Consider the following 55,793-nt stretch of genomic DNA (forward strand, 5'->3'; position numbering starts at 1 on the left):
GTCGAAGCTGGCGGCAAGCGGATCCGGCCGATGCTGACGCTCGCCGCAGCGCGCCTTTGCGGCTATTCCGGCGACAACCATGTGAAGCTCGCCGCAACCGTGGAATTCATCCACACCGCGACCTTGCTGCATGACGATGTCGTCGACGAAAGTGGTCAGCGGCGCGGGCGCCCGACAGCAAATCTATTGTGGGATAACAAATCCAGCGTTTTGGTGGGCGACTACCTTTTTGCTCGCGCGTTCCAGTTGATGGTTGAAACGGGCAGCCTGCGGGTGCTTGATATTTTATCGAATGCCGCCGCGACGATTGCCGAAGGCGAGGTTCTACAGCTAACCGCAGCGAGTAATATCGAGACCACCGAAGGCATCTATCTTCAGGTCATCCGAGGTAAGACCGCCGCCTTGTTCGAGTCCGCCTGCGAAGTGGGTGGTGTGATCGCCGATCAACCCGACGATATCGTGCGCGCCCTCGCCACCTACGGCGATGGGCTCGGCGTCGCCTTTCAAATGGCCGACGATTTGCTGGATTGGGGTGGCGCCACCGGTGATGCCAAAGCGATCGGCAAGAATATCGGCGATGATTTCCGCGAACGTAAACTCACCCTGCCCGTGATCCGCGCCATCGCCGCCGCAGACGCGGAGCAACGTGCCTTCTGGGTGCGGACCATCGGCAAAGGCGACCAACGCGATGGCGATCTCGACCACGCTCTGGGCTTGCTGAGAGATCATGGTACGCTTGCCGCGACGCGCGATGCAGCCAACAGCTATGTCGCCCAGGCGAAAGCGGCCCTTGCACCGCTGCCTGACCACGAGATCAAGCACCTGATGCTGGACCTGGCAGATTACGTGGTTGCGCGGTTAAACTGACTGCGCATCAAAGCATCGAAACCGTTCGTTTAGGGCAGGATTTCAGTCGCTTCTGCCCACCACCTTGACGGCATCGCCGCCACTGCCGCGCGAGCGCTGGGTTCGTCGCCAAAAAGCCCAAAACACGTGGCGCCCGATCCACTCATATGCGCGAAAAGACACCCGCGCGTGCCACGCAAGCGCTCAAGAACGTCACCGATCACCGGTTGCAGCTTCTGCGCCGGAAGTTCCAAATCATTCCGGGTCTGCGACAGCCAGCCGATGAAATCCATGCCCCAATCCGGTTCAGGGAGTGGCGAACCATCGACCCTATCAAGCGCGGCAAAGACGGCGCCGGTAGGGACTTCGACGCCGGGATTTACGAGCGCAATCCATAGGGATGGTATGGGCGGCACATCCGCCAAGACATCGCCAATCCCCGACATACGGCATGGGCGTCCTCGCAGGCAGACCGGTACATCGGCGCCAATGGCCTCGGCCCCTACCCCATTTGTCCCCAAGGCACGCAAAACCGCCGCCGCATCGGACGAACCACCGCCAATACCACCCGCGTGGGGCAAGTGTTTCTCCAAAACAATTTTCGCTTGGCGCCCGGCCCATTCCGCCGCCTGCCACGCCAAGTTGCGTTCATCTTCGGGCACGCCCGACGCGCGCGGACCAGTAACGCGGAGGGCCATCTGGGGCGCTGGCGCCACGCTCAACCAATCACCCATTCCAGCAAAAACGACAATTGAATCAAGTAGATGATAGCCATCATCTCGGCAACCTGTCACGTGTAGCGCTAGGTTGACCTTAGCCGGAGCAAAGTGTCGTTCGGTCACTCTTCCTCAAGCGCTCCGACGCCACCCTCGGCCTCAAGCACCTGATAGAGGCCAATATCCAGCTTGCTGCGGATCCGCTCTGCGTCTTCCGGTTCAGGGCCAAAGCTCAAGGCGCGATGCCACTGGAACTCCGCCTCGCGGTAGCGGCCCACCATCCAATACACATCGCCCAAATGGTCGTTCAGGATCGGATCGTTGGGCTCTAGCTCCACTGCCCGCTCCATTGGCGCGACGGCCTCGTTAAAGCGCCCCAGACGGTAATACACCCAGCCCAAACTATCGATAATGAAGCCGCTTTCGGGCTGCGCGGCGGCAGCGCGTTGGATCATATCCAATGCCTCATCAAAGTTTCGTCGTTGTTCAACCAGGGAATATCCCAAGTAATTCAATACATTAGGCTGCTCCGGGTTCAACTCCAGTGCAGTCCGGAAATCCGCCTCTGCCGGGGGCCAATTGTCGGTTTGATGGTAGCTGATCGCGCGCGCATAATAGATGAACCAATAGCGCGGCAGGGTGGCATCGACCAAATCCAGAACCGCGCTGTAGGCGTCGATCGCCTCTTCAAATTGTTCATTGCGGCGAAGCACATCGGCATAGGCGGCTTGCAGCGATGCCAGATCACCTCGTTCCGCCACCAATTCGGCCAGCACCTCGATTGCCCCGTCGACATTGCCCATGCGCTCTAAAGCTTCGGCACGGGCCATCTGTGCTTCGATGAAATTCGGATTGTCTTCCGGCAATGTTGCCAGCGTCTCGGCGGCCAATTCGTATTGCTCTGTTTCCGCCAGGAATTCCGCTACCAGCAGGACCGCGTCACTATGGCCGGGATCGACGCCACGGGCCGCCTGCGCCATCAGCAAGGGCAAGGTCGTATCACGGTCTCCGGCAAGCAATTGCGCGACGGTAAAGAAGACCTCTGCCACGCCTTCTTGCGGGGTGGTGACGAAATCATACGGCTCTTCTCCGCCCGCGCCAATTTCTGCTTGCAGCGCAAGCAAACCGGGATCCGGCACTGCCTGGGTATAGCCATCCAGCAGGTCCAGTGCTTCACCCCTGCGGTCCAGCTGCACCAGCACTTCCGCGCGTGCCCGAACCACGCGTTCGGTGTTGGTGATGTCGATACCCGTCGCACCCGACAGGATCTCATCGGCGCCTTCAAAATCACCCACCGCCGCGCGGGCCAGCGCCAAATGCAACGCTGCCAGTTCGTCCAGACCCGGCTCTTGCCCCATCTCGTTGAACAAGCGCTCGGCGCCGGTCATGTCGCCCTGACCAAAAGTCAACCAAGCGCGCGCCGCCGCATCGACCAAGGGCCCGGGCCCGTCCCCCGCGTCGATTTGTGCCAACGCGGCGTCAAGGTCACCTGCAGCGATCCGGGTTACGAATTCGACCAAAGTAACCAGTTCACGCCCGGGCGCCGTGTCCGGCAGATCATTTGCAATCTCTTGCGCCAGATCCCATTCGCCCAATGCGGCATGGGCAAAAATCGCGCTGCTGATCAAAACCGGATTTCCGGGATCATATTCCAACGCGCGATCAAAATACGCGGCCGCCTCCCGATGATCTCCGGAAAGCGCCGCGGACCGTGCTGCGAGGTAAGATCCTGACAGGCCATCAGCCAAGGCGTCCCCCGGGCCGGCCAGACCGGCAATCAACGCGAATGCAAAAATGGAACGGGTGCGGGCCATGCGGCTCTCCTTTGGGCGTCGTTCGGCCAGACACTAGGGCTCAGCCCCCCGAAGGGCAATCGCGGCCCCGTCACAGTTTCGCGGGGCCGGATGACTTACATATTGGGGTAGTTGGGCCCATCCCCACCTTGTGGCACTGTCCAGACGATATTCTGCGCGGGGTCTTTGATATCGCAGGTCTTGCAATGCACGCAGTTCTGGAAGTTGATCACAAAACGTGGTTCAGCGCCCTCTTCCTGCACGAACTCATAGACACCAGCCGGGCAATAACGCTGCGACGGCCCGGCATAGGTCGGCAGGTTCTTGGCGACGGGAACCGAGGCATCTTTCAGCGTCAGATGTGCGGGCTGGCTTTCTTCGTGGTTGGTGAAAGAAAACGCCACATTCGTCAGGCGATCAAAGCTGAGCTTGCCATCAGGTTTTGGATAGTCGATCGGCTTGTGCTTCGACGCGGCCTCGGTCGCGTCGGCATCGGATTTGCCATGGCCGAGCGTCCCAAACAGGGAAAAGCCCAGCGTATTGGTCCACATATCCAACCCACCCAGCGTCAAAGATGCCATCAAGCCACGCTTCGACCACATCGGCTTCACGTTGCGCACCTTTTTCAGGTCTTGGCCGATGGCACCTGTGCGCACCTCAGTCTCATAGGCGGCAAGCTCATCACTGGCTCGGCCATCCTGGATCGCGGCATAGGCGGCCTCGGCGGCAGCTTTGCCCGACAGCATTGCATTATGGTTGCCCTTGATCCGGGGAACATTGACCATGCCCACCGAACAACCCAGCAAAGCAACGCCAGGCGCCACCATCTTCGGCATCGACTGATACCCGCCTTCGGTGATCGCACGCGCGCCGTAGGCGACGCGTTTACCACCCTTCAATAGCCCAGCCACCATCGGGTGATGCTTGAAGCGTTGGAATTCCATGTAGGGGAATAGGTGCGGATTTTTGTAGTTCAGATGAACGACAAAGCCGACATAGACCTGGTTGTTATCGAGGTGATAGATGAACGATCCACCGCCGGCATTGCCGCCCAACGGCCACCCCATCGTGTGCGTAACAGACCCTTCTTTGTGCTTCTCCGGGTCGATCTCCCAGATCTCTTTCATGCCGAGCCCGTATTTTTGCGGTTCGCTATCGGCATCCAGATTGTATTTTGCGATCACTTCCTTCGACAGCGACCCGCGCACACCCTCGCTGAGGAACACGTATTTGCCCAACAATTCCATACCGGGCTCGGTATTTTCGCCGATTGAACCGTCTGCTTCCAGCCCGAAGACACCGGCGACCACGCCCTTCACCTCACCGTCATCGCCATAGACAAGTTCGGAGCAGGCCATGCCGGGGAAGATTTCGACACCAAGCTCCTCGGCCTGCTCGGCCATCCATCGGCACACATTTCCCATGGAAACGATGTAATTGCCGTGGTTGTTCATCAGCGGCGGCATCGGGAAATTGGGGATCCGGATCTGACCCGCCTCGCCCAGCATGTAGAAATTGTCGTCTTTGACCGGGACATGCAGGGGAGCACCCTTTTCCTTCCAATCGGGGATCAGCGCATCCAAACCCACCGGATCCAGAACCGCGCCCGATAGGATATGGGCGCCGACCTCGGACCCTTTTTCCAGCACGACGACGTTTAGATCGGCATCCAACTGCTTCAGCCGGATCGCTGCGGACAGGCCAGCCGGGCCCGCACCAACGATCACCACGTCATATTCCATGCTTTCGCGTTCGATCTCGGACATCTCTGTCGTTCCTCAAGCTGTCATCGGGCCACCCTGTTGGCCCGGAAATGGCGTTCGGATTGGCCTAGCGCGGCGTTGCCCTTCGGGTCAATTATGACGCAGTGGCAGAGGCCTCTGGTCTGACGATTTGACGCGTCTGGCCATACAGACAAGGGCCACTATGTCGCTGCTAAAGGAGAGAATGCCATGTTGCGCGTCGTCTATGCCGTCATATTCCTCGCTGGGATCTACTATCCTTGGCGACATTTTTACGCCTGGTTCGAGGAGCACGGATGGGAACTCGCGCCCATGATCGATGCCTGGTATGTGAACGAGGCGACAACGGCCCTGACATGGGATCTGACCATCGCCGCTATTGCCTTGATGGTTTGGGTCGCCGTGGAGGTAATCACTCGACGCGATTTTTGGTGGCTGCTGGTCATTCCCGCCACCTTCGCCATCGGGGTCAGTGCCGGGCTGCCCCTGGCGCTATTTCTGGCGGCTTCCAGACAGGCCCGCGACATACACCTGAGGTGAATCCAGCCAGCCCCCCTTTGCCAGACACATACAAGGTGCTACCTGCGCCGGGTCGAAAGGAAGCGTCATGGATCATTTTCTGTACCAAAACGGTGCCTTGCATGCCGAAAAGGTCCCGATTGCCGAGATCGCCGCGGCGGTCCGCACGCCGTTCTATGTCTATTCGACCGCCACCTTAACTCGGCACTACCAATTGTTTGCCGAAGCCTTGTCAGGTTTGGACCATTTGATTTGCTACGCGATGAAAAGCAATTCGAATCAAGCTGTTATCCAGCATATGGCCAGCCTTGGGGCTGGCATGGATGTGGTATCAGGTGGCGAATATCTACGCGCCAAGGCCGCAGGCGTCCCCGGCCAGCGTATCGTGTTTTCGGGCGTCGGCAAAACCGCCGACGAAATGCGCTTGGCGCTGGAGGGCGGCATCCGGCAGTTCAACGTCGAATCCGAGCCCGAGATGCAAGTGCTCAGCCAAGTGGCCGACAATATGGGTGTCACGGCCCCGATCACCGTCCGCGTAAACCCAGATGTCGATGCCAAAACACATGAGAAAATCGCGACAGGCCGCAAGGAAGACAAGTTCGGCATTCCGATCGCCCGTGCCCGCGAGGTCTACGCCCATGCCGCCGCGCTGCCGGGTCTGAAAATCATCGGCATTGATGTGCATATCGGCAGCCAGCTCACCGACCTAGCCCCCTTTGAAACGGCTTATAACAAAGTCGCGGAGCTGACCCATCAATTGCGTGCCGATGGGCACGAGATCACCCGCCTCGACCTCGGTGGTGGGCTCGGCATCCCCTATGAGCACTCAAATTCCGCGCCGCCCCTGCCGCTGGAATATGGCGAGGTGGTCAAGCGCACCGTTGGTGATCTGGGTTGTGAGATTGAGATTGAGCCGGGTCGCCTGATCTCGGGCAATGCGGGGCTATTGGTTGCGTCGACAATCTACGTAAAAGAAGGCGAAGGGCGCTGTTTTCTGATCCTGGACGCCGCGATGAATGATCTGATCCGCCCGGCGATGTATGGCGCCCACCACGATATCGTTCCGGTGATCGAAGCCGCGCCGGGCGCCGAGCAACAGCCCTTCGACATTGTCGGGCCGGTTTGCGAATCCGGTGACACCTTTGCCAAACAGCGACACCTGACCCCGGTCGAGCCCGGTGATCTGATCGCCTTCCGCTCTGCCGGGGCCTATGGAGCGGTCATGTCGAGCGAATATAACTCGCGCCCCTTGATCCCGGAAGTGCTGGTTCAAGGCGATCAATTCGCTGTCATCCGCGCGCGCCCGACGTTTGACGACATCATAAACCGCGATACTATCCCCGAGTGGCTATGACGCTGCGACCGGTGCATGCGGACCGGGGAAAGGCATTATGACCGATCAAACCTCCAAAGACGGCACATTGCGGCGCTTGATCTGGCCTCTGCGTCTCACGCGTTTAGGCATGCTGGCAGAGCGCGGCGCGCGCGCATTTTGGCCGCTTTGGACATTGGTTTTCATTGTTTTTTCCGCACTCGCGTTCGGTCTAGGCGGATTGGTACCGCCCAACACCGCTTGGATCGCTTTGGGCGTCCTGACAATAGTAGCGTTCGGCCTGACGCTCTGGGGTGTGCGGCGCTTTAAAATCCCGACCCGTGAAGAGGCACTGGACCGCTTGGATCGCACCATGCCGGGTCGTCCGATCACCGCTTTGCTCGATACACCGGCTGTCGGTGCGCAAGATCCTGCTGGTCAAAGCGTCTGGGCCGCACATGTGGCGCGCATGGCCGACCGCGCCGCGCGCGCCCGCGCGCCTGAGCCTGATCTGCGCCTGTCATCTCGCGATCCCTACGCGCTGCGCTATGTCGGCGCCACTGCGCTGGCGATGGCATTGCTGTTCGGCGCGTTTGGCCGCGTCGGCGATGTGGGCGAGGTCTCCATCGGCCCCGGTAGTGCGACAGCCTCCGCCGGGCCAAGCTGGGAGGGATGGGTCGAGCCGCCGCTCTATACCGGGCTACCATCGCTCTACCTCAACGACATCCTGGCCGAGGAATTCGAGGCCCCGCTTGGTTCAGAGATCACCCTGCGTGCCTATGGCGCGCCGGGCGATATCACGCTGCGCACTGATATCGGCCCGCTCCCGGAGTCTGATCCCGACGCTTATGCGCAGATCGTCACCATGGAACGCGCTGGCTTCTTGGCCATTGACGGGCCGGGCGGACGTGAATGGCAAGTCTCTGTGCGCCCGGATCAACCGCCAAACGTGGAACTGGATGGCGCCGTGGAAGGCGAGCCGCCTGGATCAATGCGGTTTGGCTTCACGGCAACCGATGATTACGGCGTCCGTTCCGGCACGGCGACCTTTCGCCTGAATGCCGATGTCGCCGACCGCCGATATGGCCTGCAGATCGATCCTGAACCACGCGAGCCCGTTGTCTTGGATCTGCCCATGCCATTTCGCGGCGACCGGGCCGAGTTTTCCGAGGTGCTGTTGGAAGACTTAAGCCAGCATCCCTTCGCCAATCTGCCGGTGACGCTCACCCTGACAGTCACGGATGATGCTGGGCAGATTGCGACCGTTTCGTATGATGTGGATCGCCTGCCCGGACGCCGGTTTTTCGACCCGCTTGCCAATGGCTTGATCGAAATGCGCCGCGATATCCTTTGGAATCGCGAAAATGCCGAACGCTCCGCACAACTTTTACGCGCAATGACCCATCGGCCCGAACGCGGCCTGCCCGGTGAAGTGACGCGCCAGTTGCGCTCGGTCATCCAGCGCTTGGAAAGCGCGGTCGATCTGGTCTCGCTCGACACCCAGGAGCAGGTATCGGAGATCCTGTGGAATGCGGCCCTAGAACTCGAAGAAGGCGATCTGGGCAGCGCTTTGGAGCGCTTGCAACGCGCGCAGGAACGGCTGGCCGAAGCCATGCGCCAGGGCGCCAGCGACGAGGAAATCGCGCAGCTGATGCAAGAGATGCGCGAGGCGATGAACGAATATATGCAGGAGCTGGCCGACAATACCGAATTTGGCGATGGCACCGATCAGCCCGATAGTGGCGAGCAGATGGAATTGTCGATGTCCGATCTGGACGAGATGCTGCGCCAGATCGAAGAACTGATGCAGGAAGGCCGGATCGCCGAAGCGATGGAGATGCTGCAAGCCCTGCAAGAGATGCTGGAGAACATGGAGATCACCCAAGGTGGCGAAGGCGGCGACGGTCCACGTACGCCGGGCCAAGAGGCCATGGAGGGGCTGCAGGATACACTGCGAGATCAGCAGGAGCTGTCCGACGACAGTTTCCAGGAATTGCAGGATCAGTTTAACCCCAATCGCCCCGGTCAACAGGGCGAACAACAGGGTCAGGCGCCCCAAGGCAACCAGCCTGGTCAAGATGGACAGAACCCCGGCCAAGGCCAGGGCGGCGACAATGAAGAGGGCGCTGGTGATCGATCTTTGGCCGAACGGCAACAGGATTTGCTGCGCCAATTGCAAGAGCAAGCCAATCAACTGCCCGGCACCGGGACCGAACCTGGCGACGAGGCATTGCGCCAATTGGACGGTGCGGGTGAAGCGATGGATGAGGCCGCTGAGGCGCTGGAGCGAGGTGACATCGCCGAAGCGCTCGATTTGCAATCCGAAGCCATGGAAGCGATCCGCGAGGGCATGACGCAACTGGGAGATGCCCTTGCCCAAGAACAGGGCGCGGAACCCGGTCAGGGCCAAGCAGAAGGCGAATTTGCGGAGAACCGCCCGCTTCAAGATCCGTTGGGTCGCCAGGCGGGCAATAACGGCGCTTTTGGCTCAGATGAAGGTATTGAAGGAACGGAAGATGCCCGTCGACGCGCACGGGAATTGTTGGATCTGCTGCGCGATCGTGCGGCTGATCAGGGGCGCCCGGATCAAGAACTAGACTATTTGAGGCGCTTGCTGGATCAGTTCTAGGATCGTCTAGCTTTCGCCCGTCACGATTTGGCGGGCAAACGCATCCAGCCAGATACGCGCGGAGTCCACCTGTTCGACATATTGCAGCAAGTAGGGCGTGGCCTGCGGTACGGCCTCTGCGATAGCGGGCGCTTGCGTGTAGACGCCCCAAGCTGCAAGGGCCAACAAAAGCACCAGGAAAAACCCGCGCCGCACGTGTCGGCGCCGCTTGCTGGCCGCGTCGAGCGCATCGATATCCGTCGCATCCTCACCGCCAAGCGCACGATCTCCAGTGGCGCGAAGGGTCGAATTGATCTCTTCGATATCGGGCAAAAGCTCACTACGGGACCGACCCGCTTCTGCCTCTGCCTCGGCCGCCGCCGTGGCTGCCGCAACGGTCGCTGCCACGCTTGGTGGTGGTGTTGGCGCATCAGAGGTCTCGGCATCGGCGGGCACATCCGGGATCGAAGCGCCGCCGCGTGGCGGTCTGGCATTGTCCAACGACATTTCGCTCTGCGTCTCGACCGGCTCGGGCTCAGGCGCGCCGCGGCGCAACAAGGCCTCACGCTCTGCCTCCTCTCGCAAGATATCCGCGACAGAGGGGTCCATCTCGCGCCGCTGAGGCTCCGCTATCGCGGGCTCTGGGTTGACTGGTGTTTCAGGTGCAGGATCGGGTGTTGTGGCAGGTCCGGTCTGAGCCGTGGTTTCAGACGTGTCATCATCGCGCGACGCCGTATCCATCGGCGGTGGCGAAGGCATCGCGGCTTCGGGCGACCGGATACCAGGCTGAAACCAGGTCGTCGCACAATTGGAGCATTGCACGTCGCGCCCCGTAGCCGGGATCATGCTTTGATCCACCTCATATCGGGCGCTGCATTTTGGGCATGTAAGGCGCATCGGATTCTAACCTTCCTGCCGCCATTAACGACACGCTGCGTTAACATGGCGTTGAGCCCACCGGTCGCCAGGCGTCTCTCTCTTTTTCCACATGGTTAACAATCCACAGCACCGTTTCCAATCCTGTTTCTTTCCAAACCTTTGCACGATGCAACAACACCTCACCTTCTGTCTTTGGTTCACCTGCGATTGCATGTGCCCCTGCGACGGTGCAAGACGGAACCGCAGAGGGCCAAGGGGGTGTGGCGACATGATCGAGATGCAGGATGCCGCCTATGGATACGGGGCCGACCCGCTTCTATCGGGGCTTTCGCTGCACTTGGCCCCGGGCTCGTTCCATTTTCTGACGGGTCCGTCTGGAGCGGGCAAAACCACTTTTCTCAAGCTATGTTATGCCGAGTTGCTGCCCACGGGCGGAACGGTCAGCCTGTTCGGGCAAACGGCAACGGGACTGACCCGCGACGGCATCGCAGACCTGCGGCAACGGATCGGTGTGGTGCATCAAGATTGCCAGTTCCTCAATCACTTACCGGTTTCGGATAATATCGCACTGCCCCTGCAGGTGACCGCGAAAGGCGGGCCGACGCAGGACAGCAATCTGACCGAGTTGGTCAGTTGGGTGGGCCTGTCGGCACGCGCCCACGCCCTTCCGCCAGAGCTTTCCGGCGGTGAACGCCAACGCGCCGCATTGGCCCGGGCGATCATCATGGACCCGGACCTGATCCTGGCGGATGAGCCGACCGGAAATGTCGATTGGGATATGTCGCAACGCCTGCTCAACCTGCTGATCGAACTCAACAGGTTAGGTAAAACCATTGTCATTGCGACCCATGATCTGGCGCTGATCCGTGCCGCCAAACAGAAGGTGCAAGCGCGCGTGTTGCGTATTCAAGGCGGACAAGTCCAGGCCGCAGGGGCAGATCTATGACCCGGGCGCAGGATCTTTGGCTGCTGATCCGGGGCGATAGCCAAGCCGACCGCGTTGTTCCGCGATCCGGCCAATCCGCACGCCTGACTTTTGCAACCGCCGCCGCGATGGCCTTCCTTGCGGTCTTTGCCATGGCCATCGCGATGGCGGCAGGCCGGTTGGCGGACCGCTGGTCGGACGCGATGGCGGGCAGCGCCACGATCCGGATCTCGGCGCCTGAGGCTGAGTTGGATGCCCAGACAGCCGCCGTTTTGACCGTACTGGAACAAACCCCTGGGATCATAAGTGCCAATGCTTTGTCCGAAAGCGATCAACACGCGCTGTTGGAGCCGTGGTTCGGCCCTGATCTGCCGCTGGATGATCTGCCAATCCCCCGCCTGATCGAATTGACGGAGGATGGCAGCGGCTTTGATGGTGATGGATTGCGCCAGCGTCTCGCCGCGGAAGCGCCCGGCGCCATATTGGATGACCACGACCGCTGGCGCCGCCCGTTGGTTGAGGCCGCCAGTCGGCTGCGGCTATTCGGGGTGCTCGCGCTGGTTCTGATCCTGGGCGCAACGGCTGCCATGGTGACGCTCGCCGCACAATCCGCGTTGTCCGCCAATGAGCAGGTGATCCGAACGCTGCGGTTGGTCGGTGCGCGCGACGCCTATATCGCGCGGGCGTTTGTCCGGCGCTTCACACTGCGCGCCTTGACGGGCGCCGCATTCGGCATGGTCTTGGGCGCAATTTGCGTCGCACTCTTGCCCTCGGCCCGCGACACGGCATCGGTACTGACCGGGCTCAGCTTTTCGGGGCTCGGATGGCTCTGGCCACTGACAATCCCCCCTTTGGCCGCCGCTACCGCATTCATCGCTACACGTATCGCGGCATTCCGCACGCTCAGGGGCTTGCAATGATCCAATACATTCGGTCGATCCTGTTCATTTTGCAGATGTATGTGGCGATGCCCATTGTGGCGATCGTCTACTTCCCTTGGGCATTGGTCAGCCCCGCAGGGGCCTATGCAGCCTGCCACGCCTATTGCGCTTGGGTGTTTTGGACGATGAAATGGATGGTGGGGCTGCGCATCGATGTTCGCGGCACGCCCCCGAACGGGGAAGTTGTGATTGCCGCCAAGCATCAGAGCTTCTTGGATATCATGGCAATCTACCACGCCGTCCCGCACGGCAAATTCATCATGAAACGTGAGATCCTATGGACCCCATTGATCGGTCAATATGCGTGGCGGATGGGATGCGTTCCCGTCAACCGCGGCAAACGCGGCGCGGCGATCACCAAAATGCTCGACGATGTGCGCAGCGGCAAACAGCAGGGGGGACAGTTGATCATCTATCCTCAGGGCACACGCATCGCCCCTGGTGTCGACGCGCCCTACAAGGTCGGCACCGGGGCGTTGTATGAACAACTGGGTCAGCCCTGCATTCCCGTTTCGACCAATGTTGGGGTGTTCTGGCCAAAGCACGGTCTTCTACGCAAACCCGGCACGGCGGTTGTAGAGTTTCTACCCGCAATCGCGCCTGGCCTCGGCAAGCAAGAGTTTATGGCTAAGCTTGAGACAGAGATTGAGACCGCAAGCAATGCACTGCTGACAGAAGTCGGATTTGAACGGAGATCGGCATGAAGACCATCGATGATATCGCAGCGCTTGAGGCGATCTATGGCTCGCCAGTGCCGATTTCGTTGGCAAAGGTCACTCAGGGCCTGACGCCCCTGTATCGCAAGTGGATCGGTGCTTCTTCGTTTTGTGTGCTTAGCACGGTTGGTCCCGAAGGAACTGATGCCAGCCCGCGCGGTGACGACGGCCCGGTGGTTCGGATCGTCGACGATCGCACGCTTTGGCTGCCCGATTGGCGTGGCAATAACCGGATCGACAACCTTCGCAACATCGTGCGTGATCCGCGGCTGTCCCTGATGTTCATGGTGCCCGGATCCAACAATGTGGTGCGGGTGAATGGGACCGGTATCCTAACCGATGATCCAGAGGTCACCGGAACATTCGAGCAACGCGGCAGGAACCCGAAAGTGGTCATCGTCATACGCACCGAAGAAATCTACTTCCAATGCGCCAAGGCGATTATGCGTGCCGGGCTCTGGGCGCAGGATGCCTCAGAGGGGCTGCCGAGCGCCGGGGATTTCGTCAAAGAAGTGAACAACAGCTTTGACGCCGAGAGCTACGATAGCGGGTATGCGGAATACGCCAAGGGGCGCATGTGGTGAGGGTACTCGCCTATGCCTTGTTTGTGCTGGGTTTGGGCCTAGGGACAGTTGCGGGCTTTGTGTTCTACGCCGCCTTTTCCGATTGGCAGGCGAGCGGCTGCCCCGGACCTGAGCGCTGCGCCGACGCCGTCGGCGTCATGGTGCTAACCGGATGTGCGGGTGTGGCATCGCTCGTCATGATCTTCGCAGGTGTGGTCTTCGCCCGAAAATCATCCTGACACTGCCATCGTACTTTTGATATTCGGGCCGCAGCTGGCTGCGCTGGCTAAGCGGCGAGGCCTTTTGTGCCCATATCCAGAAACTTTTTGCGTCGTCCGCTCAGAAGGGCCGCCCGATCGGTATCCGTGAAACTGGCGAGCATTGAGGCGATGGCTTTCCCAACCTCGGCAATCGTGGCGTTTTTGTCGCGCTGTGCTCCACCCGTGGGTTCAGCGATCACCATGTCACAGACGCCCAGCTTATGCAGATCTTGCGCAGTCAGGCGCAAAGCTTCGGCTGCTTCGCGCATCTTTTCGGCATCTTTCCAAAGGATCGAGGCGCAGCCTTCCGGGCTGATGACCGAATAAATCGAGTGCTCCAACATCGCCAGGCGATCCCCGGTGGCAAACGCAACCGCCCCGCCCGAGCCGCCTTCCCCGATGATGATCGAGATGACGGGCACTCCGATCTGCAGTGACTTTTCAGTCGAGCGGGCAATGGCTTCGGATTGGCCACGTTCTTCCGCGCCTTTCCCGGGATACGCACCGGGTGTATCAACCAATGTGATCACTGGTAGATTGAACCGGTCGGCCAAATCCATCAAACGGACTGCCTTTCGGTACCCTTCCGGGCGCGCCATACCAAAATTGCGCTCAATCCGGGTTTTGGTGTCGTGGCCCTTTTCATGGCCGATCAGGACAACCGGCTGATCGTTAAATCGCGCCAAGCCTCCCATGATGGCATGATCATCGGCAAAGTTCCGATCCCCCGCCAGCGGTGTGTATTCGGCGAACAGCGCCTCGATATAGTCCTTGCAATGGGGACGATCAGGATGACGGGCGACCTGGCATTTCCGCCAAGGCGTCAGATCTTTGTAGAGGTCGCGCAGCAGATCGGCGGCTTTCTGGTCCAGTGCAGCGGCTTGATCCGCCACATCCATCCCTTCGTCGCGCTGCGCCAAGGCGCGCAATTCTTCAGCCTTGCCTTCGATTTCAGCCAAGGGCTTTTCAAAATCGAGATAATTCATGGCTTCATCCTGCTATCGATGTTCACAGGTATATGACGCCGCGGCAGGATGGATGCAACTCACCGCCGGCATAGGGCGCCCTACTGATTGCTGCGTGACATCAGGTAGTCGGCCTTGGCGAATAGAGCGTTATGTTCAGCTGGATCAAAAATCTTCTCACGACGCAGCGGAGAGGAATGCACCAAGCGCATCGGCTCGTTGTCACGCCGCTTCAATTCACCTAGCCAATCGGGGCGCGCCGACAAGGCTGCACGCTCGGCCAAACGTAGGAAGACCGCAGGATCCGGCGTAGACAAGACGATAACATCCAAGCTGTCGGACACCAAACGACCGGATAAAGCCAGCAGGCGCTGACCGGGATTATCTGGCTGAGCAACCAAAACGCGTTCCATCGCCTTACTGATATGCTTCGCACGTGCCACTTCGTCTTCGTTCAAAGGCACAAAGACGCTGCCCTCGGCCGTGAACCCTGCCAAGCCGCTATGTTCCAGCAGGTCGTCCGTCGCTTTTCGAATCTCCAAAAGCCGCTGCCGCGACAACCCACGCAAACCCAATAGCCGTTGCACAAAACTACGCTGCTGGTTGAAGACCAAAAGGCCCGCAAAGGTGCCAAAGGGATGCGCGGCAAATGCGTTTGTCACATCACGCACAAAGGCAGGTCCGGTCAGCAGACCAGATCCTGGATCCGTGGAGAGGGCCGCTTTCAATTGGTTTTCGCGCAAAATGCGGCGATGTTCCCGCTCCAACAACCCGCCGATCAGTGGAACGGCGATCAGATTCAGCGCCAAGATCGGCCCCGCGGCAATCGTATAGAACCAAACTGCAAGATCCCGAGGAAGGACAACCGCCGCCAGCAGATGCGTCGACATTGCAAGGGCCAAACACAGCAGCGCGCTGAAGTTGCGGGTTTCGTGATGCGCCATTTTGCGCGACCATATCATGCCAGCCAGGCCTGCAATCGCCATACTTGGCAATGCCGCAACCACTCCGACACCGCCAATGCCCAACCGAGCTCCGACCGCTATGGCCAAGCAAGGCAAAAGCCCGCGCCACCCCAAAAAGGCACCTGCCAACGCAATCGGGATCGCTCGCATGTCAATGATCAACCCCTCGACCGGACTGAGCGGGTTCATCATCTGCAACGCAGCCATCAAACCGAACAACGACCCGATCACAAGCGGTGCCAAACGACGACCCGCCAGACGACGACGCAGTGCCCCGTAGCTTTCCGCCAACAGCGCCAAGACGGCTAACGACGCCACGAAATCGAGGATTGCTGAGAAGGTCATTCTACCTCACGCATGATAAATCACGTGCCGAGATAGCAGCTCCCGCTTTCGATACCGTTAACGGATCGGCTCTATCCTACGATCATTTCTGCTTGTTTAACAATGACTTCCGCTTGCTTGATCGAAGCGATATCCACCAGGCGGCCTTTATACACCGTGGCACCTGCCCCGTCGGCCTTGGCATGTTCCATCGCGGCAAGGATCTCCCGAGCTTCGGTCACCGCTTGCTCGGACGGCGTAAAGACCTCATTTGCAAGCGCGATCTGCTTGGGATGGATCGCCCATTTCCCAACCATACCCAGCGTTGCCGACCGGCGTGCCTGGGCACGGTAGCCATCCTCGTCAGAGAAATCCCCAAACGGGCCATCCACCGGCAAAACCCCGTGGGTCCGGCACGCAGCCACGATAGCGGCCTGCGCCCAATGCCACGGGTCTGACCAATGCTGCACGCCGTTGCGGATCATGTAGTAGTTTTCCTGCGTCCCTCCGATCCCCGTGGTCTGCATCCCCATCGAAGCCGCGAAATCAGCCGCCCCCAAGGACATTGCCTGAAGACGCGACGAGGCGGCTGCGATCTCTTCGACATGGGCAATCCCGGCGGCGCTTTCGATGATGACCTCGAACCCCACGGGCTTTGCCCGACCCGTCGCGGCTTCAATCGCCGTCGCCAGGGCATCTACGGCATAGACATCCGCAGCGCACCCAACCTTCGGTATCATGATCAGATCCAACCGGCCCGTATCCGCCTCAAGCAGATCAACCACATCGCGATACCAATAGGAGCTGTCCAAGCTGTTGATGCGTACGCTGATTGTCTTGTTGCCCCAATCGACGTCGCGCAGTGCGGCAATCACATTTTTCCGCGCCTGCGGTTTATCGTCAGGCGCCACGGAATCTTCCAAATCCAGGTTGATTACATCCGCTGCGGAGGCTGCCATCTTCTCAAACAGTTTCGTATTCGAGCCGGGCCCAAACAACTGGCAACGGTTCGGACGGGCAATCGGTTGCGGTTGGATACGGAAGCTCATGTCAGCCCTCACGAAAGGAAATTACGATTTAGTTTTTCCGAGGGGTAGTTTATTGCGCGGCAGCATGCAAGCGCCGCAGCGCAGCAAAACCGCTACCGTCGCCGGTTCCGCTTGCGCCGCGCATTGGCGTACTCGGTTGGGATCAAAATCAACGCCGCCGCGGCTGCGATGATTGCGTCCAAGCCCGGCGACCCAAAGCTGATATTGAACAATGAACGCACGAACCAAAACACCAGCACGGCGCCCCACGCGATGAAGACCGAGGGGAGGATTCCATTATGGGTCCAATCCCATTTCTCAAAGAGATAGGCGACGATCCCTGCGATCATCAGCGACCCAAAAAACGAAAACAGGATCATTCTAGTCTCCTAGCCGGTCGCCCGGTTCGATCCGAGCGCCCCGCAACCAATCATCAACGGCCATGGGTCCCTTGCCCTCTGGCTGTACCTCTAACAGCGCGATCGCGCCGTCGCCGCACGCTACGATCCCACCGGGCTGTAACTCACCTGGTGCACCGGCGCCCTCAGCCACTCCACAACGCAGCAGCTTCAATCGCTTTCCACCAACTGTGGTCCAGGCCCCGGGAAATGGCGACAAGCCACGGATCATCCGATCAATATGGGCGGAAGGGGCCGTCCAATCCAGCTTTGCTTCGGATTTGTCGATTTTCGCAGCGTAGGTGACGCCCGTATCTGGCTGGGGCTGGAGCGTTAGATGATCCAACTCGGCCAACGCCTTGACAACCGTCGCTGCGCCTAAAGCCGACAGCCGGTCATGTAGATCCCCTGCCGTTTCATGGTCGCCAATCGGGATCGCTCGACGCAGCAAGACCGGACCGGTATCCAGCCCAGCCTCCATCTGCATGATGCACACGCCGGTTTCCGTATCACCTGCCATGATCGCCCGCTGGATAGGCGCCGCACCCCGCCAACGTGGCAGAAGCGACGCGTGGATGTTCAGGCATCCCCGTTGCGGCGCATCTAGCACCGCTTGTGGCAAAATCAGCCCATAGGCGACAACAACCGCGACCTCGGCCTGCAACGCTGCAAATTCCGCCTGAGCCTCTGAACCTTTCAAGCTGACGGGGTGGCGCACCGGTAAACCCAACGCTTGCGCCCGCGCCTGTACCGGGCTGAGCCGATCTTTCTTGCCCCGCCCGGCAGGGCGGGGCGGCTGCGAATACACCGCGCAGATCTCATGCCCCGCTTCGACCAGCGCCTCCAAGACCGGAACTGAGAAATCCGGTGTACCCATAAACACCACTCTCATGTCAATTTCCGTGCCTTCTTGATCAACATGTCCCGCTTCACCTTGCTCAGGCGGTCAAAATACATCCTTCCGGCCAGATGATCGATCTGGTGCTGAACCGACGTTGCCCAGAGGCCGACAAATTCCTGTCTCACCCGCAGACCCTCGTGATCGGTGAATGCCACAGTGACACGGGCCGGACGCGTGATCTTTGCCGTTACACCGGGCAAGTTCGGGCTACCCTCAGGATACATGCTGGCCTCCTCCGAGGTATCCACAATCTCAGGGTTCGCCATCCGGATCGCGCGGCCGCGTTCATCAGATGCATCCACCACCGCCAATTGCAGCATCACCCCAATCTGCGGAGCAGCCAAGCCAACACCCGGCATTGCCTCCATCGTGTCGATCATATCCTGCCAGACGGCGCATACATCCTCGGTGATCTGGTCCACCCGCGCCGCGGCAATTCGCAATCGCTTGTCGGGCCAGGGCACGAAAGACCGGATCATGAGACTGCCTCATGCCGATCTATGCACAAGATACCGTCAAGATGGTCAAGCTCATGGAGTACAATTCGCGCCACAACGCCTGTCAAACGCGCCTCGGACAAAGCACCATCTGACCCCACCCACCGAAGATCAATCTCAACCGGACGCTGCACGCGACAGGGCGTGTCTGGGATAGACAGGCAACCTTCTTCGCCATATTCCATCTGATCAGACATCCAAAGCACTTCGGGATTGATGCAAATGACAGGGGCCTTGACGCCTTCTTTCCAGGACGCATCCATCACGAAAATCCGTCGCGACACCCCAACCTGCGGCCCTGCCAAGCCACGGCCGTGCGCCTGATACATAATCTCAAGCATATGCTCAGCCAACGTCGCCAAATCCGCCTCGAAATCGAGGACAGGCAGACAGATCTCCCGCAGGACCGGATCGGGATAGAGATGCAAGTGCAGGTCGCTCACACGCCTTCCCGCGCACGATCGCGTTTCAACTTGACCATCTTGCGGGTGATCAATTGCCGTTTCAAACCGCTGAGATAATCAATGAACAGCTTGCCGTTCAAATGGTCGATCTCATGCTGCACGCAAGTGGCCCATAACCCGTCAAAGGTTTCTTCACGCTCAGCACCGTCGGGGTCGATCCAGCGGACCGTGACCGCCTCGGGCCGCGTGACATCCGCATAGATCTCGGGGATCGACAGGCAGCCCTCTTCATACGTGTTCAGTTCCTCCGAGGATGACACGATCTCAGGATTAAACATCGCCAAGGGGCGTGGTGCGGCTCCCTCTTCCTTGACGCAATCCAAGACGATCAAACGCGTGCCAACCCCGATCTGAGGTGCCGCTAGGCCGATGCCGGGGGCATCATACATCGTCGCCAGCATATCATCGGCCAGTTGACGCAACTCATCCGATATGTCGTCAATCGGCGCGGCCACCTTCTTAAGGCGCGGATCTGGGTGGATCAGGATAGGGCGTTTCATACGCTTTGATTTAGGTGAAACCGTCGGGGCGGGAAAGCCCCCAACATATGCCACCCCGCCGCATTATGTCCGCGTCGCGGTACCGCCGACGCGGGCACCTGGCCTTGGCCAGCGACCGCGTCGGCCACGCCCAAGGGAAACCGGGCTGCGAAGCAGATCGCGTTTTGCGCGGGAGAGCCCCTTGCGGACGAGCAATCAGACGCTAGGCTTCGCGATAGAACTCCCAGCACAAAGGCTACCTCTATGTCATTTGACGACGTCATCGACCGCCGCGGCACCCATTGCGTGAAATGGGATATGATGGAGCCGCTCTACGGCGTCTCACCGGATGACGGTGTCTCGATGTGGGTGGCCGATATGGATTTCCGCCCACCGGCCTGCGTGCAAGACGCGCTGAAATCGATGATGGATCACGGGATCTACGGTTATTTCGGCGACGAAAGCAAATATCACGCCGCCATTCAATGGTGGATGGCCAACCGCCATGGCTGGCACGTCGAGCCGAACCAGATCTTCTCGACCCATGGCCTGGTAAACGGAACGGCGCTTTGTCTGGACGCGTTCAGCGAACGGGGTGACGGGATCGTTCTCTTTACACCTGTCTATCACGCCTTCGCCAAAGTCATTCGCTCCGCCGAGCGCGATTTGTGCGAACTCGAAATGCCGATAGTCGACGGCAGATACACCCTCGATTTCGATGCGTTCGATGCCCAGATGAAAGGGCATGAGACGATGCTGATCCTTTGCTCGCCCCACAATCCGGGCGGACGCGTCTGGACCCGCGCTGAATTGGAAGGCATCGCAGATTTCGCCAAACGCCATGACTTGGTCCTTGTCTCTGACGAAATTCACCACGACCTTCTGATGCCCGGTCAGATCCATATCCCAATGGCAAAGATCGATGGCATCGCGGATCGATTGGTGATGATGACCGCCGCTACCAAGACCTTCAACATCGCAGGATCGCATATCGGCAATGTCATCATCGCCGACGATGCTTTGCGAGCCAAATTTGCAACCCGTATGGCCGCCCTTGGCATGTCGCCCAACTCCTTCGGCCTGTTCATGGTGACCGCGGCCTATTCGCCAGAGGGGGCGGCCTGGGTGGATGAGCTGCGCGGCTATATCGCCGAAAACGCACGCATTTTTGACGAGGGGATCAATGCCATTCCAGGCCTGCGCTCTATGCCGTTGGAGTCAACTTACCTCGCCTGGGTCGACTTCAAAGACACCGGCATGACCCGCGAGGAATTCACCGACCGTGTCACCAATACCGCAAAGATCGCGGCCAATTACGGGCCGACCTTCGGCAAGGGAGGCGATAGCTTCCTACGCTTCAACATCGCCACGCCACGCTCGGTCGTGATTGATGCGGTGGCAAGGATGCAGCGCGCTTTTGGCGATCTACAATAGCGCCTCAAGCTCAGCCTCAGCCCCGAGGCCAAGGATCCAGCCCTCCTCCCGATCACCTTCGCGCAGCAGCACATCCAGTCGGTCGGGAGGCAAACGCGCAAAAACCTGGGCGATCAGCCGCACCTGAGCAGCGTCCAGTATCTCATTGTCTGCCACCCGCGCCTTGATGGCAGCGTCAATGAGGCCCGGATAGATCTCAGCCAGAACAATTGGCGTATCGGGTGATTGGAACGGGCTGACCGCCAGATTGTCACCATAGCGCATCCGCAATTCGTGCAGATGCGGCAACCCGAGCAAAACCTGTGACCCGACCGATCCCGTGGTGAACAACTTCCAAGAAGGCTGCGCGCGCGGCAGGCGCCGTTCTACCAAACGCCGCTCTGGTAAGCCGTGTCCATGGCGCAAACTGCCCCGAGCGGGGAGCGCCGCGCTCTCGCGCGCGGGCGGACATCCCCAAAACGGCCCGAGACCCGGAAACAATCCATTCAGCGTCTCGGCCACATCAAAGCGGTTGTTGCGATTGTCAGGGCCGTCTTCGATCCGTTCTGCCAGATCCGCCCAAAGGGCGAACGGATTATCACACCCGGTTACCGCCCGCGCAAAGCCATGTGGATAGCCAAACGGGAAATCGAACCCCGCCAAGACCCGGCGATCTCCGGACAGCGCCCTGTCAAAGATCTGGGACACGGCGCCCATCGCAGCGTGACGCGTGCGGTGGTATTGGACCTCAATCTGCTCCTCACCCGAAACGACCCCGATGAAAATCGCGTCTTTCGTTGGCTTTGCTGGTGACGGCGCCGACCGGGCCGACCAATCGACCATCACCACCTGATCAAAGCCGCTCATGCCAACCAACGCTCTGCCTTGGACAAGTCCGCTTGTGTATTCACATTGAAAAACGGCGGCGGGTCAGTCCCCTCGAACCGCACTAAGGCGGCGCGATCTGCTGTCCATGCGGTGACCTTCCGTGTTCCGGCCGCAAGTGCCGCGCGCAAATCTCCGGCCAGCCGCACATCCCATAAAGCCGTTGTCCCATGCGCCCCATCCGCGGTTTCGGCCATGGCAATATCCCCCTCCACCTCGGCCAAACCTGCCACCAAATCCCGCGGCAGGAACGGCGTGTCAACGGCAACGGTCAAAACCCGCTCAGCCCCCTGCGCAATCGCCCAGTCCAACGCCGTCAAGATCCCCCCCAGCGGGCCCAGATCCGGAATGGTGTCGGGGATCGCCCCAAGTGGGCCCAAAGGAGCAAGCGCATTCACCACCAGATCCTGCACCTGCGGCTGCACCCGGTCTGCCACATGACGCCACAGCGGGCGCCCAGCCAACAGAACCTCGGCCTTATTACCGCCAATCCGACGCCCGGCGCCTCCGGCCAAGATCACCCCCGGGCCCTTGAATCCTGCCATATCGCTCGCCTCTGGTTTCGTGATTTGATCTATCACAGACCGGAATTTGCATCCGATCGCGCCCCACAGTATGGCCAGTTAACGCGATTGGACAGCACGCAACCATGGCCAATACATTTCTCAATCGGACCGCCTTTTGGCGCGGCGCGCGCGATTGTGCGCCCTTCATGCTTGTCGCATTCCCCTTCGGCATGCTCTTCGGCGTGGTCGGAACCGAGGCGGGCTTGAACATTGCTGAAGTGATGGGGTTTTCCATCGTCGTCATCGCGGGTGCAGCGCAGTTCACCGCCCTACAATTGATGTTGGATCAGGCACCAACCTTTGTGGTTTTGCTCTCCGCCATTGCAGTGAACTTGCGCATGGCAATGTATTCCGCCTCCCTTGCGCCATATCTCGGAGGCGCATCTATCTGGCAGCGCGCTTTGGTCGCTTATATGAATGTCGATCAGACCTACGCCGTATCGGTCCTGGAATATGATGCCCGCCCACAAATGTCGGTGCCCGAGCGGCTGAGCTACTTTTTTGGGGTCTGCCTGCCCATCGTGCCGGTCTGGTATATTGCAACGCTTGCGGGGGCGTTGCTGAGCCAATCAATCCCAATGCATTGGGGCTTGGAGTTTGCGGTGCCCGTTGCATTCATCTCGCTTGTGGCCCCCGCCTTGCGGACGATGGCACATGTCGGCGCGGCGATCACATCGGTGATCCTAGCGATCGCCTTTGCTGGTCTTCCCTTCAATCTGGGTCTGATGCCAGCGGGAATTGGGGCGATGATGGTCGGCGCGGAAATCGAACGTCGGAGCACGCGCCCATGACCGGTTGGAGCCATGCCGAGATCTGGTTCGTGATCATCGGATTGGGGATCGCCACATATGTGATCCGCTTTTCATTTCTGGGGCTGATCGGCGACCGGCAATTGCCACCCTGGCTCTTGCGCCACCTGCGCTATACACCGGTGGCCATCCTGCCCGCGCTGGTGACGCCTGCGGTGCTTTGGCCGGATGCGACAGGCGGAACCCTATCCGCGCCGCATCTGATTGCGGCGGGCATCACACTTGCGATTGGATATTGGCGGAAAAACCCGGCTGTGGCCGCCGTGGCGGGCATGGCGGTGTTTTTGTTGCTGCAAGGCGTCTTCGCCTGAGCGACGGACCCGCGCCGCTGCGCAGGTCCGCTGAGACTGGCTTATTAGCCGTTCTGAGCCTTCATGGCATCGCGGATTTCGATCAGAATATCCAACTCTGACGGGCCGCTTTCAACTTCAGGAGCAACCTCTTCAGGCTTTTCAGCCGCCGCTTTGACGCGGTTCACCATTTTCACCAGCAAGAACACGACCCAAGCCACGATCAGGAAGTTGATCACCGCCATCAAGAAGTTCCCGATCGCAAAGACCGAAACTCCGGCCTCTTGCGCGGCTTCGACAGAGGCAAATTCACCCTCACCCAGCACATAGAACCAGCCCGAGAAATCGATCCCGCCGGTGAACAAGGCAATGATCGGGTTGATCAGATCACCCACCAACGAAGTTACAATGGCCGTAAAGGCCGCGCCGATGATGATACCAACGGCCATATCCATCACATTGCCCTTGGCAATGAAGTCCTTAAATTCCTGAATCACGGAGTTGCTCCTTATTTCCCTGTTCGCACCCAAGGCCTTATTGGTGCGCCAGCGCACACCCTTCCCCTGCGTAATGCTAGAAAGCCCAGACTGGTTGTCTGAGGCAATGGGACATATTTGCAAAAGCTATCATTTCTCGAAGTAGGACGCACAACATGGCATCGCTTGACGGTTTTCCCATCGCAACCCGCTGGCCCACAAAGGATCCATCGGTCATCCAGCTATACTCCTTCCCCACGCCAAATGGTGTGAAGGTCTCGATCGCGTTGGAAGAACTGGGTTTGGCCTATGAAGCCCACCGCGTCACGCTGGCGGATAGCGACGTGAAAAGCGCTGAATTCCTGAGCCTAAACCCCAACAACAAGATCCCCGCAATCATCGACCCGAATGGACCGGGCGGCGCGCCTATCGGATTGTGGGAATCCGGCGCGATCCTGATCTACCTGGCCGAAAAGACCGGTCAGTTGTTGGGGCGCAGCGACGCCGAGAAATACGAGATCATCAAATGGGTGATGTTCCAGATGGGCGGCCTTGGCCCCATGTTCGGGCAACTTGGATTCTTCGTGAAATTCGCAGGGTCCGAGATCGAAGATCCTCGCCCGCGCGAACGCTACTTGAACGAGGCCAAGCGCCTTTTGGCGGTAGTGGACACACAGCTTGACGGTAAGGACTGGTTGACCGGCGATTTCTCAATCGCTGATATCGCTGTGGCGCCATGGATCAACGCTCTGGAATTCTATGGGACCAAGGACATGGTCGGATACCACGACCTGGCCAATGTGCCTGACTATGTGGACCGGTTCAAAGCGCGCCCCTCGGCAGAGATCGGGATGAATGTGCCCCCACGCGCGGGCTGACAGACGCGGACTGGCGCGCCTGATTTAACCCGGAAGCGCGCCGGTCTGCACATAGCGCAGGATTTGCACCACCTGCTCGGGTTCTTCGGCGACGGCCAAGGCTGCGGCATGTACCTCTTTCAGGGCATGCTGATGCTCAGGCATTGACAGCACGATGATCGGTTTGCCAAGCGCCGCGGCATAGCCCGCATCGAATGCCGCGTTCCATTGCCGGTACTTTTCACCAAACCGTACCACGACGAGATCGGCACCTTCGATCCCGTTGCGTGTCCGGATCGCGTTGACCATCGCGCCCTTGTGGTCGTGCCAATACTTGTCGCTTTCAGCCCCCAGGATCGCAACGCCGCAATCATCGCTGGCGCCATGGTCGGTCACCGGACCTGTTAACGCGACATCGAGCCCCTCGGCCCCAGCCACAATCCGTTCGCGCCAATCGGTGTGGATCTCGCCCGATAGATAGACTTTCATCGCGTGTTCCCTTTGCGTTTGTGCCGCGGCGGCTGCCTGCGCCTAACCGCGCAGGACACCGCCAGTGGCTTTACCAACCTTCTCGACAATCTTGGCGGCGACCGCCTCGATTTCTTCCTCGGTCAATGTCTTGTCCTTGGGCTGGAGACGCACGGTCAGAGCGATGGATTTTTGTCCCTCACCCATGGAACCGCCGATGAATTCATCGAATACGCGCACTTCGCTGATCAAGGCTTTATCGGCGCCACCTGCGGCATTCACCAAATCGAGCGCTGCGATATCAGCGCCGACCACAAAGGCAAAGTCGCGTTCCACGGCCTGCAGGTCGGACATTATCACGGCACCGCGGCTGGCAGACGTGCTGCGCGGCATCGGCACCTCAGCGGGGAAGATCGTGAAAGCCATGGCCGGGCCTTTGACATCCATCGCTTCCAGCACACGCGGGTGCAATTCGCCGAAGATGCCCAGCACCTTCTTCGGACCCAAGCAGATCATGCCATGCCGCCCCGGATGCCACCATTCCCGCGCGCCACGCAGGATCTGAGCCTTCGCGGGGGCCCCGATGGCGGCCAGAACGGCCTCGGCATCTGCCTTCACGTCATAAACGTCGACCGGACGCCGCGCGCCATGGGGGTCTCGCGGACCAGTATGACCAACCAGCAGCCCAGTGACCAAAAGATGTTGCTCTCCTGGCTCGCCGCCATGGAACGCGGCGCCAACCTCGAACAGCGCCATATCCGCCATTCCGCGCGCCTGATTGCGCGCCGCCGCTTGCAACAGGCCAGGCAACAAAGCGGGCCGCATATGCGACATCTCAGAACTGATCGGGTTTTCCAGCATGACATCGTCATCACCACCGCCGAACAAAGCCGCGGACGCTTGATCGATGAAGCTATAGGTCACGCACTCATTGTACCCCAACGCCGAGGTCGTACGCCGCGCCGCGCGCTCGCGCAGCTGCATTGGCGTAAGCACCGGCTTCGGAACACCCGGTTGCAGACGCGGCAAAGGCTTGGGTTCAAGCTTTGTCAGAGAGGCGACGCGGGCGACCTCTTCGACAAGATCCGCCTCCCCCTGCACATCCCGTCGCCAAGACGGCACCCAAACCTCCAGCGTGTCACCCGATCCGCTGGCTGAGAACCCAAGTGCCGTCAGAATGCGCACTTGCTCCTCACGCGGGATCTCCATCCCGACCAAGCTGATCACCCGTGCCGGGTTCAGCGTGTAGCTGCGCGCGGTTTGCAAAGGCGCGCCGGCCTCCACAACCTCGGACGCTTCGCCACCGCACAGATCCACGATCATCTGTGTGGCCGCGTGCAAGCCGGGCAACGTGTATTCGGGATCAACCCCGCGTTCGAACCGGTAGCGCGCGTCAGAATTGATCTTCAGATCGCGGCCCGTATAGGCGATTTGGATCGGATCCCACCAAGCGGATTCCAGAAACACGTTCTCCGTTTCGTCGGTACAGCCGCTTTCAGAGCCGCCCATGACACCGGCAATACTTTCGGGGCCTTTATCGTCGGAAATCGCAATGTGGCCTTTGCTGAACGTGTAGCTCTTTTCATCGAGCGCCAAGATCTCTTCGCCGCCATCGGCGCGGTGCACGCGCAATCCACCCGAAACTTTGTCGGCGTCGAATACATGCAGCGGGCGGTTCACATCATAAGTGAAATAATTGGTGATATCGACCAGCGCCGAGATTGGACGCAGCCCAATCGCGCGCAGCTTATCCTGTAGCCAATCTGGGCTTGGCCTGTTTTTCACGCCACGGATCAGACGCCCGGTGAAATGCGGTGCCACATCCCGCGTATCAGCATCGATGTGAACGCTGATGGGGCACGGAAAGCTGCCTTGGATCTCTGCCGGATCATGTGATTTCAAAGTCCCAAGCCCACGTGCCGCCAGATCCCGCGCGATGCCGTGTATGCCCAATGCGTCCTGCCGGTTCGGCGTGATGGCGATCTCGATCACCGGGTCGACCTTGGCCGGATCATGCTCGGCCAACCAATCCACAAACCGGTCGCCAACTTCGCCAGAGGGCAGTTCGATGATTCCCGTATGCTCGTCGGACAGTTCAAGCTCACGCTCCGAGGCCATCATCCCGAAGCTCTCGATACCGCGGATCTTGCCGACACCAATCGTGGTGTCGATACCGGGTACATAAGTGCCGGGCTTGGCCAGAACCACGGTGATCCCTTCGCGGGCATTGGGTGCACCGCAAATGATCTGTTGCACACCATCCTCTGTCTCAACCTGGCAGACCTTCAGCTTGTCGGCATCGGGATGCTTCTCGGCGCTTTGCACCTTGGCGATGGTAAAGTCCGCCAGCCGCGCTGCACGATCTTCGACCTCTTCCACCTCAAGGCCCAGATCAGTGAGCGTCTCAAGAATATCCGCCAGTGAGGCGTCGGTCTCCAGGTGATCTTTCAGCCAGGATAGGGTGAACTTCATCGCATCGGCTCCACGTCAATGTCCCGCGGGTTCTAACGCCTCCGACGCCCGTGTCCACCATTGTTGCATCGCTCATTGTGTGGGCATGGCCATGGCATCAATGCCCACCACGATCGCCATCGCAAAGAACAGCACACAGGTGACCACGGTCAGCAGGATCACCCGATTGAAATAGTGCACCTGCTTGATCGCCTCGATCTGCAAGTGATGCTCAGCTGCGACATCCGTCATCTGGAACACGTGGCGCAGCCGGGGAGAGGGTTCGTAGATCAAACAGCGCAGCAGGAAGATAATGGAAATCGAGATCGAGACGACTTGGGCGAACATCAGCATCAAAGAGGTCCAGGTCTGATCCAGCGAAAACAGGAACGCGGAAGCCGCAAGGATAATCGCCAGAACCGCCAGCAGGGCAGACGATTTCGCGTCGATCTCCGCCATGATCTGCCGCGCCTCGTCCTGATCCATATCCGTGACGGAGGTATCTGCCTCAAAATCCATGCAAACCGGCGTCAGGGTCAGTTCCGAGGCCGACGGCATCAGCGCGCGGTCCATCATATGGACAAGGCCCTGTAGAGAGGGGGCTGTGTTCATGGGTAACACTCCTTTGCGCGGGCCTGATCCGTAACGTGTGAGTGACCATGCGAAGATCAAGAGGCTGCTTGCGCAGGCTTCGCGGGGCCAAAGCGTAGATCCACCTTGTGGCACAGTCACATTCTGCGGTAGTGTGAGCTCAGGCGCCAGCGATCCGCTTGGTGAGCAACTCATCCATTTCAGGTTGCGTCACTCACTGTCTGGTTGGTCCCTGCTGCGCTTGACCCCGACCGCATAGACGCCCGGCGTGATCTCTGCCATCGCAACCGACAAGGAAGCCGCCGCGACGGTAAATGTGTAGGTCGATAGCGTCTTGGTTTCCCATGCATAGAGGGGATCTTGCAATACGATGGATCCCGCATCATCTCCACGCTGCCAGGCGATTCCGAACACATCGCGAAGCGTATCTGGGATGTCCGAGACACCCCACGCCATGTCCCAAACACCCCCATCTTGATCGACGCTTTGGGTTTTCAAACGTCAGACACCCGCATGGGTGCTAGGTATTTCCAGCGCCCCGAAACCGTAATGCTTCAACCACCGCAGGTCGCTGTTGAAGAAGTCGCGCAAATCCGGGATGCCGTATTTCAACATCGCGATGCGGTCGATTCCCATGCCGAAGGCAAAGCCCTGCCATTCGTCAGGGTCGATCCCACCGGCCTGAAGCACCTTGGGGTGCACCATCCCCGAACCCAGGATTTCCAGCCAATCGTCGCCTTCGCCGATCTTCACGGTGCCGCCCTCGAAGCTGCATTGAATGTCGACTTCAGCCCCCGGCTCCACAAAGGGGAAATGGGACGCGCGGAAGCGGGTTTTCACGGTCACGCCGAAGAAGGCGGAATAGAACTCTTCCAGCACCCATTTTAGCTGTGCCATTGACGTATCACGGTCGATCACCAAGCCCTCCACCTGATGGAACATCGGGGTGTGTGTCTGGTCATAGTCGGCGCGATAAACGCGGCCTGGGCAAATGATCCGCAACGGCGCGCCATGTTCCTCCATCGACCGGATCTGCACAGGCGAGGTATGGGTGCGCAACACATGGGGCGGACGGTTATCGCCCTGGGCGCGGTGTGTGTAGAACGTGTCCATCTCCGCCCGCGCAGGGTGGTGGCCGGGGATATTCAGTGCATCGAAGTTATAGAAGTCGGTCTCGATCTGCGGTCCTTCTGCGACGGCAAAGCCCATATCCGCGAAAATCGCGGTGACCTCTTCGGTGACCTGGCTGACCGGATGAATCGTGCCTTGGCGGCGCGGGCGAGACGGCAGGGTCACATCCAGCCATTCGGACTTTAACCGTTCATCCAACGCGGCGTCAGCCAAGCCCCTCTTACGGGCTGCAATGGCGCTATTCACTTCGTCCTTTAGGGCATTCAGCGCCGGGCCAGCGACCTGACGCTCTTCGGGGGTCATCTTCCCCAATTCGCGCATCTTCAGGCTGATCTCGCCTTTTTTGCCTACGGCAGAGACACGGATATCCTCCAATGCGCGCTCATCGGTGGCGGCCCCGATCCGGCCCAACCAGTCAGATTTCAGATCGTCCAAACCGTCCATGGCCAGATCTCCACTCGCGCATTCCGTCAGGCGCTTGACCTACCATGGGCAGGCAGGATTGCAAGGCGGCCGCTGGAGATGATGAAGGCGTTAGCTCAAACGAAAACGACCGCCCCGTTGGTCGCGGGGCGGTCGATTATTCTTTAGCTGCACGACCCGTTCAGGCCAGTGCGCCCTTCGCCTGATCTACGATCGCACCGAATGCCTCGGGCTCGTGCACGGCCAGATCGGCCAAAACCTTACGATCCACTTCGATCCCGGCTTTCGCCAGACCGTTGATGAAACGCGAATAGGTCAGCGATTCGTCATGCGAGCGAACAGCGGCATTGATGCGCTGGATCCACAGCGCGCGGAACTGACGCTTGCGGGCCTTACGGTCGCGCGTGGCATATTGGTTGGCCTTGTCGACGGCCTGCGTCGCAGTACGGAAATTCCGCGACCGCGCGCCGTAGTAACCTTTGGCCGCGTCAAGAACCTTCTTGTGGCGGCGATGAGTGACGGTTCCACCTTTGGTACGGGACATATCCGGGCCTCCTTAGCGGTCGTAGGGCATATAGGATTTAACGATCTTGCTGTCGGCTGCCGACAGTTCGGACATGCCACGCGCGTTGCGCAGGAACTTGTTTGTCCGTTTAATCATCCCATGCCGCTTACCGGCCTGACCCGCGAGCACCTTACCGGTGCCCGTCACTTTGAAGCGCTTCTTGGCGCTCGACTTTGTCTTCATCTTCGGCATTTCCGTCTCCTATCTCTCGAAGCGGTTCAGGCGCGCAGCGGCATGCCGTTTCTGGCCGGACGCGCCGTTCGAGCGGCCCAGATAGTCCCAAGCCACCTGTGATGCAAGGTATATTCGCCGTTCCTAGTTCAAGATCCGCGCCGCGACTGAGATGAATGCATCGGGCACGTCGGTCCATGTCAGGCCATCGGTCATCTCGAAATGCAGATAGACAAAAAGCCCCATGCCGATGGACAGTGAGACCAACGCCATCCAAGGCCAGCGCCGTTCGGTCCAACCCGCCACCAAAGACGACAACGCCAATGCGCTGACAAGCGCCGCGATCACCAGCAGGATGTCGGCGCCGACAGGCATCTACTCCAGCTCAGAGGCGTAGATAAGTCGTTCGTCGCAGGGTGCTATCCGCAGAATATTTGTTGAACCCGCTTGGCCAAAGGGTACACCGGCGGTGACCACAATCAAATCCTGCTGGTCAGCCATCTGCTCGGCAATCGCTGCGCGAACCGCACTTACGACTGCCTCTTTAAACCGGCCAACCGCGCCGACCTTCACGCAATGACATCCCCAGGTCAGGCACATGCGCCGCGCCGTCGCTTGCCGCGATGTCAGGGCCAAAATGGGAACGGAAGGCCGTTCGCGCGCCGTGAGCGACGCGGTTGTGCCGCTCTCAGAGAAACAGCAGATCGCCTTGATATTCGTGGTCTCCGCGATTTCACGGGCCGCCGACACGATGGCATCGGCCACCGTATCCTTGTCGCCACCGCGCGAGGCTTCGATCACTGCGCGATAGGTCGGATCGCTTTCCACCTCCATGGCGACATTGCTCATCGTGGTCACCGCTTCGATTGGATAATCGCCAGCGGCCGATTCCGCGCTCAGCATCACGGCATCGGCACCTTCATAGATAGCCGCCGCCACATCCGAGACCTCAGCCCGCGTGGGCATCGGGCTTTCGATCATGCTTTCCAGCATCTGCGTGGCGACGATCACCGGCTTCGCAGCGTTGCGGCACTTGCGCACCAAACGTTTTTGGATCGGTGGTACGTTCTGCACGGGCAATTCCACACCCAAATCGCCGCGGGCGACCATGATCCCGTCGGATGCCTCAAGGATCGCGTCGAAATTTTGTACGGCAGCGGGCTTTTCGATCTTCGACAGGATTGCTGCGCGCCCTTTGGCCAAATCCCGCGCCTCGGCCACATCCTCGGGCCGCTGCACAAAGGACAAGGCCAGCCAATCCACACCCAGCTCACATACAAATTCCAGATCTTTACGGTCTTTGTCAGACAAAGCCGCAAGCGGCAGCACCACGTCGGGCACATTCACACCCTTGCGGTTTGAGATACGGCCACCTGCCAACACCTCGCAATTCGCGAAATCGGCGCCACATTCCAGCACCTTCACGCGGATCTTGCCGTCGTTGACCAACAATGTCGCGCCGGGTTCGAGCGCCGCGAAGATCTCAGTATGCGGCAGCTGCACACGCGTCGCATCGCCGGGCGTTTCATCCAGATCGAAACGGAATGCGGCGCCGTTCTCTAGATCGTAGCCGTCATCGTTGTCGAAGACCCCGCAACGCAGCTTGGGACCTTGCAAGTCAGCCAGGATCGCAATCGGCTGACCCAGATCAGTTTCAATCTGACGAATGGCAGCGTGACGGGCGGCAATTTCGGAATGATCGCCATGGGACATGTTCAGCCGGAACACATCAGCCCCGGCCTCGTGCAAGGCGCGGATCATCTCATAGTCGTTCGAGGCAGGTCCAAGTGTAGCAACGATTTTTACGTTACGGTTGCGTTTCATGGCCCTGTCCCCTTTGGTCCGGTTCGTCGCCACATTCGTGGCCTGTGTTTGCGCTATCATGCGGTATAACGCCTCTTTGACGCAAATCACCGTGACCGGCAACCGGCGAAGCTCTGGCATTTGGCCGCCATGCGATTTAGCCATGCTAGGCCAAATGAAAGTGACAGGGGCATGACACAGACGCAATCAGATGCTGTTGAGGTGATCGGAGCCAATCGGACAGGGCCCTGGATCGTTACCTGTGACCATGCATCGAACCGCGTGCCTGACGATGTGGCGGGCGGCGATCTGGGCCTGTCCGCCGATGATATGGCGCGCCATATCGCCTATGACGTCGGCGCGTTTGGCGTGGCACGCGCGATGGGCGAGGTGCTGCAGGCTCCGGTCGTGGCCTCCCGCTTTTCTCGCTTGGTGATCGATCCCAACCGCGGCATCGAAGATCCAACCCTGCTGATGCAGATCTATGACGGGTCGATTATTCCCGCCAATCGCGGCGTGTCGCAGGCTGAAATTGACCGCCGGATCGCGCGGTTTCACCGCCCTTACCACGACATGCTGAACGCCGTGATCACAAGCCGGACAGTGCCGTTGATCATATCGGTGCACAGTTTCACGCAACAATTGCGCGGCCTGCCGCCGCGGCCCTGGCATGTGGGCGTGCTCTATTCCGACGATGCGCGCCTCGCGGCCCCCTATATCGCTCGGCTACAGTCAGAGCCCGACCTGTGCGTCGGCGACAACGCCCCCTATTCAGGGCACCTTCCCGGCGACGCGATGGATCAACATGGTGTGAAGCCTAAGCGCTTGCACCTGCTGCTTGAGGTCCGCAATGATCTGATCGTCACGCAAGATCAGCAAACCGCTTGGGGCACCCGCCTGGCGCAGCTGTTGCTGGACGCAACCGCCGATGCCGACCTCCTGCCAAAAGAGAAGGATCCCGCAAATGCCTGAGCCCACCAAAACCGAGCTTGAAGCCGCCGCCTTCCGTCGCCTGCTGGCGCATCTGGACGACCGCAAAGACGTTCAGAATATCGATATGATGAACCTCGCCGGATTTTGCCGCAACTGTCTCAGCCGCTGGTACCAGGAAGAGGCCAATGCGCGCGGCGTCGAGATCGACAAGGAAACCGCGCGCGAGATCGTCTACGGCATGCCCTATTCCGAGTGGAAGGCGAAGCATCAGACAGAGGCAACCGAAGACCAGAAGGCCGCGTTCGAGGGATCAAATCCAGGCCACTGATACTTCACGCAGCAGCGGCAGCCTCGGCAGACCGCAGGAAGGCAGGCTTTCCTTCAGCGCTCAGATCCGGTGCAAAGACGTAGCCGCCGGTATCGAAATCCGCGATCTGCTCGGGCTTGGTCAATCGCCGTTCCATCACGAACCGCGCCATCGCGCCCCGGGCCTTCTTCGCGAAGAAACTTACGATCTTCGGGCCAGCGGGTTTGTCCTCAAAGAATTGCGGTGTCACAACCTGCAAGCCAAGCGCATCGAGATCCACAGCGCTGAAATATTCGACAGAGGCACAATTGATCAGGGTATCGGTCCCGACATCGGCGGCCTGGGCGCGCAACGCCTCGGCGATCTGTGTATCCCAATAGCGATAGAGGTTCGGCCCTTTGCGAGTCTTTAGGCGACTGCCCATCTCCAACCGGTAGGGGCGGATGCCATCCAGGGGGCGCAGCAGACCATACAGACCTGACAGGATCCGCAGATGCCGCTGCGCGTAAATCATAGTATCTGCATCCAGGCTATCCGCCTCAAGGCCCATATAAGTATCGCCCGCAAAAGCCAGCGCGGCGGGGCGGATATCGTCGGGCGCCTCTTCAAAAGCTCGAAACCGATCTGCGTTCAGCTTCGCCAGGTCGGCGCTGATACCCATTAGGGATTGCAAGTCTTTCTGGCTTAGCCGTTTGGCCACACGCGCCAGGGCCATCGCGTCGTCCTGAAAATCCGGAGCGCTCATCTGCACATCGCGATCGGACCAATCCAAACGTTTCGCCGGTGAAATGACGGTCAGCATTTCAGAACTCCCCTTCGTGCCGTTGATAGGTATCTAAGCGCCGAGCGACGCTTATCCAGCCTCGCGCAGAACATCCAAAAACGCTTCGCCGAAACGGTCTACCTTCTGGTCCCCCATGCCCGCGATCCGGGCCATCGAGTCCAGATTATCCGGGCGCCGTTCGGCGATCTTGCGCAAGGTCGAATGGGTGACGGACAGGTATTTCCCCGTCCCATCATCACCGCGCTGCAGCTCTTGGCTGATTTCCATCAAGCGGTCGAACAGGTCACCTGCATCGCGGCCCGCCAAGGCGCGACGCGCAGGATGCAGCGGTTCCGGCGCATCGCCTGTGATCACGCCAAGAAAATCTGCGCCATAGCGTTCCAACTTCTTAGCGCCAACACCCGAAATCCGCGCCATGGCGTCCAGGGTGTCAGGCCGAGTCTCGGCCATTTCGATCAGCGTTTTGTCGGTAAAAATCACGTAAGCAGGGACACGCGCGGCTTCGGCAAGAGCGCGGCGTTTTGCTTTTAACGCCGACATCAGCGGCGCATCCTCTTCACTGACTAGCATTTTGACCGCGGGACGGCGCGGTGCCTTGGCGATTGAATCGCGGCGCAGCGTGATCGTAGCCTCACCGCGCAGGATCGGTCGTGCAGCCTCAGTCATGCGCAAGGCACCGTGGCGCTCGGGGTCGGGGCGCACCAGATCCCGGCCCATCATCTGCCGGAACACGGCCTGCCACCCGCGCTTGTCGAATTCAGTGCCAATCCCGAATGTCGGCAGGTCGTCATGACCGCGCTGGCGTACCTTGTCGGTGGTGATCCCGACGAGAATATCGATCAGATGTCCGGCACCGAAATACTCCCCCGTGCGCAGGATCGCCGACAAGGCCTTTTGCACCGCAACCGAGGCGTCAAACAGATCCGGCGGGTTGGCGCAAAGGTCGCAATTCCCGCAATCCTCGATGGCATCGCCAAAATAGCCCAACAGGACTTTGCGACGGCACCCTTGGGCCTCGGCCAGGCCAAGCAACGCGTTCAGCCGAGCGTGATCAGCGGATTTTCGATCTGGCGGGGCAAGCCCTTCATCGATCTGCTGCCGACGGAACCGGATATCATCGGGCCCGAACAGCGTCAGGGTATCAGCGGGCGCCCCATCCCGGCCCGCGCGGCCGATTTCCTGGTAGTAAGCCTCGATGCTTTTGGGCAGATCGGCATGAGCCACCCAGCGGATATCAGGTTTGTCCACACCCATGCCGAACGCAATCGTCGCGCAGACGACCAAACCATCCTCGGAGTTGAAGCGGCCTTCGACATGGCGTCTGTCATCGGCCTCCATCCCGCCATGGTAATGGCAGGCACTGTGCCCGGCCTCACGCAGGGCTTGGGCCAAAGTTTCGGTCTTGGCCCGCGTGCCGCAATAGACAATGCCCGATTGGCCTTTCCGTGCGGCGGCAAAGCTCAGAATCTGTTGCCGGGGCTGGTTCTTGGCTTCAAACGCCAAGGTCAAGTTGGGCCGGTCAAATCCATGTAAAAAGGTTTCCGGCGTGGCGTCATCAAATAAACGCTGGCAAATCTCGGCACGTGTTTCGGCATCCGCAGTGGCGGTGAAGGCCGCAATCGGCACGTTCAAGGCGCGACGCAGGGCACCGATCCGTAGATAATCGGGCCTGAAATCGTGCCCCCACTGGCTAACGCAATGGGCTTCGTCCACTGCAATCAACGACACGCCCGCCTGTGACAACAGGCGCTCGGTGCCGCCTGAGGCAAGCCGCTCAGGGGCCAGATACAACAGCTTTAGGGTTCTCGCCTCAAGCCCCGCCCACACGGCATCGGTTTCTTCGGGCGTATTGCCCGACGTGAGCGCCCCTGCCTCGACACCCGCTTCGCGCAACCCCCTGACCTGATCGCGCATCAAAGCGATCAGCGGTGAAATAACCACAGTGACGCCATCTCGCAGCAGCGCGGGCAACTGAAAACAAAGGCTTTTACCGCCGCCCGTGGGCATGATCGCCAACACGTTCTTGCCCGAGGCCACGGCCTCGACAATCTCGGCCTGCCCTGGACGAAAGGCGTCAAACCCAAAGGTGGATTTCAGAATCTCAGAAGCGTCAGGATGCTGGACCAACATCTTGGAGGTGACCTGTCGGATTTGATTTAATTGCTCGTTATTTTTAGAGCGTCCCATATTGGGATTCGGTAAACAAGACCCACAAGATGGCGTTCTTGTGGATTATTCAAACTTCGTCAGATCCAAAAGCGTCTCGGGCACTCGCCACGTCACATGCGGCTCAACGACGATGCCGCCAAATCGGGCGTCACGCACCAAAACAGGGCGACCCCTGAGCAAACACTTGATGGCCGAGACCTCGTCGCTCCAGTCGCTTTCACCGCGGCGACGAAACCCAAGCCCGCCGCTCGCAGATACGTTTGTGAACTCAAGCAGGCGCCCAGCACAATCTCGACACTCAGCCACACAAAACCGACAGACATGCCAAGGATAACGCGGGGTGCCCGGCGTGGCACGACCGCAGGCAGGGCAAAAATGTTCGCCCAATGGGTTTTCGGGGGCGGGCTTTATGCATCAAGATCCAACAGCTTCGGCAGATCATCCATGGATTGAAAAACCTTGGCGCCCTTCTCCGCCAGAGCGGCGCCATCACCGTTGGGCGCGTAGCCGAAACACCGCATCTTTGCGCGATTGGCCGCCAAAGCACCTGTCGCACTGTCTTCTATGACAACACTTCGTTCTGGTGTTGCCCCCATTGTGCTTGCCGCAATCAGGAAAAGCTCCGGGTCAGGTTTGGCGACACCGTAAGTATAGGCCGAGAATAGCCGCCCCTCGACGCGTGGGGCGATCCCGGTTTTGCCAAGCGTGACGCCCATTTTCCGATCCGATCCGTTGGAGGCCACGCAGTACCGGATATCAGCCCGGTCCAACACATCGAGCACGGAAAGCACGCCAGACACCGCCTGCACGTCACGCTCAAGTCGCGCGAGGATTTCAGCGTTGATCTGCGTAAGCCAATCCCCCGGTAGGCTCGCGCCCATCTCAATCGCCTTGCGCATATCGTCTTCCATCGTACCGCCAACAAAATGCGTCATCGCCTGTTGGGTCGTCATCGGAAGTCCATGACGGGAAAGGCTCTTCGCGATAACCTCGCTTGACAAAGGCTCGCTATCGACCAGTACGCCATCACAATCGAAAATCACCAAATCGGGTCTCATGGATACCTCAGCAATGTGATTGTCGTACCGCCATATTGGCGCTGATCCAGGGTTTCGAATGGCGCGGGAACGATCGGCGGCGCGGCTTCTTCCCAGACGACAATCGCGCCGGATGCGAGCCACCCTTCGTCCAAAAGGACATCCAAGACCTCTTCGCCCAACCCTTGTCCATACGGCGGATCGAGAAATACCAGATCCACAGGCACGCGCACGGCACCGATCTCACGCGCGTCTTTGCGGAACACTTTGGTGATGCCTTGCGCGGAACACAGCGCAATATTCTCGCGCAACAAGGCGCGGGCGGCTTGGCCGCTATCGACAAATGTCGCCTGAACCGCACCGCGGCTCAGCGCCTCCAGCCCCAACGCGCCGGACCCTGCAAACAGATCCAACACACGACGGCCCGTAACCAAATCGCCATTCCGCCCGTTGGTCAGCAGGTTGAACAGGCTTTCGCGCACGCGGTCTGTCGTGGGGCGCAGATGCGCTATCGCGTCACCCGCGCCGATATCGGCCAGCTTCTTACCCCGCAAGCGCCCGCCGACAATCCTCATGTCTTTAGCAGCGCCTTCAAATCACTATTCGGATCCGCGACGATTTCTGCCGACGGGGATTTGCCCGCCTCGATCAGCCGTTTGCCGATCATATAGCCGCGTGGATCGTTCATGGCGTCCACGGCCAGCAGCGTGTCACCGGCATAATACCAATGGGACCGCGCCTTCCCCCCATCGCGCACGGCGACATAGTCATATCCGGTGCTAAGACCTGCAATCTGCAATTTCAGATCGTATTGATCGGACCAGAACCAGGGCTTGGGCACATAATCCTCATCAGCGCCCAGGATGTTCTTGGCAACGGCTTCGGCTTGGTCGATGGCATTCTGAACGCTTTCCAGACGGATACGTTCGCCCCGATAGGACAATGACGTACAATCCCCTGCGGCCCAAATCGCGGGATCGGAGGTGCGCCCCTTCAGGTCGGTTACAATCCCGTTGTTGCATGCAACACCCGCCATCTCGGCAAGAGCGGTGTTCGGCGTGATCCCGATCCCGACAATCACCATATCCACCCGCATGTCAGCGCAATTCGACAGCACGGCTCCGACCACCTTACCTTCGGCACCAGTCAGATGGTCGATCCCCACACCTTCCAGGATCGTGACCCCGTGGCCTTCATGCAGAGCGCGCATATAATCTGCGGTCTCCTCGGCGGCCACGCGCCCCAGGATCCGTGGCGCAGCCTCGATCAGGGTGACATCCATGCCGCGTTTCCGTGCGACAGCAGCAGCCTCAAGGCCGATATAGCCGCCACCAACGATCAAAGCACGGCGCCCCTCGGTGACCTCAGGCTCCATCGCATCGACATCCGCCAGGTCCCGAACCACATGCACACCGGCCAGATCACCACCAATCTTCGCGGGAAGACGTCGCGGCGATGAGCCTGTGGCAATAACCAAGGCATCATAGCTGAGTATCTCGCCAGCCAATCGAAGTGTCTTTTCACCCGCATCAACCGCTTCCACAGCGGCACCCAAACGCAGGTCGATATTGTTTTCCGCATACCAGGCCTCGGGCCGTAGAAACAGGCGGTCCAAAGCCATATCGCCAAGCAGATAGGCCTTTGACAGTGGGGGGCGCTGATAAGGTGGCACCGCCTCATCGCCGATCAACGTGATCTTGCCGCCAAACCCGTCCGTGCGCAGTTTGGCGACGCAGGACGCTCCGGCCTGACCCGCCCCGACGACTGTCACTTGATCCATATTCGAATTCCCAGTTGGCCTTAGTTGGGCGGACCCTATATGGCTGACCAGCACCACCACAAGCGCGAGGACGCCCGATATGACACTCTCCGTTGGCGACACATTGCCTGATGCAACCTTGCTGCGCGTCGGCGCAGAAGGTCCGGAACAAGTCCAAATGTCTGACCTGATTGCTGGCAAGAAAGTCGCGATCTTCGGCCTGCCTGGCGCCTATACAGGCACCTGTACTTCGGCGCATCTGCCAAGCTTCATCCGTACGAAAGACGCCTTCGCAAGCAAGGGCGTGGACGAGATCATCTGTGTTTCAGTCAACGACCCATTCGTGATGGATGCGTGGGGCGAGTCCACGGGCGGCAAAGCAGCAGGCATCCATATGCTCGGTGATGCAAGCTCCGCATTCACCAAAGCGATTGGCATGAATTGGACAGCCGAGGCCGTGGGCTTCTTCGATCGTTCGCGCCGCTATGCGATGTTTTTAGACGATGGTGTCGTCAAGGTGCTGAACGTCGAAGAGGGCCCTGGCGTGTGCGAAGTGTCCGCAGGTGAGACCTTGCTGGACGCGATCTAAACAATGCAATGGCGCGCTCAAATATCGATGGGCGCGCCAATCTAGTTCTATTCGGCCGCCTCAGGTTGCGCGGCCAAGCGGATCGGCGCGTTGTCATGAACAACTGTCCGCGTTGGGAACGGAATATCGATTCCACGATCGTCAAACGCCTCTTTCAGTTTGCGTTTGATATCTGCCTGGTAGTCCCAATATTCCGGCTGATCGACCCAAGCGCGCACTAGGAAATCAACGCTTGAATCGTTCCAGTTGTTCACTTGAACCCAAGGTTCGGGGTCCGAATGCGTTCGATCATCGTCAGACAGGACATTGCGGATGATCCGTTCGGCCTCGGCCAGATTCACGCCATACCCAACACCAAAGGTCCATTCCGCACGGCGCGTCGGGTAGGCGGAGTAGTTCTTGATCTCATTGCCCCAAACATCGGAATTCGGCACCAGGATCTGCACATTTCCCAGTGATGCAAGCTCGGTCATGTTTAATGAAATGTTGCGGACCGTCCCCATCTGATCACCCACTTCAACGAAATCCCCGATCTTGATCGGACGAAACAGGATGATCATGATCCCGGCCGCGACATTCGATAGCGTGCCTTGCAATGCCAAACCAATTGCAACACCCGCCGCACCCAGCGCCGCAATCACCGAAGTGGTCCGGACACCGAAGGTGTTGAGGATAAATAAGACTGCAAATGCCAAGATCACATAGCGGGCGATATTGCCTAGAAACGTGAAGAGGGTGTTGTCCAGATGCGGATTGTTTTGGCCCAGCGAACGCACACGCCGACGCACCCACCCCGACACGGCAAAAGCGCCCAGGATGATCACAAGCGCGAGTACGACATCGCCCAACAGGCTTGCCAGGAACTCGATGGTGAAAATGTCGCCGACGGTCGTGCCTGCGGCGATTTCAGTGTTCAGGATTTCTTCGAAACTCATTTTTGCCTTTGAGATTTGGGCCGGAGTGGATCAGTCGGCGAAGGCATCCATCTTCTGGGCCATCGTCACATCCAGGTCTGACAAGCCGTCCACATCATGCGTGGTCAGCGTGACCTCGACATTGCGGTAGACGTTGGACCATTCCGGGTGGTGGTTCATCTGTTCGGCCACCATCGCCACGCGGGTCATCCAACCAAAAGCTTCGGAAAAGTCTTTGAATTGGAAGGTTTTGGATATGGCATCACGCTCGGCATCATGGGTCCACCCACGGCCTGAGACACCGGCTATGGCTTTCATATGGGCGTCGCCCTGTAGTTTATCAGCCATCAATCTTGCTCTTCCACATGTGCTTTCCGAAACGGGCCATAGCCCGTTAGGATCTCGATTTCTTCGTCCACCGCAGCGCGCTCACCCTCAAGATACTGAGCGATGGCTTTGGCAAACCCCGCGTCACGCACCCAATGAAGGGAATGCGTGGCCACGGGCATATAACCCCGAGCCAGCTTGTGGGTTCCCTGTGCACCCGCTTCGACCCGAGCCAAACCCTCGGCAATCGCAAAGTCGATAGCCTGATAATAGCACAGTTCGAAATGCAGGCAGGGATGATCTTCGATGCAGCCCCAATAACGTCCGAACAAGGTTTCACGTCCGATGAAGTTCAGGGCTCCGGCCACCGGAACACCGTCGCTTAGCGCCAAACATAGAAGCATATCGTCGGCCATCGTCTCATGGGCGATGTCGAAAAACGCGCGCGTCAGATAGGGTGTGCCCCACTTGCGCGCGCCGGTATCTTGGTAGAATTGCCAAAACGCATCCCAATGCGCTGGCTTTAGATCGTCGCAGGTCAGGGCAACGATCTCTCCCCCAAAATCCTGCGCGCGCGCACGCTCTTTGCGAATATTCTTACGCTTCCGGCTGGATAGAGAGGCCAGAAATCCATCGAAATCTGCGTAGTCGTGGTTCACCCAGTGGAATTGCTGGCTGAACCGTCGCATCAGGCCGATCTGTTCACCCGCGAGCGCTTCGTCCTCGGTGCAGAATGTCACGTGCACAGACGACACGTCGTTTTCGACCGCCAATTGCACCGCAGCCTGGGTAAGGGCCGAGATGCCTGTCGCCTCCCATCCCGGGCGGGTTAGAAACCGCCGCCCCGTGGCAGGCGTGAACGGCGCCGCGATCTGCAGCTTGGGATAGTAATTGCCCCCCGCATTTTCATAGGCATGGGCCCAGTTGTGGTCGAAGATGTATTCGCCCTGGCTGTGGCTTTTCGCATACATCGGCGCGCAGGCGATGGTTTGATCTCCGTGGCGCGCGACGAGATATCGGGGCTGCCAACCGGTGCCTGGCCCGACCGAACCAGACGCTTCGAGTGCGTGCAAAAACCGATGAGTCGTAAACGGATCGGACGGCCGACCCTTATCCGCCTCGGGGCAGGCGCAGGCATCCCATTCGCCCGCGTCGATTTGCGAGAGGCTGCCGAGTACGTCGATGGTGATTGCGGTGTCGCCGTCCACGTCGATCTATCCCTTGGGTTTACTACAGAAATGGATCGGGATGGTCGCGGGTCAAACCCTGACCGGTGGGCTTTTGGCACCGTGGGCTGCGTAGCCTTCAAACGTGATATTATCTGCGACGCGGCGGGCTTGCACTTCATCTTCGGGGGATTTGACCGTCCAGCACAGGATCGGCACCCCGCGCTTTTTCAGATCGGCGACACGAGGCGCTCTAAGATCGCGCCAATTGTGGCTGATGAAGCTGGCACCGACAGCATCGAAGGCCGAAATCTCGCGCAGGATATGCAATGTATCCGACGACAGGTCGGGCCATTCGGTTTCGGCATAGCCATCGGTGGTGATGCCCCTTGGGATCTGCGGGGCGCGTTTGGCTAGGCTCGCGACCATATGCGGATTGAACGACATCACAGCGGCGGGACCGGAATAGTCGTTCAGCGCAAGCGCGACGGCCCGCTCAAGATCATCTGGCGCAGCACCCGTACCGCCGGATTGATCCTTGAGCTCGATCAAAACAGGCACGCGTCCAGCAATGATCTCCAACACCTCGGGCAAGGTTGGCACTGTCTCGGACGAGCCGGTGAGGCGCAATTTCGACAAATCGCGAGAGGCCCATCCGCGGATCGGCCCACTTTCTCCTGTCAGCCTGTTCAAGACATCGTCGTGAAACACCATCGCCGCACCGTCGGAGGCGAGCTGGACATCAATCTCGATACCGTAGCCTGCCGTCACCGCAGCGCGCACCGCGGCGATGGTGTTCTCGATGATGCCAACCTCGCGATCATGCAAACCGCGATGGGCGAGCGGATAGGCCAGAAATTCTGGCGGGAGCGGAAGGGTCATGGTGCGATCTGGAAGATACCTTCAATCTCGACCGCCACATTAAAGGGCAACGCACCAGCGCTGACGGCGGATCTTGAATGGCGCCCAGCATCGGCCAATACCTCCACAAGAAAATCCGAGCAGCCATTGATGACTTTGGGCTGATCGCCGAATTCAGATGTGGAGTTCACGAAACCCGTCAATTTAACAACCCGCACAAGCTTGTCGAGGTCGCCACCGCAGGCCGCTTTCACTTGGCTCAGCAGATTGATGGCGCAGACCTTCGCCGCAGCGGCTCCCTCCTCCACCGACAGATCGGCCCCAACTTTGCCGGTGATCATCTGGCCGTTTTCCATCGAGATTTGACCCGAGACAAACAAGGTCTCACCGACCTGCACAAACGGCACATAATTCGCAGCCGGGGCGACACCTTCGGGCAAAGTCACACCCAAATCTGCAAGCCGCGCTTCGATATTTCCAGCCATGCCTGGACCTCCGGTAAGTTGTGTTCGAGGCGGAGCGTAGTCCGAAGCAACCAGGCATGGAAACCCCGACAAAACCACGGGTCGCGGTAAGTTGAGCGATCGACGCAAAACGGCTTCTCAAATGAAACTGGCAAAATCCATTTGAAGGGACTTTAGCAGCCTAGCTCTCGCGGAAGGCTCGGTTGAAATAGGCTGTGAAGGGCTCAAGCAGATAGGCCAGAGGTGTGCGATCTTCGGTCCGAATAAATGCATCAACCGGCATGCCCGGGACAAGCACGCGTTCGCCTAACAAAGCCGCCTGATCTTCGGACATCACGATCTCGGACCGATAGAAGCTAGCGCCCGTGCTCTCGTCAGTGAAGGCATCGGCCGAGACTTGGCTGACCTCACCCACAACCTCGGGCATCGTTCGTTGATCGAAAGCCGGAAAGACCAACGACACCGTTTGGCCGACAAAAACCTGATCGATATCGATGGCCGGCACACGGGCCGAGATGATCAAAGGCCGGTCTTCAGGCACCAGAAACGCAAAGGGATCCGCGGGTCGCAGGACCGAGCGCGGGCCAAAGATCGTCAGTCCATGGATGCGTCCGGTAACGGGCGCGCGCAGTTCGAGCTGGGCGATACGCCGATCCAGACCGGCGCGGCGTTCGGTCAGTTCCTGTTCGCTGACGCGCACCTCGCGCAGTTCGGCAATCGCCTGTTCGCGGCTTTCCGTCGACAATTGCAGGATCTGCAGTTCGGTCTCGATGATCCGCTCGGCGGCTTCAGCCCTGCGCGCGCTGACCTCGCCCAATGACCCACGCAACTGAACCAACTCTTGTTGAAGGCGCACCAGCGGCTCACGTGTGGAATTGCCCGACGCAACCAATTGGTTGCGACGCTCCAGCTCTTCTTCGACCAGAACGATTTGATCCTCGAAGGCAGAGGCCTGGACAATCAACGCCTGTTCCTGCGCCTGAATTTGCGTCACGCGTCCGGTCAGTTGTTCGACCTCGCGGCTGCGCGTATCAGCGCGAGCAGCAAACAGGTTGCGTTGACCAGAAATCAGATCGGCCACCTCGTCATCTTCCTCGGCTTGCGCCAGCAGGTCTTCGGGAAAGACGATCTCGTCCGTTCCATCGCGTTCGGCTTCCAGGCGCGCGCGACGCGCCCGGGTTTCAGCCAATTGCGCGGCGGCAACCGCAAGCTCTGTGCTCAGATCACCCGCCTCCAATCGGACCAAAACAGCGCCTTCTTCGACCCGGTCGCCCTCATCGACCATAAGATCCGCGACAACCCCACCATCGGGATGCTGGATCGCTTGGCGGTTTCGCTCAACCTCAATCTGGCCCGAAGCGACAACGGCACCCGATAAGGTCGTCGACACCGACCAACCTCCGAATCCGCCCACAAGAATCAGCAGCGCCACGATGCCGATGCGCATTGGGCCCCCGATGGACCAGCTCGGTTTTTCTGTGCTCATGTCAGTCCCCCGGCAACTTTCGCATCTGCGGCGCGCAAGACATCGCCACTATTCTTCAGCACCTGCTTCAGGACCTCGTCCCGCGGACCGAAGGCCTGCACCATACCGTCTTTTAACACCAAAAGCTTATCGCATTGCTGAATCGCGTTCGGCCGGTGCGCCATGATCAAAACGCCGAGGCCGCGATCCTTCATGCCCTGGACGGCCCGGTTCAGCGCGGCGGATCCTTCGCTGTCGAGGGCTGAGTTCGGCTCATCTAAAACAAGCAAAACCGGGTCACCGTAGATCGCACGGGCCAAGCCGACGCGCTGCACCTGACCGCCCGACAAACGCGGGCCCAACCCTGCGACACGCGTGTCGTAGCCTTCAGGCAATTCGCGGATCATCGCATCGGCAGCGGCAGCCTGCGCGGCAGACACCACCGCTTCGCCATCGGGGTTAGGGTCGAGCCTTGCGATGTTCTCAGCGACACTCCCATCGAATAGGGTCACAGATTGCGGCAAATAGCCGATCAGTTTGCCCAACACATCGGGGTCATATTGGTCCAATGTCGCCCGATCCAACCGGATCGATCCCGCCGCCGGGCTCCAAACGCCTGTAATCGCGCGGGCCAAAGTGGATTTTCCTGAGCCCGATGGTCCGATGACGCCGACGGCCTCGCCCGGTTCCAACCTGAAAGAGACACCGCGCAGCGATGGCGTGCTTTCGCCCGGCGGAACGACGCTGAGGCTGGCGACCTCAAGCGCGGCTTTCGGGCGCGGCAAGGCGAGCCTTTCAGGCTCTTCCGCTTCCTCCGACAGAAGACCGCGCAGCCGCGCCCACCCACGCGCCGCATCCGAGATCATCGACCATTGACCGATCGCCAAATCAATCGGTGCCAGCGCCCGGCCCATCAGGATTGAGCCCGCGATCATTGCACCTGCGCGCAACTCATTCTGCAGCACAAGATAAGCGGCAAGGCCCAGGATCGCCGATTGCAGGAACATCCGCAGGGTCTTTGACAAGGTCGAGAACCCGCCGACGCGATCTGCAGCGCGCATCGACACGTCCAAAGATCGCTCGCGTTGCTTGTGCCATCGCCCAAACGCAGCGCCCTGCATGCCAAGAGACCGGATAATCTCCGCCTCAGACTGCATCTGCGCGGCCATCCGGTCCGCTCCGCGAGACACCTCGTTCGCCTCTGCCATCGGTTGGGCCGTCGTCGACCGGTTCACGATGGTGATTATGATCAAAGTGATAAGCCCGCCCAATGCAAGCCAGCCCATCCAATGATGAAAGGTAAAAATCGCCGCAATAAAGAGCGGCGTGAAGGGCAGATCAAATGCAGCCATAAAAACGGGGGAAGCCGTCAAGCGCTGAACTGAGGCCAGATCAGCCAAGGCAGATTGTGCCTGGCCGGTGCGCTTCGCACGGGACATTGCCGCGCGGAAAACGCGGGCATCGAACGCTTCCTGCAAACGCGCGCCGTAGCGCGCGGCGACCCGGGCGCGCGCGAAATCCAGTATTCCCATCATCAAAAACAAAAACGCGACCAGGATTGTCAGCGCTAGTAGCGTCTCTTCGCTACCCGAGCCCAGAACCCTCTCATAAACCTGCAACATGTAAAGAGGGCCGGTCAGCATCAGTAGGTTCACAAACAGGCTGAACAACCCAACCGACCAGAGTATCCAAGCATGTTTATGACGAAATTCAGAAAGCTCATCTGACGGTGTAGCGCGTGGGCGAGGCATAGTGAGAAAGCTCTCCATTACGTTCCGATCACTCGGACGTTTCTTGACACCGGTATCGGCGAATCCGATGTATCAGGGGTGTGCCATTGTGCATAGCTGCCCTATACTTCGGCGTAGGGTTTGCGGCGGCAAAGCGCGAACGCACATCTCGACACGGGGGATAGACGGTGCATTCAGACGTGGCGCATAGGGCGCCAAACATCATCCGATCAATTGCGGCCAGCGGGCTTCTATTGGTCGTCGCCAGTTGCGGACCAGCTACATTGCCGCCGGGCGATGTGGCCAATGATCCGTATGAGCAACAGAATCGCGCAGCGCATGAGTTGAATGTGGCGCTCGATCAGGCCATCGTCGGCCCGTCATCCGAGGCCTATGGCGGTGCGGTGCCCGAACCAGTCAGACAGGGCGTTTCGAATTTTGCATCGAACCTCAATCAGCCGTCCTATGTGGTCAACAACCTGTTGCAGTTCCGGTTGGGTGAGGCGGCGCGGAACACGCTTCGCTTTGCGGTGAATACAACCGTCGGCATCGGCGGGCTATTCGATCCTGCGAGTGCCATCGGCCTGCCAGCGGAATCCACTGATTTCGGAGAAACTCTGCATATCTACGGCGTGCCCGAGGGGAACTATGCCGTGATCCCCGTTCTTGGGCCGACCACGGATCGCGATACCGTTGGCCGCGTCGTTGATTTTGCGCTCAACCCGCTGCGTCATGTCGTCGAAACGCCCGAAAGCTACTATGTCGCAAGTGCCGGAGCATTAAGCGGTTTGAATTCGCGGTATCGGTTCGATGGCACTATTGATGGCGTGTTGTACGAAAGCGCCGATAGCTACGCCCAGTTGCGATCGCTATATCTGCAACAACGCCGGTTCGAGCTGGGCGGCGGACGTACCGATGCCGGTGGCTTTGGTCTGGAAGACCCGTCAGCGGACCCAGAGACCGCAACCGCCCCTGCCCCAACCGCAATCGAAGATCCAAGTTTTGACCCTTATTCGGACCCTTACTTTGACCCCTATGCGCAATAAAACATCCGCAATACTGCCCCGCCGCACCGTCTTGGCCACTGGCCTCGCTGGCTTGTCCCTTGCCGTTCTGCCGCGACCAGCGGCCGCGATCACAGCGGGTGAGGCGCGCAGCCTGGTTGATGCAGCTGTTGCCGACGTGAACCGGGTGATCGCCTCCGGCGCTGGGGAACGGGCGATGCTGCGCGAATTCGAGCGGATCTTCCGCACCTATGCCGATGTGCCGATCATTGCGCGGTCGGTTCTGGGGCCGCCCGCACGTTCGGCCAGTGCAGGTCAACTCAGCGCATTTACCGATGCGTTTCAGGACTATTTTTCGGCCAAGTATGGCCGCAGGTTCCGCGAATTTGTCGGCGGCACCATCACAGTGGTCGATGCGCGCCCGGTTCGGAGCTTCTACGAAGTTATCTCGACCGTAACCTTACGCGGACAATCCCCGTTCGAGTTGCGATGGCTTGTTTCCGACGGCTCTGGCCGCCCGCTGTTCTTCAACCTGATCATCGAAGGCGTGAACCTGATGATCTCGGAGCGCACGGAAATTGGAGCGATGCTTGAGGCCCGCGGCGGCAGTATCGACGCACTGACCCAGCATCTGCGTAGCCTGTCGTAACAGACGATCAGTTCAGCTGATATTCCAACGGGTAATAGCCATCCTGAAACTCGCCGAACAAATCCGGTAAATCCGGGTGGCCAACCGGTTCGCCCGTCTCATCGGGGATCAAATTCTGCTCGGACACATAGGCCACGTAGTAGGTCTGATCATTTTCGGCCAACAGATGATAGAACGGCTGTCCTTTGGCAGGCCGCGCCTCCTCGGGTATCGCCTCGTACCACTCATCCGAGTTCGAGAATTCCGCATCGATATCAAACACCACGCCCCGGAAGGGATGCTTCCGATGCTTGACGATCTGTCCGATGTTGTATTTGGCGTGCGTCTCGCGCATGGCTAGCCTCTGGATGCAGGCGCATTTGATAGTCGCTGCCCCCCGGGTTTGTCCATAGCCTCGCATTTCAAATAAGGGGAAACAGTCTGTGACCATCGCCCTGACAGTGCTGGAAATCTGCGCGCCTGTTTTCCTGTTGGCCGCCGCCGGGTTCTCCTGGGTCCGCTTCGGATACGACTATCCGACGGAATTTGTGACGCGATTGGCGATGACCTTCGCAGTGCCATGCCTGATCTTCACGGCTTTGGTCGATATCGACATCGCCCCCGAAGCGTTGGCTAGCCTCAGCTTGGCAACGACGCTGGCTTACGGCGTAGTGGTGGTCATCACCTGGGGCGTCGTGAAAGGCTTGGGCTTAAGCCTGCAGGGGTTTTGGGCGCCGCTGACCTTTGGCAATACCGGCAATCTGGGGCTGCCATTGGCCTTGTTTGCATTTGGTGAGGCGGGACTTGGCTTGGCCGTGGTGATCTTTGCCATCATGGCAATTGGGATGTTTTCGGTTGGCCTTTGGATGGTGGCAGGCGTGCAAAATCCCACCCGTGTCCTGCGGGAACCGATTCTATGGGCCTCGGTCCTGGGCGTGTTGTTTCTGGTGATTGGCTGGACTCCGCCAGTGGTTGCCATGAACGCGCTGGAATTGATGGGGCAGCTTGGGATCCCCTTGATGCTGCTAACCCTTGGCGCAGCCGTGGCACGACTGAAACCGGCGCGCGCCCTGCCCGCCCTGGGCCTGTCGGCAATCAAGCTCGCAATAGGATTGAGCGCAGGTGTAGGTGTCGGTCTGGCCATGGGGCTAACGGGTGTCTCTCTAGGTGTTTTGATCCTGCAGATGGCAACGCCTGTTGGTGTGACATCCTATCTCCTGGCGGAGCGGTACAAATGTGAGGCCGAGGCCGTAGCGGGCCTTGTCGTGATATCGACATTGCTAGCTGTGGTAACTTTACCGGTTACGTTGTCGTTTCTGCTCACTCCTTAGGAAAATCGAGCATTTTCCTGGCGTTCGTTTTGGCGTATAGTTTCGCAAAACAGCCGGGAACCGGCGATACAGGCAGAGCAACAAAATGATGTTAAGAAGAACATTTACTGTGGCCCTCGTGGCCGCTGTCGCTGGATGTGGATCTCGCGGCGAATTCTCCTCTCCCCGAAACCTCGACAATGCGTGTGCCTTGGCACGGGAACGCCCGGAATACATGCGCGCGATGCGGCGAGCCGAACGTCGGTGGAGCGTACCTGTCCATGTTCAGATGGCGACGATCCATCAGGAAAGCGCGTTCGACGGCGATATTCGCCCGCCTTTCCGGTTTGCGCTTGGCGTGATCCCGATGGGCCGACAAAGCTCGGCGGTGGGGTATTCACAGGCGCTGGATGGCACCTGGGAAGAGTATCAGCAGGAAACAGGAAACCGCCGAGCGCGGCGCACTGATATCGACGATGCGACGGATTTCATGGGGTGGTACATGAATCTCACGCGGGAACGGAACGGCATTGCCCTGCATGATACGCGCAACCAATATCTGGCTTACCACGAAGGCCATACTGGTTACGCGCGGGGCAGCTACAACAGCAAGCCTTGGCTTCTGGATGTTGCCGACCGGGTCGAAGCGCGCGGAGAGCTTTATCGCCAGCAATTGGTGACCTGCTCTCGCTAGGGCTAGTTGCCCGTTCGTGCGTTGATCTCCTGCGTGATGTTGAAGAATCGCGCAGGGATCCGATTACCCTCCTGCAGCGCACCTAGGATCACCGTTGTGTCGCTACCATTTTCGTCGGTGATCACCCATTGCCGCAACTCGATCGGATTGGGTGTGAAAACCATTGTGATCGAGCCGATATTGGGCCGCTCTGGATCACGCGCGACGACGCGGGTGGAAGTACCGTCAAAGCTATGTTCGCTGACCATGCCGGATTGCGACAGGTTCACATTGCTGTCCAAGATGATCCGCAACGGTGTCTCGCGCAACGGATACTGCTCGGGCCGACCGTTGCCGCGCCCGTCAAAGATGGCCACCTGTCCGCCACCCGCCATGACGAGCAGATCATCGCCGTCGTAGTCGAACCGAACCCGGCCCGGGCGGTGGATATAGACAGTGCCGGTGGACACCGAGCCATCGGAATTGATCTGAGTGAAGGGGCTCTCCGCCGTCTGCAAACCATTGAGATATGAAGACAGGTCAGTCAAAGGAATGGCCTCGGCATACGCTGCGCTGCCGACAAGGCAAAGAGCGACGCTGGCACCTAAAAGATGGCGGCGGGTCATAATCATGGAAACACGGGCTCCGGCTAGAAAATCGTCGCCTCTATATAGGTTGCGCAGTGTCGCTATGCGATAACAGGCGATAACAACGGCGGCAAAGCGCCATTTGGGCAGCTACCCGATCCGGCGCGGGCGCAAGACAATGGTATCGGGGACCGGGATCATCCGTTCAGCTTCCGAAGCGGGCATTGGTTTGCCAAAATAGTATCCCTGTGCCACCTGCCCGCTCCGGGTCGCCACAAGTTCGCATTGACGTTTGGTTTCAATCCCCTCGACCACCAATCGCCGACCCATCCCCATTGCCATATCGGCAATACCGTCAAACATGAACCGCGTTTCCTCTGATGTTTCGATGTCAATGACAAAGGCGCGGTCGACCTTGATCTCATCCACATCAAGATTGCGGAGATAGGCGAGGCTGGAATAGCCGGTGCCAAAATCGTCCAAAGCGATCTGCACGCCCAGCGCCTTCAGTTTCGCCAGGATATCGACCACGCCATCCCAGGTATTGAGCAGGATGGTTTCTGTGATCTCCAGCGTGATCCGATGCGGTGCGATTGGATAGCCTGTCAGGAGCGTCGAGACGCTTTCGACAATCCGAGCATCGCGGAAATGCAGCGGCGACAGATTGATCGACATATTGATCGGCTCAAAGCCACGCCTGTCCCATTGAACAAGTTGTTCCAGTGCCTGGCGCAGGACCCAAAGATCGACCTCTCGCACCAGACCATTGCTTTCTAGAATCGGGATCAACTCGGTCGGTGGGATCGGCTCACCATCGAATTTCCAGCGCAACAGCGCTTCAAATCCGCGCAGCATTCCGGTTTCCAGGTAAACCTGCGGCTGGAAGTGCACCTCGAATTCGTCTTGTTCCAACGCCGTCGGCAGCGCCTGTTCCAATCGAATACGCGATACAGCGCGGTTATGCATCGCATCATCGTAGATCAGCAAAGATCCAGGATCGCTGGCCTTCGCCTCGTAAAGCGCAAGGTCGGCCGCCCGATTGAGATCCTCGAAGCTGGAAAGTCCAAAATGGGTGCTGGCTGCGATGCCGATGGTACATCGCACCGACAAGGGTTTGCCCCCGAAACGAACACCCTTGTTCACCTCGTCCAAGATCGACTGCCCGATTTCGGCGCATCGGGGACGCTTTGGATCAACAGGCAGAAGTGCTGCAAATTCGTCCCCACCCAATCGAGCGCAAACGCCGCCCAAAGGCTCGGTGACGTGCCGGAGTTTCTGGGCCACATGAACCAGAACCGCGTCGCCAGCGGCGTGGCCGAATGTATCGTTTAATCGCTTGAATTCGTCCAAATCCAACAGCAGCAGCGAAAAAGGCCGCTCAGTCTCATTGAATTCATTGACCGCCTTGGCAAACGCTGCGCGATTGCCGATCTGCGTCAACGGATCGTTGAGGGCGAGAAACCTGATCTCTTCCTCTTCCCGACGGCGCTGCTGATCAATCTCGGCTTCCAAGGAATCGACTCGCCGCCGGGATTGCAGCTGGCTGAGCCGCGCGATCAACCAAAACGCCCCGGCGGAGAACAAAAATACCAGCAGGCTTGAGGATAGAACCATCCTGACCTTATCGGTCAAATCTGTGCGCAGAACGAGCACGCCCATCATATCGCCCGCCTGGAAGTCATCGCTGCCAAGCAGATCGTTGTGGCAATCCGCACAGGTATCGCTGGTCGCAATCGATGGAATAATCGTCTGATCAATGATGCGTCCATCGCGAACCACGGTTTCTACAAGACGATCTTGATCAGGGTTGTCGGCCAGCTCCGCCAAGGCGCCGTGAATGGTGCCAGGTTCTGGCTCCGCATGAATGAAGTGGTCAGGCATTCCCATCATGGTGATGGACAGAGATGAACCATGCCCAGCGGTCAGGTCCGCATAACGCTCAAAAGCAATCCTGCGGAACGTCGATGGCATCACATCTGACGCCGTCCTGGAATCCGAAAACGCATCCATGAAAGCTTCGGTCATCACCGCGATCTCGAAGCGCTCCGCACGGTTTTGACTGCGCAATGTGATCAAAGATGCCACTGCAAACACGGTCGCAAGGCAAAGCGCTCCGACCAAACAACGGAGCAAAACACGCGCTTCTAACGATAGACCTTGCACAACACGGCACCTGATACGAGTGCCACCAGAGCTATCGATACATCCTTAATCCTTTGCAAACCCGTATGGGCCAAGCCCAACGGATTTGCTGAAAATGCCTAGGATATCAGTCTTGCTCCGGCACCAGGATCTCGCGCTTGCCCACATGATTGGCAGCGCTGACCAGACCCTGATCCTCCATCTGCTCAACCAGACGCGCGGCCTTGTTGTAGCCGATGCCCAGCTTGCGCTGAATATAGCTGGTGGAACACTTGCGATCCTTGACCACCACGGCAACCGCTTGATCGTAAAGCGCATCTTCGCCGTTGGTGTTGCCGCCGGTATTCAAGCCCAACACCGCGTCGATATCGCTTTCGCGATCCTCCGCCGGGCCGTCCAACACGCTGGAGGCATATTCCGGCGGCCCGAAGGATTTGAGGTGTCGCACAATCTCCTCGACCTCTTCATCGGAACAGAACGGCCCATGTACACGGGTGATTTTCGACCCACCCGCCATATAAAGCATATCGCCCATCCCCAGCAGTTGCTCGGCGCCCATCTCGCCCAGGATGGTGCGGCTATCGACCTTGGACGTCACGTGGAAGCTGATCCGCGTGGGGAAGTTCGCCTTGATCGTCCCAGTGATCACATCCACCGACGGACGCTGCGTGGCCATGACAAGGTGAATGCCCGAGGCACGGGCCATCTGCGCAAGGCGTTGAATACAAGCCTCGATCTCTTTGCCTGCGACCATCATCAGATCGGCCATCTCGTCAACAATCACGACGATATAGGGCATTTTTTCGGGCAGATATTCTTCGGTCTCGAAGACCGGATCACCGCTTTCATCATCAAACCCGGTCTGGAAGGTCCGGCTGAACATCTCACCCTTGTCCAGCGCATCTTTCACGCGGCTATTGTAGCCGTCGATGTTGCGCACGCCCATTTTGGACATTTTGCGGTAGCGCTCTTCCATTTCGCCGACGACCCATTTCAGCGCCACGACGGCCTTCTTCGGATCAGTGACAACGGGGCTCAGCAGATGCGGGATGCCGTCATACACGCTGAGTTCCAGCATTTTCGGATCGATCATGATCATCCGGCAATCTTCGGGCTTCAGCTTATAGAGCAGGCTGAGGATCATGGTGTTGATCGCCACGGACTTACCGGAACCGGTCGTCCCCGCGATCAGCAAGTGGGGCATCTTGGCGAGGTTGGCGATCACCGGCTCACCGCCGATATCTTTGCCAAGCGCCAACGGCAGCTTGTGGGATCCATCGCCAAAATCGCGGTGGCTCAGCATTTCACGCAGCACCACCATTTCGCGGTTCTGGTTGGGCAATTCGATCCCGATCACCGTGCGACCTGGTACAGTCGACACCCGCGCAGACAAGGCGGACATGGACCGCGCGATATCGTCAGCCAAGCCGATGACACGGCTCGCCTTCAAGCCCGGCGCCGGTTCCAATTCATACATCGTGACAACGGGTCCCGGACGGACGGAGGTGATTTCCCCCTTCACGCCGTAATCATCCAACACGTTTTCCAACATGCGCGCATTTTCTTCCAATGCTTCGTCGCTGAGATGGTGACGTTCAATCGTCGTTGGATTGGTCAGCAACGTAAGCGGCGGAAATTCATAGGGCTCGGGCTCGGAGAGCGGCAAAGAGGGTTGCTGATCAGCCTGCGCCTGGCGCGACTGCATCGCGGGTTTGCGCGTGGGCTGCTGCACCACGCGGCGGTTCAATTCGGCCTGCGGCTGTGGAACGGCAACTTGCGCTGGAATGGGATCGGGGATCGGCTCAGGGTCGAGCTGGCTCAACTCCAACGGTTCGGCATCGACCATTGGCGCTTCATCAGCTGCGGCCATCGCTGCGGTAAGCGGCGGTTCGGCACGCGCGGCGGACTGGATGCGCGATGGCGTCCCTGGCGCAACACGGGCGCGGGCGGCAGCATCTGCAATCGGGCTAGGCCGACGGACGCGCGCACGGATCGCGTCGGAAATACGGCTGCGGATCCGGTCGCCATCCTCCCCCTCAGGATCATAATCCAGATCTTCAACCAGGGTTGGATCGGCGGCAGGCAGGTGATCCGGCTCCAATGCGGGCGCCTCACGACGCAGTACCGGCATGCGACCAAACAAGCCCCCGGGCCGCCGTTCAGCGACCGGATTCTGACTGTCCGCGTCGCACAACGCCTCATCG

At 59.3% G+C, this 55,793-nt stretch carries 60 protein-coding genes (2 of these 60 cut by a window edge); 20 read left to right on the plus strand and 40 right to left on the minus strand.

What is annotated here, in order from left to right; translation table 11 throughout:
- A protein-coding gene (locus tag V8J82_RS20740) for a polyprenyl synthetase family protein (protein WP_339978341.1) crosses the window boundary here: on the plus strand, window positions 1-867 show its 3' portion. The gene continues 144 nt to the left of window position 1, outside the view; 867 of the gene's 1,011 nt are visible here — the last part of the coding sequence; the start codon falls outside the window, past its left edge; the stop codon is at window positions 865-867.
- 29 nt (window positions 868-896) lie between these two features.
- Here the strand turns inward: V8J82_RS20740 and V8J82_RS20745 are convergent, their stop codons facing one another.
- From V8J82_RS20745 to V8J82_RS20755, 3 genes are all read right to left on the minus strand, one after another.
- Window positions 897-1,688: a 4-(cytidine 5'-diphospho)-2-C-methyl-D-erythritol kinase gene (locus V8J82_RS20745; protein ID WP_339978343.1), complete on the minus strand. Its 792-nt coding sequence runs from the start codon at window positions 1,686-1,688 to the stop codon at window positions 897-899.
- A complete protein-coding gene (locus tag V8J82_RS20750; protein WP_339978345.1) occupies window positions 1,685-3,376 on the minus strand; it encodes a tetratricopeptide repeat protein in 1,692 nt (563 codons plus the stop codon). Before V8J82_RS20750 ends, V8J82_RS20745 begins: the two co-directional genes overlap by 4 nt.
- A gap of 95 nt (window positions 3,377-3,471) precedes the next feature.
- A complete protein-coding gene (locus V8J82_RS20755) occupies window positions 3,472-5,121 on the minus strand; it encodes an electron transfer flavoprotein-ubiquinone oxidoreductase (protein WP_339978347.1) in 1,650 nt (549 codons plus the stop codon).
- 186 nt (window positions 5,122-5,307) lie between these two features.
- Between V8J82_RS20755 and V8J82_RS20760 the strand changes: the two genes are divergently transcribed.
- The 3 genes from V8J82_RS20760 to V8J82_RS20770 all read left to right on the plus strand — a co-directional run bounded on the left by V8J82_RS20760 (window position 5,308) and on the right by V8J82_RS20770 (window position 9,557).
- Window positions 5,308-5,637, plus strand: a complete 330-nt coding sequence (locus V8J82_RS20760) for a DUF2834 domain-containing protein (RefSeq protein WP_339978349.1) — start codon at window positions 5,308-5,310, stop codon at window positions 5,635-5,637.
- Between the two features lie 67 nt (window positions 5,638-5,704).
- Window positions 5,705-6,970 (plus strand): diaminopimelate decarboxylase, encoded by a 1,266-nt coding sequence (gene lysA, locus V8J82_RS20765; protein WP_339978351.1) that lies wholly within the window; start codon window positions 5,705-5,707, stop codon window positions 6,968-6,970.
- Between the two features lie 37 nt (window positions 6,971-7,007).
- Window positions 7,008-9,557 (plus strand): DUF4175 domain-containing protein, encoded by a 2,550-nt coding sequence (locus V8J82_RS20770; RefSeq protein WP_339978353.1) that lies wholly within the window; start codon window positions 7,008-7,010, stop codon window positions 9,555-9,557.
- 6 nt (window positions 9,558-9,563) lie between these two features.
- Here the strand turns inward: V8J82_RS20770 and V8J82_RS20775 are convergent, their stop codons facing one another.
- On the minus strand, window positions 9,564-10,433 hold the full coding sequence (locus V8J82_RS20775) for a zinc-ribbon domain-containing protein (protein ID WP_339978355.1): 870 nt from the start codon (window positions 10,431-10,433) through the stop codon (window positions 9,564-9,566).
- 250 nt (window positions 10,434-10,683) lie between these two features.
- Here V8J82_RS20775 and V8J82_RS20780 point away from each other — a divergent pair, with 250 nt between their 5' ends.
- Genes V8J82_RS20780 through V8J82_RS20800 form a run of 5 tightly spaced genes read left to right on the plus strand, consistent with a single transcriptional unit; the run spans window position 10,684 to window position 13,799 of the window.
- Window positions 10,684-11,361 carry a cell division ATP-binding protein FtsE gene (locus V8J82_RS20780; protein WP_339978357.1) on the plus strand — a complete coding sequence of 226 codons (678 nt, stop codon included), beginning with the start codon at window positions 10,684-10,686 and terminating at the stop codon, window positions 11,359-11,361.
- A complete protein-coding gene (locus V8J82_RS20785) occupies window positions 11,358-12,260 on the plus strand; it encodes a cell division protein FtsX (protein WP_339978359.1) in 903 nt (300 codons plus the stop codon). The genes V8J82_RS20780 and V8J82_RS20785 overlap by 4 nt, the downstream gene beginning before the upstream one ends.
- Window positions 12,257-12,985, plus strand: coding sequence for a lysophospholipid acyltransferase family protein (locus tag V8J82_RS20790; protein WP_339978361.1), 729 nt, complete (start codon window positions 12,257-12,259; stop codon window positions 12,983-12,985). The genes V8J82_RS20785 and V8J82_RS20790 overlap by 4 nt, the downstream gene beginning before the upstream one ends.
- Entirely contained in the window at window positions 12,982-13,581 is a 600-nt protein-coding gene (locus V8J82_RS20795; RefSeq protein ID WP_339978363.1) for a pyridoxamine 5'-phosphate oxidase family protein, read from the plus strand. Before V8J82_RS20790 ends, V8J82_RS20795 begins: the two co-directional genes overlap by 4 nt.
- Window positions 13,578-13,799, plus strand: coding sequence for a hypothetical protein (locus V8J82_RS20800; RefSeq protein ID WP_339978365.1), 222 nt, complete (start codon window positions 13,578-13,580; stop codon window positions 13,797-13,799). The genes V8J82_RS20795 and V8J82_RS20800 overlap by 4 nt, the downstream gene beginning before the upstream one ends.
- Before the next feature lie 47 nt (window positions 13,800-13,846).
- Here the strand turns inward: V8J82_RS20800 and V8J82_RS20805 are convergent, their stop codons facing one another.
- The 8 genes from V8J82_RS20805 to def (V8J82_RS20840) form a co-directional block, all read right to left on the minus strand.
- Window positions 13,847-14,806: an acetyl-CoA carboxylase carboxyltransferase subunit alpha gene (locus tag V8J82_RS20805; protein ID WP_339978367.1), complete on the minus strand. Its 960-nt coding sequence runs from the start codon at window positions 14,804-14,806 to the stop codon at window positions 13,847-13,849.
- An 80-nt stretch (window positions 14,807-14,886) separates the two neighbouring features.
- Window positions 14,887-16,095: a LytS/YhcK type 5TM receptor domain-containing protein gene (locus tag V8J82_RS20810; RefSeq protein WP_339978369.1), complete on the minus strand. Its 1,209-nt coding sequence runs from the start codon at window positions 16,093-16,095 to the stop codon at window positions 14,887-14,889.
- 71 nt (window positions 16,096-16,166) lie between these two features.
- Window positions 16,167-17,123 carry an L-malyl-CoA/beta-methylmalyl-CoA lyase gene (locus tag V8J82_RS20815; RefSeq protein ID WP_339978371.1) on the minus strand — a complete coding sequence of 319 codons (957 nt, stop codon included), beginning with the start codon at window positions 17,121-17,123 and terminating at the stop codon, window positions 16,167-16,169.
- Between the two features lie 92 nt (window positions 17,124-17,215).
- Window positions 17,216-17,482, minus strand: coding sequence for a hypothetical protein (locus V8J82_RS20820; protein WP_339978373.1), 267 nt, complete (start codon window positions 17,480-17,482; stop codon window positions 17,216-17,218).
- Between the two features lies 1 nt (window position 17,483).
- Entirely contained in the window at window positions 17,484-18,392 is a 909-nt protein-coding gene (fmt, locus tag V8J82_RS20825) for a methionyl-tRNA formyltransferase (protein ID WP_339978375.1), read from the minus strand.
- The gene (def, locus tag V8J82_RS20830) at window positions 18,389-18,880 is read right to left on the minus strand and encodes a peptide deformylase (protein ID WP_339978377.1); all 492 of its coding nucleotides are present in this window, start codon (window positions 18,878-18,880) and stop codon (window positions 18,389-18,391) included. Before def (V8J82_RS20830) ends, fmt begins: the two co-directional genes overlap by 4 nt.
- Complete coding sequence (gene def, locus V8J82_RS20835) at window positions 18,877-19,341, minus strand: peptide deformylase (RefSeq protein ID WP_339978380.1); 465 nt, start codon at window positions 19,339-19,341, stop codon at window positions 18,877-18,879. The genes def (V8J82_RS20830) and def (V8J82_RS20835) overlap by 4 nt, the downstream gene beginning before the upstream one ends.
- On the minus strand, window positions 19,338-19,862 hold the full coding sequence (gene def / locus V8J82_RS20840) for a peptide deformylase (RefSeq protein ID WP_339978382.1): 525 nt from the start codon (window positions 19,860-19,862) through the stop codon (window positions 19,338-19,340). Before def (V8J82_RS20840) ends, def (V8J82_RS20835) begins: the two co-directional genes overlap by 4 nt.
- Before the next feature lie 243 nt (window positions 19,863-20,105).
- On the opposite strand from def (V8J82_RS20840), the gene V8J82_RS20845 reads away from it, so the two are divergent.
- Complete coding sequence (locus V8J82_RS20845) at window positions 20,106-21,275, plus strand: MalY/PatB family protein (protein ID WP_339978384.1); 1,170 nt, start codon at window positions 20,106-20,108, stop codon at window positions 21,273-21,275.
- Here the strand turns inward: V8J82_RS20845 and V8J82_RS20850 are convergent.
- Complete coding sequence (locus V8J82_RS20850; RefSeq protein ID WP_339978386.1) at window positions 21,267-22,121, minus strand: molybdopterin guanine dinucleotide synthesis; 855 nt, start codon at window positions 22,119-22,121, stop codon at window positions 21,267-21,269. The genes V8J82_RS20845 and V8J82_RS20850 overlap by 9 nt on opposite strands.
- Window positions 22,118-22,684, minus strand: a complete 567-nt coding sequence (locus V8J82_RS20855; protein WP_339978388.1) for an NTP transferase domain-containing protein — start codon at window positions 22,682-22,684, stop codon at window positions 22,118-22,120. The genes V8J82_RS20850 and V8J82_RS20855 overlap by 4 nt, the downstream gene beginning before the upstream one ends.
- A gap of 104 nt (window positions 22,685-22,788) precedes the next feature.
- Here V8J82_RS20855 and V8J82_RS20860 point away from each other — a divergent pair, with 104 nt between their 5' ends.
- Complete coding sequence (locus V8J82_RS20860) at window positions 22,789-23,496, plus strand: AzlC family ABC transporter permease (RefSeq protein WP_339978390.1); 708 nt, start codon at window positions 22,789-22,791, stop codon at window positions 23,494-23,496.
- Complete coding sequence (locus tag V8J82_RS20865; RefSeq protein ID WP_339978392.1) at window positions 23,493-23,825, plus strand: AzlD domain-containing protein; 333 nt, start codon at window positions 23,493-23,495, stop codon at window positions 23,823-23,825. The genes V8J82_RS20860 and V8J82_RS20865 overlap by 4 nt, the downstream gene beginning before the upstream one ends.
- A gap of 44 nt (window positions 23,826-23,869) precedes the next feature.
- Here V8J82_RS20865 and mscL read toward each other — a convergent pair whose 3' ends face one another.
- Complete coding sequence (gene mscL, locus V8J82_RS20870; RefSeq protein ID WP_339978394.1) at window positions 23,870-24,301, minus strand: large conductance mechanosensitive channel protein MscL; 432 nt, start codon at window positions 24,299-24,301, stop codon at window positions 23,870-23,872.
- A gap of 155 nt (window positions 24,302-24,456) precedes the next feature.
- Between mscL and V8J82_RS20875 the strand changes: the two genes are divergently transcribed.
- Complete coding sequence (locus tag V8J82_RS20875) at window positions 24,457-25,158, plus strand: glutathione S-transferase family protein (protein ID WP_339978396.1); 702 nt, start codon at window positions 24,457-24,459, stop codon at window positions 25,156-25,158.
- 24 nt (window positions 25,159-25,182) lie between these two features.
- On the opposite strand, the gene V8J82_RS20880 is transcribed toward V8J82_RS20875, so the two are convergent.
- The 9 genes from V8J82_RS20880 to pyk form a co-directional block, all read right to left on the minus strand.
- Window positions 25,183-25,626 carry a YtoQ family protein gene (locus V8J82_RS20880; RefSeq protein ID WP_339978398.1) on the minus strand — a complete coding sequence of 148 codons (444 nt, stop codon included), beginning with the start codon at window positions 25,624-25,626 and terminating at the stop codon, window positions 25,183-25,185.
- Between the two features lie 42 nt (window positions 25,627-25,668).
- Window positions 25,669-28,077: a phenylalanine--tRNA ligase subunit beta gene (pheT, locus tag V8J82_RS20885; protein ID WP_339978400.1), complete on the minus strand. Its 2,409-nt coding sequence runs from the start codon at window positions 28,075-28,077 to the stop codon at window positions 25,669-25,671.
- A gap of 72 nt (window positions 28,078-28,149) precedes the next feature.
- Window positions 28,150-28,668 carry a hypothetical protein gene (locus V8J82_RS20890; protein WP_339978402.1) on the minus strand — a complete coding sequence of 173 codons (519 nt, stop codon included), beginning with the start codon at window positions 28,666-28,668 and terminating at the stop codon, window positions 28,150-28,152.
- A 189-nt stretch (window positions 28,669-28,857) separates the two neighbouring features.
- Window positions 28,858-29,145: a hypothetical protein gene (locus V8J82_RS20895; RefSeq protein WP_339978404.1), complete on the minus strand. Its 288-nt coding sequence runs from the start codon at window positions 29,143-29,145 to the stop codon at window positions 28,858-28,860.
- Window positions 29,146-29,148: 3 nt separating this feature from the next.
- Window positions 29,149-30,213: a phenylalanine--tRNA ligase subunit alpha gene (gene pheS, locus V8J82_RS20900; RefSeq protein ID WP_339978558.1), complete on the minus strand. Its 1,065-nt coding sequence runs from the start codon at window positions 30,211-30,213 to the stop codon at window positions 29,149-29,151.
- A gap of 169 nt (window positions 30,214-30,382) precedes the next feature.
- On the minus strand, window positions 30,383-30,745 hold the full coding sequence (gene rplT, locus V8J82_RS20905) for a 50S ribosomal protein L20 (protein WP_339978406.1): 363 nt from the start codon (window positions 30,743-30,745) through the stop codon (window positions 30,383-30,385).
- A gap of 12 nt (window positions 30,746-30,757) precedes the next feature.
- The gene (rpmI, locus tag V8J82_RS20910; RefSeq protein WP_339978408.1) at window positions 30,758-30,958 is read right to left on the minus strand and encodes a 50S ribosomal protein L35; all 201 of its coding nucleotides are present in this window, start codon (window positions 30,956-30,958) and stop codon (window positions 30,758-30,760) included.
- Window positions 30,959-31,081: 123 nt separating this feature from the next.
- Complete coding sequence (locus tag V8J82_RS20915; protein ID WP_339978410.1) at window positions 31,082-31,312, minus strand: hypothetical protein; 231 nt, start codon at window positions 31,310-31,312, stop codon at window positions 31,082-31,084.
- Window positions 31,313-32,761 (minus strand): pyruvate kinase, encoded by a 1,449-nt coding sequence (gene pyk / locus V8J82_RS20920; protein ID WP_339978412.1) that lies wholly within the window; start codon window positions 32,759-32,761, stop codon window positions 31,313-31,315.
- 171 nt (window positions 32,762-32,932) lie between these two features.
- Here pyk and V8J82_RS20925 point away from each other — a divergent pair, with 171 nt between their 5' ends.
- Together V8J82_RS20925 and V8J82_RS20930 are read left to right on the plus strand one after the other, a co-directional pair.
- On the plus strand, window positions 32,933-33,712 hold the full coding sequence (locus V8J82_RS20925) for an N-formylglutamate amidohydrolase (RefSeq protein ID WP_339978414.1): 780 nt from the start codon (window positions 32,933-32,935) through the stop codon (window positions 33,710-33,712).
- Entirely contained in the window at window positions 33,705-34,001 is a 297-nt protein-coding gene (locus V8J82_RS20930) for a DUF1244 domain-containing protein (RefSeq protein WP_339978416.1), read from the plus strand. The genes V8J82_RS20925 and V8J82_RS20930 overlap by 8 nt, the downstream gene beginning before the upstream one ends.
- Before the next feature lie 4 nt (window positions 34,002-34,005).
- On the opposite strand, the gene yaaA is transcribed toward V8J82_RS20930, so the two are convergent.
- The 5 genes from yaaA to V8J82_RS20955 all read right to left on the minus strand — a co-directional run bounded on the left by yaaA (window position 34,006) and on the right by V8J82_RS20955 (window position 39,750).
- A complete protein-coding gene (gene yaaA / locus V8J82_RS20935) occupies window positions 34,006-34,782 on the minus strand; it encodes a peroxide stress protein YaaA (RefSeq protein WP_339978418.1) in 777 nt (258 codons plus the stop codon).
- Window positions 34,783-34,833: 51 nt separating this feature from the next.
- Window positions 34,834-36,894 (minus strand): DNA helicase RecQ, encoded by a 2,061-nt coding sequence (gene recQ / locus V8J82_RS20940; RefSeq protein ID WP_339978420.1) that lies wholly within the window; start codon window positions 36,892-36,894, stop codon window positions 34,834-34,836.
- Between the two features lie 446 nt (window positions 36,895-37,340).
- Complete coding sequence (locus tag V8J82_RS20945; RefSeq protein WP_339978422.1) at window positions 37,341-37,991, minus strand: HAD family hydrolase; 651 nt, start codon at window positions 37,989-37,991, stop codon at window positions 37,341-37,343.
- Window positions 37,988-38,545: a 16S rRNA (guanine(966)-N(2))-methyltransferase RsmD gene (rsmD, locus tag V8J82_RS20950; RefSeq protein WP_339978424.1), complete on the minus strand. Its 558-nt coding sequence runs from the start codon at window positions 38,543-38,545 to the stop codon at window positions 37,988-37,990. The genes V8J82_RS20945 and rsmD overlap by 4 nt, the downstream gene beginning before the upstream one ends.
- Entirely contained in the window at window positions 38,542-39,750 is a 1,209-nt protein-coding gene (locus V8J82_RS20955) for an NAD(P)/FAD-dependent oxidoreductase (RefSeq protein ID WP_339978426.1), read from the minus strand. Before V8J82_RS20955 ends, rsmD begins: the two co-directional genes overlap by 4 nt.
- A 79-nt stretch (window positions 39,751-39,829) precedes the next feature.
- Between V8J82_RS20955 and V8J82_RS20960 the strand changes: the two genes are divergently transcribed.
- Complete coding sequence (locus V8J82_RS20960) at window positions 39,830-40,318, plus strand: peroxiredoxin (protein ID WP_339978428.1); 489 nt, start codon at window positions 39,830-39,832, stop codon at window positions 40,316-40,318.
- Window positions 40,319-40,365: 47 nt separating this feature from the next.
- On the opposite strand, the gene V8J82_RS20965 is transcribed toward V8J82_RS20960, so the two are convergent.
- From V8J82_RS20965 to V8J82_RS20995, 7 genes are all read right to left on the minus strand, one after another.
- Entirely contained in the window at window positions 40,366-41,253 is an 888-nt protein-coding gene (locus V8J82_RS20965) for a mechanosensitive ion channel family protein (protein ID WP_339978430.1), read from the minus strand.
- Between the two features lie 30 nt (window positions 41,254-41,283).
- The gene (locus V8J82_RS20970; protein ID WP_339978432.1) at window positions 41,284-41,580 is read right to left on the minus strand and encodes a 4a-hydroxytetrahydrobiopterin dehydratase; all 297 of its coding nucleotides are present in this window, start codon (window positions 41,578-41,580) and stop codon (window positions 41,284-41,286) included.
- Window positions 41,580-42,767 (minus strand): GNAT family N-acetyltransferase, encoded by a 1,188-nt coding sequence (locus V8J82_RS20975; protein WP_339978434.1) that lies wholly within the window; start codon window positions 42,765-42,767, stop codon window positions 41,580-41,582. Before V8J82_RS20975 ends, V8J82_RS20970 begins: the two co-directional genes overlap by 1 nt.
- Window positions 42,768-42,818: 51 nt before the next feature.
- Window positions 42,819-43,607, minus strand: a complete 789-nt coding sequence (locus V8J82_RS20980) for a glycerophosphodiester phosphodiesterase family protein (RefSeq protein WP_339978436.1) — start codon at window positions 43,605-43,607, stop codon at window positions 42,819-42,821.
- Window positions 43,604-44,071, minus strand: a complete 468-nt coding sequence (locus V8J82_RS20985; protein ID WP_339978438.1) for a RidA family protein — start codon at window positions 44,069-44,071, stop codon at window positions 43,604-43,606. The genes V8J82_RS20980 and V8J82_RS20985 overlap by 4 nt, the downstream gene beginning before the upstream one ends.
- A gap of 160 nt (window positions 44,072-44,231) precedes the next feature.
- On the minus strand, window positions 44,232-45,536 hold the full coding sequence (locus tag V8J82_RS20990) for an HlyD family type I secretion periplasmic adaptor subunit (RefSeq protein WP_339978440.1): 1,305 nt from the start codon (window positions 45,534-45,536) through the stop codon (window positions 44,232-44,234).
- Window positions 45,533-47,266: a type I secretion system permease/ATPase gene (locus tag V8J82_RS20995; RefSeq protein ID WP_339978442.1), complete on the minus strand. Its 1,734-nt coding sequence runs from the start codon at window positions 47,264-47,266 to the stop codon at window positions 45,533-45,535. Before V8J82_RS20995 ends, V8J82_RS20990 begins: the two co-directional genes overlap by 4 nt.
- Window positions 47,267-47,445: 179 nt before the next feature.
- On the opposite strand from V8J82_RS20995, the gene V8J82_RS21000 reads away from it, so the two are divergent.
- On the plus strand, window positions 47,446-48,291 hold the full coding sequence (locus V8J82_RS21000; protein WP_339978444.1) for an MlaA family lipoprotein: 846 nt from the start codon (window positions 47,446-47,448) through the stop codon (window positions 48,289-48,291).
- Window positions 48,281-48,898, plus strand: a complete 618-nt coding sequence (locus tag V8J82_RS21005) for an MlaC/ttg2D family ABC transporter substrate-binding protein (protein WP_339978446.1) — start codon at window positions 48,281-48,283, stop codon at window positions 48,896-48,898. Before V8J82_RS21000 ends, V8J82_RS21005 begins: the two co-directional genes overlap by 11 nt.
- A gap of 7 nt (window positions 48,899-48,905) precedes the next feature.
- Here V8J82_RS21005 and hspQ read toward each other — a convergent pair whose 3' ends face one another.
- Entirely contained in the window at window positions 48,906-49,232 is a 327-nt protein-coding gene (hspQ, locus tag V8J82_RS21010) for a heat shock protein HspQ (protein WP_339978448.1), read from the minus strand.
- Between the two features lie 88 nt (window positions 49,233-49,320).
- Between hspQ and V8J82_RS21015 the strand changes: the two genes are divergently transcribed.
- A complete protein-coding gene (locus V8J82_RS21015) occupies window positions 49,321-50,208 on the plus strand; it encodes an AEC family transporter (protein ID WP_339978450.1) in 888 nt (295 codons plus the stop codon).
- Between the two features lie 88 nt (window positions 50,209-50,296).
- Window positions 50,297-50,881: a transglycosylase SLT domain-containing protein gene (locus V8J82_RS21020; protein ID WP_339978452.1), complete on the plus strand. Its 585-nt coding sequence runs from the start codon at window positions 50,297-50,299 to the stop codon at window positions 50,879-50,881.
- A 2-nt stretch (window positions 50,882-50,883) separates the two neighbouring features.
- On the opposite strand, the gene V8J82_RS21025 is transcribed toward V8J82_RS21020, so the two are convergent.
- The 3 genes from V8J82_RS21025 to V8J82_RS21035 form a co-directional block, all read right to left on the minus strand.
- The gene (locus V8J82_RS21025) at window positions 50,884-51,492 is read right to left on the minus strand and encodes a LolA family protein (RefSeq protein ID WP_439650093.1); all 609 of its coding nucleotides are present in this window, start codon (window positions 51,490-51,492) and stop codon (window positions 50,884-50,886) included.
- A 105-nt stretch (window positions 51,493-51,597) separates the two neighbouring features.
- Entirely contained in the window at window positions 51,598-53,532 is a 1,935-nt protein-coding gene (locus V8J82_RS21030; protein ID WP_339978456.1) for a putative bifunctional diguanylate cyclase/phosphodiesterase, read from the minus strand.
- A gap of 184 nt (window positions 53,533-53,716) precedes the next feature.
- On the minus strand, window positions 53,717-55,793 hold the 3' portion of the coding sequence (locus V8J82_RS21035) for a DNA translocase FtsK 4TM domain-containing protein (RefSeq protein WP_339978458.1). It continues 767 nt past the right edge of the window; only the last 2,077 of its 2,844 coding nucleotides appear in the window; its start codon lies off the right edge, out of view; the stop codon is at window positions 53,717-53,719.

Source organism: Gymnodinialimonas mytili (assembly GCF_037544085.1).
Lineage (GTDB): Bacteria > Pseudomonadota > Alphaproteobacteria > Rhodobacterales > Rhodobacteraceae > Gymnodinialimonas > Gymnodinialimonas mytili.

What these genes read in the sequence shown, in the direction of transcription:
- V8J82_RS20750 (WP_339978345.1), bottom strand. Translation starts at nt 3,376, where the DNA reads ATGGCCCGCACCCGTTCCATTTTTGCATTCGCGTTGATTGCCGGTCTG.
- V8J82_RS20755 (WP_339978347.1), bottom strand. Translation starts at nt 5,121, where the DNA reads ATGTCCGAGATCGAACGCGAAAGCATGGAATATGACGTGGTGATCGTT.
- V8J82_RS20760 (WP_339978349.1), top strand. Translation starts at nt 5,308, where the DNA reads ATGTTGCGCGTCGTCTATGCCGTCATATTCCTCGCTGGGATCTACTAT.
- lysA (WP_339978351.1), top strand. Translation starts at nt 5,705, where the DNA reads ATGGATCATTTTCTGTACCAAAACGGTGCCTTGCATGCCGAAAAGGTC.
- V8J82_RS20770 (WP_339978353.1), top strand. Translation starts at nt 7,008, where the DNA reads ATGACCGATCAAACCTCCAAAGACGGCACATTGCGGCGCTTGATCTGG.
- V8J82_RS20775 (WP_339978355.1), bottom strand. Translation starts at nt 10,433, where the DNA reads ATGCGCCTTACATGCCCAAAATGCAGCGCCCGATATGAGGTGGATCAA.
- V8J82_RS20780 (WP_339978357.1), top strand. Translation starts at nt 10,684, where the DNA reads ATGATCGAGATGCAGGATGCCGCCTATGGATACGGGGCCGACCCGCTT.
- V8J82_RS20785 (WP_339978359.1), top strand. Translation starts at nt 11,358, where the DNA reads ATGACCCGGGCGCAGGATCTTTGGCTGCTGATCCGGGGCGATAGCCAA.
- V8J82_RS20790 (WP_339978361.1), top strand. Translation starts at nt 12,257, where the DNA reads ATGATCCAATACATTCGGTCGATCCTGTTCATTTTGCAGATGTATGTG.
- V8J82_RS20795 (WP_339978363.1), top strand. Translation starts at nt 12,982, where the DNA reads ATGAAGACCATCGATGATATCGCAGCGCTTGAGGCGATCTATGGCTCG.
- V8J82_RS20805 (WP_339978367.1), bottom strand. Translation starts at nt 14,806, where the DNA reads ATGAATTATCTCGATTTTGAAAAGCCCTTGGCTGAAATCGAAGGCAAG.
- V8J82_RS20810 (WP_339978369.1), bottom strand. Translation starts at nt 16,095, where the DNA reads ATGACCTTCTCAGCAATCCTCGATTTCGTGGCGTCGTTAGCCGTCTTG.
- V8J82_RS20815 (WP_339978371.1), bottom strand. Translation starts at nt 17,123, where the DNA reads ATGAGCTTCCGTATCCAACCGCAACCGATTGCCCGTCCGAACCGTTGC.
- V8J82_RS20820 (WP_339978373.1), bottom strand. Translation starts at nt 17,482, where the DNA reads ATGATCCTGTTTTCGTTTTTTGGGTCGCTGATGATCGCAGGGATCGTC.
- fmt (WP_339978375.1), bottom strand. Translation starts at nt 18,392, where the DNA reads ATGAGAGTGGTGTTTATGGGTACACCGGATTTCTCAGTTCCGGTCTTG.
- def (WP_339978377.1), bottom strand. Translation starts at nt 18,880, where the DNA reads ATGATCCGGTCTTTCGTGCCCTGGCCCGACAAGCGATTGCGAATTGCC.
- def (WP_339978382.1), bottom strand. Translation starts at nt 19,862, where the DNA reads ATGAAACGCCCTATCCTGATCCACCCAGATCCGCGCCTTAAGAAGGTG.
- V8J82_RS20845 (WP_339978384.1), top strand. Translation starts at nt 20,106, where the DNA reads ATGTCATTTGACGACGTCATCGACCGCCGCGGCACCCATTGCGTGAAA.
- V8J82_RS20850 (WP_339978386.1), bottom strand. Translation starts at nt 22,121, where the DNA reads ATGAGCGGCTTTGATCAGGTGGTGATGGTCGATTGGTCGGCCCGGTCG.
- V8J82_RS20855 (WP_339978388.1), bottom strand. Translation starts at nt 22,684, where the DNA reads ATGGCAGGATTCAAGGGCCCGGGGGTGATCTTGGCCGGAGGCGCCGGG.
- V8J82_RS20860 (WP_339978390.1), top strand. Translation starts at nt 22,789, where the DNA reads ATGGCCAATACATTTCTCAATCGGACCGCCTTTTGGCGCGGCGCGCGC.
- V8J82_RS20865 (WP_339978392.1), top strand. Translation starts at nt 23,493, where the DNA reads ATGACCGGTTGGAGCCATGCCGAGATCTGGTTCGTGATCATCGGATTG.
- V8J82_RS20875 (WP_339978396.1), top strand. Translation starts at nt 24,457, where the DNA reads ATGGCATCGCTTGACGGTTTTCCCATCGCAACCCGCTGGCCCACAAAG.
- V8J82_RS20880 (WP_339978398.1), bottom strand. Translation starts at nt 25,626, where the DNA reads ATGAAAGTCTATCTATCGGGCGAGATCCACACCGATTGGCGCGAACGG.
- pheT (WP_339978400.1), bottom strand. Translation starts at nt 28,077, where the DNA reads ATGAAGTTCACCCTATCCTGGCTGAAAGATCACCTGGAGACCGACGCC.
- V8J82_RS20890 (WP_339978402.1), bottom strand. Translation starts at nt 28,668, where the DNA reads ATGAACACAGCCCCCTCTCTACAGGGCCTTGTCCATATGATGGACCGC.
- rplT (WP_339978406.1), bottom strand. Translation starts at nt 30,745, where the DNA reads ATGTCCCGTACCAAAGGTGGAACCGTCACTCATCGCCGCCACAAGAAG.
- rpmI (WP_339978408.1), bottom strand. Translation starts at nt 30,958, where the DNA reads ATGCCGAAGATGAAGACAAAGTCGAGCGCCAAGAAGCGCTTCAAAGTG.
- V8J82_RS20915 (WP_339978410.1), bottom strand. Translation starts at nt 31,312, where the DNA reads ATGCCTGTCGGCGCCGACATCCTGCTGGTGATCGCGGCGCTTGTCAGC.
- pyk (WP_339978412.1), bottom strand. Translation starts at nt 32,761, where the DNA reads ATGAAACGCAACCGTAACGTAAAAATCGTTGCTACACTTGGACCTGCC.
- V8J82_RS20925 (WP_339978414.1), top strand. Translation starts at nt 32,933, where the DNA reads ATGACACAGACGCAATCAGATGCTGTTGAGGTGATCGGAGCCAATCGG.
- V8J82_RS20930 (WP_339978416.1), top strand. Translation starts at nt 33,705, where the DNA reads ATGCCTGAGCCCACCAAAACCGAGCTTGAAGCCGCCGCCTTCCGTCGC.
- yaaA (WP_339978418.1), bottom strand. Translation starts at nt 34,782, where the DNA reads ATGCTGACCGTCATTTCACCGGCGAAACGTTTGGATTGGTCCGATCGC.
- recQ (WP_339978420.1), bottom strand. Translation starts at nt 36,894, where the DNA reads ATGTTGGTCCAGCATCCTGACGCTTCTGAGATTCTGAAATCCACCTTT.
- V8J82_RS20945 (WP_339978422.1), bottom strand. Translation starts at nt 37,991, where the DNA reads ATGAGACCCGATTTGGTGATTTTCGATTGTGATGGCGTACTGGTCGAT.
- rsmD (WP_339978424.1), bottom strand. Translation starts at nt 38,545, where the DNA reads ATGAGGATTGTCGGCGGGCGCTTGCGGGGTAAGAAGCTGGCCGATATC.
- V8J82_RS20955 (WP_339978426.1), bottom strand. Translation starts at nt 39,750, where the DNA reads ATGGATCAAGTGACAGTCGTCGGGGCGGGTCAGGCCGGAGCGTCCTGC.
- V8J82_RS20960 (WP_339978428.1), top strand. Translation starts at nt 39,830, where the DNA reads ATGACACTCTCCGTTGGCGACACATTGCCTGATGCAACCTTGCTGCGC.
- V8J82_RS20965 (WP_339978430.1), bottom strand. Translation starts at nt 41,253, where the DNA reads ATGAGTTTCGAAGAAATCCTGAACACTGAAATCGCCGCAGGCACGACC.
- V8J82_RS20970 (WP_339978432.1), bottom strand. Translation starts at nt 41,580, where the DNA reads ATGGCTGATAAACTACAGGGCGACGCCCATATGAAAGCCATAGCCGGT.
- V8J82_RS20980 (WP_339978436.1), bottom strand. Translation starts at nt 43,607, where the DNA reads ATGACCCTTCCGCTCCCGCCAGAATTTCTGGCCTATCCGCTCGCCCAT.
- V8J82_RS20985 (WP_339978438.1), bottom strand. Translation starts at nt 44,071, where the DNA reads ATGGCTGGAAATATCGAAGCGCGGCTTGCAGATTTGGGTGTGACTTTG.
- V8J82_RS20990 (WP_339978440.1), bottom strand. Translation starts at nt 45,536, where the DNA reads ATGAGCACAGAAAAACCGAGCTGGTCCATCGGGGGCCCAATGCGCATC.
- V8J82_RS20995 (WP_339978442.1), bottom strand. Translation starts at nt 47,266, where the DNA reads ATGCCTCGCCCACGCGCTACACCGTCAGATGAGCTTTCTGAATTTCGT.
- V8J82_RS21005 (WP_339978446.1), top strand. Translation starts at nt 48,281, where the DNA reads ATGCGCAATAAAACATCCGCAATACTGCCCCGCCGCACCGTCTTGGCC.
- hspQ (WP_339978448.1), bottom strand. Translation starts at nt 49,232, where the DNA reads ATGCGCGAGACGCACGCCAAATACAACATCGGACAGATCGTCAAGCAT.
- V8J82_RS21020 (WP_339978452.1), top strand. Translation starts at nt 50,297, where the DNA reads ATGTTAAGAAGAACATTTACTGTGGCCCTCGTGGCCGCTGTCGCTGGA.
- V8J82_RS21025 (WP_439650093.1), bottom strand. Translation starts at nt 51,492, where the DNA reads ATGATTATGACCCGCCGCCATCTTTTAGGTGCCAGCGTCGCTCTTTGC.